General features: G+C 65.9%; 59 protein-coding genes and 1 tRNA gene (1 of these 60 running past the window's edge). 32 read left to right on the top strand and 28 right to left on the bottom strand.

What is annotated here, in order from left to right; genetic code table 11:
• A protein-coding gene (locus BSG17_RS08910) for an NADP-dependent malic enzyme (protein WP_089823177.1) crosses the window boundary here: on the top strand, positions 1-1766 show its 3' portion. 499 nt of this gene lie to the left of the window's left edge; only the last 1766 of its 2265 coding nucleotides appear in the window; its start codon lies off the left edge, out of view; its stop codon occupies positions 1764-1766.
• A 47-nt stretch (positions 1767-1813) separates the two neighbouring features.
• On the opposite strand, the gene BSG17_RS08905 is transcribed toward BSG17_RS08910, so the two are convergent.
• A complete protein-coding gene (locus tag BSG17_RS08905; RefSeq protein WP_089823175.1) occupies positions 1814-2284 on the bottom strand; it encodes a hypothetical protein in 471 nt (156 codons plus the stop codon).
• A gap of 106 nt (positions 2285-2390) precedes the next feature.
• Here BSG17_RS08905 and BSG17_RS08900 point away from each other — a divergent pair, with 106 nt between their 5' ends.
• Complete coding sequence (locus tag BSG17_RS08900; protein ID WP_089823173.1) at positions 2391-3161, top strand: sulfite exporter TauE/SafE family protein; 771 nt, start codon at positions 2391-2393, stop codon at positions 3159-3161.
• 2 nt (positions 3162-3163) lie between these two features.
• Here the strand turns inward: BSG17_RS08900 and cysE are convergent, their stop codons facing one another.
• Positions 3164-3751, bottom strand: coding sequence for a serine O-acetyltransferase (gene cysE / locus BSG17_RS08895; RefSeq protein WP_089823171.1), 588 nt, complete (start codon positions 3749-3751; stop codon positions 3164-3166).
• Positions 3752-3839: 88 nt separating this feature from the next.
• On the bottom strand, positions 3840-4469 hold the full coding sequence (locus BSG17_RS08890) for a ribonuclease H family protein (RefSeq protein ID WP_089823169.1): 630 nt from the start codon (positions 4467-4469) through the stop codon (positions 3840-3842).
• 153 nt (positions 4470-4622) lie between these two features.
• Here BSG17_RS08890 and BSG17_RS08885 point away from each other — a divergent pair, with 153 nt between their 5' ends.
• From BSG17_RS08885 to BSG17_RS08855, 7 genes are all read left to right on the top strand, one after another.
• Complete coding sequence (locus tag BSG17_RS08885) at positions 4623-6245, top strand: ABC transporter substrate-binding protein (protein WP_089823167.1); 1623 nt, start codon at positions 4623-4625, stop codon at positions 6243-6245.
• 5 nt (positions 6246-6250) lie between these two features.
• Complete coding sequence (locus BSG17_RS08880) at positions 6251-7249, top strand: ABC transporter permease (RefSeq protein ID WP_089823165.1); 999 nt, start codon at positions 6251-6253, stop codon at positions 7247-7249.
• Between the two features lies 1 nt (position 7250).
• On the top strand, positions 7251-8318 hold the full coding sequence (locus BSG17_RS08875) for an ABC transporter permease (RefSeq protein WP_089823163.1): 1068 nt from the start codon (positions 7251-7253) through the stop codon (positions 8316-8318).
• The gene (locus BSG17_RS08870; RefSeq protein ID WP_089823161.1) at positions 8318-9505 is read left to right on the top strand and encodes an ABC transporter ATP-binding protein; all 1188 of its coding nucleotides are present in this window, start codon (positions 8318-8320) and stop codon (positions 9503-9505) included. Before BSG17_RS08875 ends, BSG17_RS08870 begins: the two co-directional genes overlap by 1 nt.
• Positions 9498-10826, top strand: coding sequence for an ABC transporter ATP-binding protein (locus tag BSG17_RS08865; RefSeq protein ID WP_089823159.1), 1329 nt, complete (start codon positions 9498-9500; stop codon positions 10824-10826). The genes BSG17_RS08870 and BSG17_RS08865 overlap by 8 nt, the downstream gene beginning before the upstream one ends.
• A gap of 77 nt (positions 10827-10903) precedes the next feature.
• Entirely contained in the window at positions 10904-11398 is a 495-nt protein-coding gene (locus tag BSG17_RS08860) for a CBS domain-containing protein (RefSeq protein WP_089823157.1), read from the top strand.
• Positions 11399-11657: 259 nt separating this feature from the next.
• Positions 11658-12587: a DMT family transporter gene (locus BSG17_RS08855; RefSeq protein WP_089823155.1), complete on the top strand. Its 930-nt coding sequence runs from the start codon at positions 11658-11660 to the stop codon at positions 12585-12587.
• 3 nt (positions 12588-12590) lie between these two features.
• Here the strand turns inward: BSG17_RS08855 and BSG17_RS08850 are convergent, their stop codons facing one another.
• Complete coding sequence (locus BSG17_RS08850) at positions 12591-12881, bottom strand: DUF8072 family protein (RefSeq protein ID WP_089823152.1); 291 nt, start codon at positions 12879-12881, stop codon at positions 12591-12593.
• A gap of 632 nt (positions 12882-13513) precedes the next feature.
• On the opposite strand from BSG17_RS08850, the gene BSG17_RS08845 reads away from it, so the two are divergent.
• The 5 genes from BSG17_RS08845 (at position 13514) to BSG17_RS08825 (ending at position 16231) form a co-directional block, all read left to right on the top strand.
• Entirely contained in the window at positions 13514-13762 is a 249-nt protein-coding gene (locus tag BSG17_RS08845; protein ID WP_089823150.1) for a DUF8028 family protein, read from the top strand.
• Between the two features lie 99 nt (positions 13763-13861).
• Positions 13862-14833 carry an aldo/keto reductase gene (locus BSG17_RS08840; RefSeq protein WP_089823148.1) on the top strand — a complete coding sequence of 324 codons (972 nt, stop codon included), beginning with the start codon at positions 13862-13864 and terminating at the stop codon, positions 14831-14833.
• Positions 14834-14875: 42 nt separating this feature from the next.
• Entirely contained in the window at positions 14876-15445 is a 570-nt protein-coding gene (locus tag BSG17_RS08835) for a DUF1684 domain-containing protein (protein ID WP_089823146.1), read from the top strand.
• 131 nt (positions 15446-15576) lie between these two features.
• On the top strand, positions 15577-15759 hold the full coding sequence (locus BSG17_RS08830; protein ID WP_089823144.1) for a DUF8178 family membrane protein: 183 nt from the start codon (positions 15577-15579) through the stop codon (positions 15757-15759).
• Between the two features lie 220 nt (positions 15760-15979).
• Positions 15980-16231, top strand: coding sequence for a DUF7999 family protein (locus BSG17_RS08825; RefSeq protein ID WP_089823140.1), 252 nt, complete (start codon positions 15980-15982; stop codon positions 16229-16231).
• A 76-nt stretch (positions 16232-16307) separates the two neighbouring features.
• Here the strand turns inward: BSG17_RS08825 and BSG17_RS08820 are convergent, their stop codons facing one another.
• A complete protein-coding gene (locus BSG17_RS08820; RefSeq protein WP_089823138.1) occupies positions 16308-16694 on the bottom strand; it encodes a hypothetical protein in 387 nt (128 codons plus the stop codon).
• A gap of 109 nt (positions 16695-16803) precedes the next feature.
• Here BSG17_RS08820 and BSG17_RS08815 point away from each other — a divergent pair, with 109 nt between their 5' ends.
• A complete protein-coding gene (locus tag BSG17_RS08815) occupies positions 16804-17973 on the top strand; it encodes an AI-2E family transporter (protein ID WP_089823136.1) in 1170 nt (389 codons plus the stop codon).
• 365 nt (positions 17974-18338) lie between these two features.
• Here the strand turns inward: BSG17_RS08815 and BSG17_RS08810 are convergent.
• Positions 18339-18517 (bottom strand) — tRNA-Met (locus tag BSG17_RS08810).
• A gap of 153 nt (positions 18518-18670) precedes the next feature.
• Here BSG17_RS08810 and BSG17_RS08805 point away from each other — a divergent pair.
• Positions 18671-19747, top strand: coding sequence for a DUF7115 domain-containing protein (locus BSG17_RS08805; RefSeq protein ID WP_089823134.1), 1077 nt, complete (start codon positions 18671-18673; stop codon positions 19745-19747).
• An 8-nt stretch (positions 19748-19755) separates the two neighbouring features.
• On the opposite strand, the gene BSG17_RS08800 is transcribed toward BSG17_RS08805, so the two are convergent.
• On the bottom strand, positions 19756-20136 hold the full coding sequence (locus tag BSG17_RS08800) for a DUF5830 family protein (RefSeq protein ID WP_089823132.1): 381 nt from the start codon (positions 20134-20136) through the stop codon (positions 19756-19758).
• Positions 20137-20235: 99 nt separating this feature from the next.
• On the opposite strand from BSG17_RS08800, the gene BSG17_RS08795 reads away from it, so the two are divergent.
• Positions 20236-20901: a TVP38/TMEM64 family protein gene (locus BSG17_RS08795; protein ID WP_089823130.1), complete on the top strand. Its 666-nt coding sequence runs from the start codon at positions 20236-20238 to the stop codon at positions 20899-20901.
• A 61-nt stretch (positions 20902-20962) separates the two neighbouring features.
• Positions 20963-21589: a GNAT family N-acetyltransferase gene (locus tag BSG17_RS08790; protein ID WP_089823128.1), complete on the top strand. Its 627-nt coding sequence runs from the start codon at positions 20963-20965 to the stop codon at positions 21587-21589.
• A gap of 6 nt (positions 21590-21595) precedes the next feature.
• Here BSG17_RS08790 and BSG17_RS08785 read toward each other — a convergent pair whose 3' ends face one another.
• From BSG17_RS08785 to BSG17_RS08775, 3 genes are read right to left on the bottom strand one after another with little or no spacing between them, the layout of a single operon-like run.
• Positions 21596-22777, bottom strand: a complete 1182-nt coding sequence (locus tag BSG17_RS08785) for a metal-dependent hydrolase family protein (RefSeq protein WP_089823126.1) — start codon at positions 22775-22777, stop codon at positions 21596-21598.
• A gap of 49 nt (positions 22778-22826) precedes the next feature.
• Entirely contained in the window at positions 22827-23315 is a 489-nt protein-coding gene (locus BSG17_RS08780; RefSeq protein ID WP_089823124.1) for a GNAT family N-acetyltransferase, read from the bottom strand.
• Positions 23316-23354: 39 nt separating this feature from the next.
• On the bottom strand, positions 23355-23984 hold the full coding sequence (locus BSG17_RS08775) for a metal-dependent hydrolase (protein ID WP_089823122.1): 630 nt from the start codon (positions 23982-23984) through the stop codon (positions 23355-23357).
• A gap of 194 nt (positions 23985-24178) precedes the next feature.
• Between BSG17_RS08775 and BSG17_RS08770 the strand changes: the two genes are divergently transcribed.
• Positions 24179-24886 (top strand): helix-turn-helix domain-containing protein, encoded by a 708-nt coding sequence (locus BSG17_RS08770; protein ID WP_089823121.1) that lies wholly within the window; start codon positions 24179-24181, stop codon positions 24884-24886.
• A 450-nt stretch (positions 24887-25336) separates the two neighbouring features.
• Entirely contained in the window at positions 25337-25687 is a 351-nt protein-coding gene (locus tag BSG17_RS08765) for a winged helix-turn-helix domain-containing protein (RefSeq protein ID WP_244531506.1), read from the top strand.
• A gap of 48 nt (positions 25688-25735) precedes the next feature.
• Here BSG17_RS08765 and hmgB read toward each other — a convergent pair whose 3' ends face one another.
• The 5 genes from hmgB to BSG17_RS08740 form a co-directional block, all read right to left on the bottom strand.
• On the bottom strand, positions 25736-27073 hold the full coding sequence (hmgB, locus tag BSG17_RS08760; RefSeq protein WP_089823119.1) for a hydroxymethylglutaryl-CoA synthase: 1338 nt from the start codon (positions 27071-27073) through the stop codon (positions 25736-25738).
• 224 nt (positions 27074-27297) lie between these two features.
• The gene (locus BSG17_RS08755) at positions 27298-28500 is read right to left on the bottom strand and encodes an Ig-like domain-containing protein (RefSeq protein ID WP_089823117.1); all 1203 of its coding nucleotides are present in this window, start codon (positions 28498-28500) and stop codon (positions 27298-27300) included.
• Positions 28497-28940 carry a hypothetical protein gene (locus BSG17_RS08750; protein ID WP_089823115.1) on the bottom strand — a complete coding sequence of 148 codons (444 nt, stop codon included), beginning with the start codon at positions 28938-28940 and terminating at the stop codon, positions 28497-28499. Before BSG17_RS08750 ends, BSG17_RS08755 begins: the two co-directional genes overlap by 4 nt.
• Before the next feature lie 66 nt (positions 28941-29006).
• Complete coding sequence (locus BSG17_RS08745) at positions 29007-29588, bottom strand: DUF2150 family protein (RefSeq protein WP_089823113.1); 582 nt, start codon at positions 29586-29588, stop codon at positions 29007-29009.
• A gap of 59 nt (positions 29589-29647) precedes the next feature.
• Positions 29648-30493, bottom strand: a complete 846-nt coding sequence (locus BSG17_RS08740) for a TatD family hydrolase (protein WP_089823111.1) — start codon at positions 30491-30493, stop codon at positions 29648-29650.
• Between the two features lie 217 nt (positions 30494-30710).
• Between BSG17_RS08740 and BSG17_RS08735 the strand changes: the two genes are divergently transcribed.
• The gene (locus tag BSG17_RS08735) at positions 30711-31922 is read left to right on the top strand and encodes an AI-2E family transporter (RefSeq protein ID WP_089823109.1); all 1212 of its coding nucleotides are present in this window, start codon (positions 30711-30713) and stop codon (positions 31920-31922) included.
• 13 nt (positions 31923-31935) lie between these two features.
• Here the strand turns inward: BSG17_RS08735 and BSG17_RS08730 are convergent, their stop codons facing one another.
• Positions 31936-32634: an SDR family NAD(P)-dependent oxidoreductase gene (locus tag BSG17_RS08730; RefSeq protein WP_089823107.1), complete on the bottom strand. Its 699-nt coding sequence runs from the start codon at positions 32632-32634 to the stop codon at positions 31936-31938.
• A 110-nt stretch (positions 32635-32744) separates the two neighbouring features.
• Between BSG17_RS08730 and BSG17_RS08725 the strand changes: the two genes are divergently transcribed.
• Positions 32745-33398, top strand: a complete 654-nt coding sequence (locus BSG17_RS08725) for an HAD family hydrolase (protein WP_089823105.1) — start codon at positions 32745-32747, stop codon at positions 33396-33398.
• Between the two features lie 11 nt (positions 33399-33409).
• On the opposite strand, the gene BSG17_RS08720 is transcribed toward BSG17_RS08725, so the two are convergent.
• A complete protein-coding gene (locus BSG17_RS08720; RefSeq protein WP_089823104.1) occupies positions 33410-33856 on the bottom strand; it encodes a desampylase in 447 nt (148 codons plus the stop codon).
• Positions 33843-34445, bottom strand: a complete 603-nt coding sequence (locus BSG17_RS08715) for an NUDIX hydrolase (protein ID WP_089823101.1) — start codon at positions 34443-34445, stop codon at positions 33843-33845. The genes BSG17_RS08720 and BSG17_RS08715 overlap by 14 nt, the downstream gene beginning before the upstream one ends.
• Before the next feature lie 130 nt (positions 34446-34575).
• Between BSG17_RS08715 and BSG17_RS08710 the strand changes: the two genes are divergently transcribed.
• Positions 34576-35253 carry a PHP domain-containing protein gene (locus BSG17_RS08710; protein ID WP_089823098.1) on the top strand — a complete coding sequence of 226 codons (678 nt, stop codon included), beginning with the start codon at positions 34576-34578 and terminating at the stop codon, positions 35251-35253.
• A 42-nt stretch (positions 35254-35295) separates the two neighbouring features.
• Here BSG17_RS08710 and BSG17_RS08705 read toward each other — a convergent pair whose 3' ends face one another.
• Together BSG17_RS08705 and BSG17_RS08700 are read right to left on the bottom strand one after the other, a co-directional pair.
• Positions 35296-36246 (bottom strand): diacylglycerol/lipid kinase family protein, encoded by a 951-nt coding sequence (locus BSG17_RS08705; RefSeq protein ID WP_089823096.1) that lies wholly within the window; start codon positions 36244-36246, stop codon positions 35296-35298.
• Positions 36247-36285: 39 nt separating this feature from the next.
• Complete coding sequence (locus tag BSG17_RS08700) at positions 36286-36699, bottom strand: Lrp/AsnC family transcriptional regulator (protein ID WP_089823094.1); 414 nt, start codon at positions 36697-36699, stop codon at positions 36286-36288.
• A gap of 96 nt (positions 36700-36795) precedes the next feature.
• Here BSG17_RS08700 and carA point away from each other — a divergent pair, with 96 nt between their 5' ends.
• Positions 36796-37875: a glutamine-hydrolyzing carbamoyl-phosphate synthase small subunit gene (carA, locus tag BSG17_RS08695; RefSeq protein WP_089823885.1), complete on the top strand. Its 1080-nt coding sequence runs from the start codon at positions 36796-36798 to the stop codon at positions 37873-37875.
• Positions 37876-37949: 74 nt separating this feature from the next.
• On the opposite strand, the gene BSG17_RS08690 is transcribed toward carA, so the two are convergent.
• Together BSG17_RS08690 and BSG17_RS08685 are read right to left on the bottom strand one after the other, a co-directional pair.
• A complete protein-coding gene (locus BSG17_RS08690; protein ID WP_089823092.1) occupies positions 37950-39083 on the bottom strand; it encodes a serine hydrolase domain-containing protein in 1134 nt (377 codons plus the stop codon).
• Positions 39084-39157: 74 nt separating this feature from the next.
• Positions 39158-40006, bottom strand: a complete 849-nt coding sequence (locus tag BSG17_RS08685) for a CehA/McbA family metallohydrolase (protein WP_089823090.1) — start codon at positions 40004-40006, stop codon at positions 39158-39160.
• An 80-nt stretch (positions 40007-40086) separates the two neighbouring features.
• On the opposite strand from BSG17_RS08685, the gene BSG17_RS08680 reads away from it, so the two are divergent.
• The gene (locus BSG17_RS08680) at positions 40087-41829 is read left to right on the top strand and encodes a Rieske (2Fe-2S) protein (protein WP_089823088.1); all 1743 of its coding nucleotides are present in this window, start codon (positions 40087-40089) and stop codon (positions 41827-41829) included.
• 38 nt (positions 41830-41867) lie between these two features.
• Here BSG17_RS08680 and BSG17_RS08675 read toward each other — a convergent pair whose 3' ends face one another.
• Entirely contained in the window at positions 41868-42230 is a 363-nt protein-coding gene (locus BSG17_RS08675; protein WP_089823086.1) for a hypothetical protein, read from the bottom strand.
• Positions 42231-42232: 2 nt separating this feature from the next.
• On the bottom strand, positions 42233-42475 hold the full coding sequence (locus BSG17_RS08670) for an amphi-Trp domain-containing protein (protein WP_089823084.1): 243 nt from the start codon (positions 42473-42475) through the stop codon (positions 42233-42235).
• A 94-nt stretch (positions 42476-42569) separates the two neighbouring features.
• On the opposite strand from BSG17_RS08670, the gene BSG17_RS08665 reads away from it, so the two are divergent.
• Positions 42570-43934: an NAD(P)/FAD-dependent oxidoreductase gene (locus BSG17_RS08665; RefSeq protein WP_089823082.1), complete on the top strand. Its 1365-nt coding sequence runs from the start codon at positions 42570-42572 to the stop codon at positions 43932-43934.
• Positions 43935-44225: 291 nt separating this feature from the next.
• Positions 44226-45710, top strand: a complete 1485-nt coding sequence (locus tag BSG17_RS08660; protein WP_089823080.1) for an MATE family efflux transporter — start codon at positions 44226-44228, stop codon at positions 45708-45710.
• 11 nt (positions 45711-45721) lie between these two features.
• Here BSG17_RS08660 and BSG17_RS08655 read toward each other — a convergent pair whose 3' ends face one another.
• Complete coding sequence (locus tag BSG17_RS08655) at positions 45722-46270, bottom strand: DUF6149 family protein (protein WP_089823883.1); 549 nt, start codon at positions 46268-46270, stop codon at positions 45722-45724.
• A gap of 218 nt (positions 46271-46488) precedes the next feature.
• Between BSG17_RS08655 and BSG17_RS08650 the strand changes: the two genes are divergently transcribed.
• From BSG17_RS08650 to mptA, 4 genes are all read left to right on the top strand, one after another.
• Complete coding sequence (locus BSG17_RS08650; RefSeq protein ID WP_089823078.1) at positions 46489-47727, top strand: NAD(P)/FAD-dependent oxidoreductase; 1239 nt, start codon at positions 46489-46491, stop codon at positions 47725-47727.
• Between the two features lie 165 nt (positions 47728-47892).
• The gene (locus BSG17_RS25940) at positions 47893-48105 is read left to right on the top strand and encodes a DUF7979 domain-containing protein (protein WP_244531505.1); all 213 of its coding nucleotides are present in this window, start codon (positions 47893-47895) and stop codon (positions 48103-48105) included.
• A gap of 108 nt (positions 48106-48213) precedes the next feature.
• Complete coding sequence (locus BSG17_RS08645; RefSeq protein WP_089823076.1) at positions 48214-48627, top strand: DUF7124 domain-containing protein; 414 nt, start codon at positions 48214-48216, stop codon at positions 48625-48627.
• Positions 48628-48692: 65 nt separating this feature from the next.
• The gene (mptA, locus tag BSG17_RS08640) at positions 48693-49619 is read left to right on the top strand and encodes a GTP cyclohydrolase MptA (protein WP_089823074.1); all 927 of its coding nucleotides are present in this window, start codon (positions 48693-48695) and stop codon (positions 49617-49619) included.
• Positions 49620-49658: 39 nt separating this feature from the next.
• Here mptA and BSG17_RS08635 read toward each other — a convergent pair whose 3' ends face one another.
• Positions 49659-50474, bottom strand: coding sequence for a TrmB family transcriptional regulator (locus BSG17_RS08635; RefSeq protein WP_089823071.1), 816 nt, complete (start codon positions 50472-50474; stop codon positions 49659-49661).
• 212 nt (positions 50475-50686) lie between these two features.
• Positions 50687-52330 (bottom strand): DUF255 domain-containing protein, encoded by a 1644-nt coding sequence (locus tag BSG17_RS08630; protein WP_089823069.1) that lies wholly within the window; start codon positions 52328-52330, stop codon positions 50687-50689.
• A gap of 165 nt (positions 52331-52495) precedes the next feature.
• Between BSG17_RS08630 and BSG17_RS08625 the strand changes: the two genes are divergently transcribed.
• Positions 52496-53428: a molybdopterin-dependent oxidoreductase gene (locus tag BSG17_RS08625; protein ID WP_089823067.1), complete on the top strand. Its 933-nt coding sequence runs from the start codon at positions 52496-52498 to the stop codon at positions 53426-53428.
• A gap of 13 nt (positions 53429-53441) precedes the next feature.
• Here the strand turns inward: BSG17_RS08625 and BSG17_RS08620 are convergent, their stop codons facing one another.
• Complete coding sequence (locus BSG17_RS08620; protein ID WP_089820982.1) at positions 53442-54326, bottom strand: IS1595 family transposase; 885 nt, start codon at positions 54324-54326, stop codon at positions 53442-53444.
• Positions 54327-54416: the final 90 nt, after the last annotated feature.

The raw sequence follows: 54416 nt of genomic DNA, 5'->3' as shown, positions 1-54416 counted from the left end.
TCTCCGGGGCCGCGCTCGTCAACGCCGCCGACGTCAGCGACAAGGAACTCGACGAACTGAACATCGTCTTCTCCGGTGCGGGTGCCTCGGCGCTCGCGACGGCCCGATTCTACGTCTCGCTCGGTGCCGAGAAGGAGAACATCACGATGTGTGACTCCACGGGCATCATCACGAAGAAGCGGGCCGACGAGGTCAACGAGTTCAAGCGGCAGTTCGCCCGCGACGTCCCCGAGGGAGATCTCGCGGACGCGATGGAGGACGCCGACGTGTTCGTCGGCCTCTCTGTCGGCGGCATCGTCAGCCAGGAGATGGTGCGCTCGATGGCCGACGACCCCATCATCTTCGCGATGGCCAACCCCGACCCCGAGATCTCCTACGAGGACGCCAAAGAGGCACGCGACGACACGGTCATCATGGCGACCGGCCGCTCTGACTACCCCAACCAGGTGAACAACGTGCTGGGGTTCCCGTTCATCTTCCGCGGCGCACTCGACGCGCGGGCCACCGAGATCAACGAGGAGATGAAGGTCGCCGCGGCCAAGGCGCTCGCCGATCTCGCCCGCCAAGACGTCCCCGACGCCGTCGTCAAGGCCTACGGCGACGACCCCCTGCAGTACGGCTCGGAGTACATCATCCCGAAACCGCTCGACCCGCGTGTCCTCTTCGAGGTCGCTCCGGCCGTCGCGCAGGCGGCGATGGACAGCGGCGCGGCACGGAAGGAACTCGACATCCCGACGTACACCGAACGGCTCGAGGCGCGTCTCGGGAAGTCCCGCGAGATGATGCGCGTCGTGCTCAACAAGGCGAAGTCGAACCCGAAACGCGTCGCGCTCGCCGAGGGCTCCGACGAGAAGATGATCCGCGCTGCGTACCAACTCGAAGAGCAGGGCATCGCCGAGCCCATCCTCATCGGCAACCCCAACCGCATCCTGCGGACGGCCGAGGAGTTGGGGCTGGACTTCGACCCGACGATCGCCAACCCGCGGGACGGCGAGTGGGACCACTACGCCGACCGACTGCACGAACTCCGTCAGCGCAAGGGACTCACCCGGAGCGAGGCGGGCGAACTCATCCGGCGCGACACCAACTACTTCGCCAGCGTGATGGTGGAGATGGACGACGCCGACGCGATGCTCACCGGTCTCACCCACCACTACCCCTCGGCGCTCCGCCCACCGCTGCAGGTCGTCGGGACCGCCGACGACGCGAACTACGCCGCCGGCGTCTACATGCTGACGTTCAAGAACCGCGTCGTCTTCTGTGCGGACACCACGGTCAACCTCGACCCCGACGAGGAGGTGCTCGCGGAGATCACGAAACACACGGCCAACCTCGCCCGCAGTTTCAACGTCGAACCGAGCGCGGCGATGCTGTCGTACTCGAACTTCGGCAGCGTCGACAACGAGGGCACCCGCAAGCCGCGGGGCGCGGTGAAGCTGCTGCACGACGACCCCGAGGTCGACTTCCCCGTCGACGGGGAGATGCAGGCCGACACCGCCGTCGTCGAGGACATCCTGGAGGGGACCTACGACTTCGCCGATCTAGACGGGCCGGCGAACGTGCTCGTGTTCCCGAACCTCGAGGCGGGCAACATCGGCTACAAACTGCTCCAGCGACTCGGCGGTGCGGAGGCCATTGGCCCGATGCTCGTCGGCATGAACAAACCCGTCCACGTCCTGCAGCGCGGTGACGAGGTCAAGGATATCGTCAATCTGGCGGGCGTCGCCGTCGTCGACGCACAGGACGACAGCGAAGGCGAACTGTAGCGCTCTCGCCGACCTGATTTTTGGTCCAGCTTTTTTCGACGGCCAGATCAGTCGATGTGGGCCGCGTTCCGTCCCTGCCTCTCGAGGACCACCTCCGACAGTCGCCACGCGAGGACGAGCGCGACGAGGAGCAGTCCGAGGAGCACCGCGAGGAAGAGCGCGAGCACGCCGAACAGGAAGTCGACGGCGGCCGTGAGGCCCACGCCGAGGAGGAGACCGCCGCCGAAGCAGGCGGCGGCGGCTTTCAGTACGGTCCGCTGGTAGCGGCCGAGTCCGAGCAGTTCGTCGCCGCCAAGCACCGTCGGCAAGACGACGCCGGCGCCGGTCACGCCGAGCGTGAAGACGAGGGCGGTCCCACCCCACAGATACGCACCACCGGTGACGAACCCGTCGCTCCCGGGCGGAGCGGGCGGGAGCGTCAGGAGCGTGTAGAGCAGGAGGAGAGACGCGCCGCCGCCGACGGCGACGAGGAGAAGTTGGACGGCGGCGAGGAGGGAGCCGCGCAACGTGGAGGGCATCGACCGTAGGGTGTCAGAACTGGAAGATAACTCTTCTGTCACCGTTTGGCGGTCGCACCGCACGCCCGAGGAGCGTTCAAGTCTGTACTCGTCGTGTCTTCGTCCCATGGACCCGCTCACGACGCTACTCGTCTTCGCGGTCGTCGCACTCGGTGGGTTCGTCACCGGGCTCAACGGGTTCGGGTTCGCCGTCGTCGGCACTGCGCTTCTCGCGGCACTCCTCGGTCCTCGGACGGCGATCGTCGTGATGATCCTCCCGATGCTCTCGACCAACGTCTCGCTCGTCCGCGAACTCAGCCGCGACGGGCTCCGGCGTTGCGTCCGGCGGTTCTGGCCGTACGTCACCGCAGCGCTCGTCGGCACCGTCGTCGGGATGCTCCTCCTCCCGCGGATTCCGACACGGCCACTGACGCTCGCGCTCGGCGTGTTCGTCTTCGTCTACGTCGTCGTCTCACAGCCGTGGCTCCCGGTCCCTGGTCGGTCGAAGTTCGTCTCTCGCTGCTTCCGCGACGGGATGGCGACGAAGGCGACACTCGGTCTCGTCTCCGGGCTGATCTTCGGTGCGAGCAACGTCGGGGTGCAGGTGGTCGCGTACCTGCGACGACTGGATCTCGACCGCCCGACGTTCGTCGGCGTCGTCGCCATGATATTTCTCGGCGTCTCGACCGTCCGTGTCGGGACGGCTGCGGTGCTCGGCCTCTACGACGGGAGCGAGCTCTTCGTTCTGTCGGCCGTCGCCGCCCTCCCGGGGTTGGTCGGCGTCGCCGCCGGCAAGCGTGCTCGTGCGACGGTCCCCGACGCCGTCCAACGGGCGGGGACGTATCTCCTTCTGTCGGTCATCGCCGCCCGACTCACCACGAGCGGGCTGGGGCTCTGAGGCTACTCGGCGGGTCCTGGCGACTCGACGGTCGATTCGGCGTCGTCGTCGACTCGGCCGTCCTCGTCGTCGCTGTCGAGGCGCGTTGCCTTCGGACCGACGATCGTTGCTCCCGCCGGGACGTCGTCGCTGACGACGGCACCGGCGCCGATACGTGTATCTTCGCCGACCGTGATCGCCCCGATGAGCGTCGAGTTCGCCCCGAGGACGGCGTCGTCTTCGACGGTCGGGTGGCGCTTCTCTCGCCGCATCGAGTTCCCCCCGAGCGTCACGCCGTGGTACATCAGTACGTCGTCGCCGATCTCCGCGGTCTCGCCGACGACGACGCCCATCCCGTGGTCGATGAAGAACCGTCGACCGATGGTGGCCGCCGGATGGATCTCGACGCCCGTGAGTCCGCGGGCGAGATGCGAGAGCAGGCGTGCGGGGAGCCGGAGGCCGCCCTCCCAGAGGACGTGTGCGACGCGGTAGAGCCAGATCGCGTGGAGTCCCGGATAGGTCAGCAGGACCTCCAGCGGGCCCCGGGCGGCAGGATCTTTTGCCTGCGCGGTGCGGATATCCTCGACGAATCGCGAGACGAGCGAAACCATCGTTAGCGGAGATACGGCGAGTGTGCTGAAAACAGTTGCCGACTCTGGTTCGCCGAGCGGACGAGCGCGGACGTCCGTGGACCAGCCGTCAGTCGCCCGCGTGACGTTCGTGACGCGACGGTGGGGGCACCTGTGTCGACTGCGAGGAGTCGGATGGGGGGTCCGGGAGCACACAGCGGGGCGACCGCGTCCTGAGGTGGGCGTACTCCTCGGGTGCGTTCGCGAGCGCGTGGGCGGGGTTGTCTCGACTCGCGATCCGTGCCGCACGGAGTTCGCCGAACCCCGCGATGCGGGCGCGGATGCCTCGCCAGTGGTGTCGGCTCCCCCCCGGAACCGAGATCTCCCGCGGCGGTTCCCAGTCGGGGTGGCTGGCGGCGAGGACAGCGTAGTTGACGTTGGTCGCGAGCGCGTCGTGGTCGACGAGGAGACCGACGCTGGCGGACGGCGGTGCCCTGGCCGCGAGCACGTCTAATCCGAGGTGGAGCGCCCGATACTCGGCGACGTTGTTGTCGGGAACCTCGTCTGGGAGCGCGATACGAGCGACCCGCGTCCCGTCTCGAGTCTCGATGACCGCGCCCAACCCACCGCGACTCCGCCGGTACGACCCGTCCGTCGCGAGATAGAAGTCTCGGTGGTGGGTCCGCGGCGGATGCGCAAAGTGAGGGGTGGGCGAGTCGTCGAACAGGTCTCGCAGGGTGGACCGGCCGGGGACGGCCATACGGGCGATTGTACCGCGATCATATTTAAATGCTCGCCCTGGTGTGAAACTGATCGAGCGCTCCTGAGTCGGAGACACCTTCGGGGTCGGCAGCCGTTCGAGTGGGTTGTGTGACCATAGCATATTTAAGTATCACCGCAAGAAGTATCCTTCATGACTGATAGTCAGTCTCACGTTAGCAGACGTTCTTATCTGAAGCTCGCGGGCGGTGCGGCGTCGGCGGCGGCCGTCGCCGGCTGCACGGGCGACGGCGACGGTGACACGTCTCCCGCCGACGGCGGCGACGGAACCGGGACGACCTCCTCGGACGGCGGGGACGGTGGCGGTGGTGGCGACTTCTCGCTGACCATCACGCAGGGGCAGATGCCGTCGGGGCTCGACCCGCACGACCACCGGGAGACGCCCACGGACACCGTGATGCTGCAGGTCTACGAAGGCGTCCTCTCGCGCGACGTCGACGGTAACATCGTCGAGTCGCTGGCGACCGACTACGGCCGCGTCGACGGGGGGAACGCGGTCACCTTCTCGCTCAGAGAGGACGTGACGTTCCACAACGGCGACACGCTCACCGCCGAGGACGTCGCCTACAGTATCAACCGCATCGTCCAGGAGGACGTCGGCTTCGCCAGTCCACAGCGCGACCAACTCGCGGGTGTGACGGGGGCGGAGGCGACCGACGAGACGACGGTCAGAGTGACGAACGACGGGCTGAACCCCATCGTCTTCTCCGAGTTCGCGACCTACTGCGACGTCGTCCAGCGGGCGTGGGCCGAGGAGAACGACAAGTCCTACATCGGACAGAACATGATGGGGACCGGACCGTTCCAGCTCTCGTCGTACACCGAAGACGAGGAGGTCGTCCTCGAGCGGTACGACGACTACTGGCGCGAACCGGCCGCGGCGTCGGAGGTCGTCTTCCGCGCCGCCGAGGAGGCCAGCACGCGCGTCAACCAACTGCTACAGGGCGAGACGGATATCACCGTCAACATCCCCCCACAGGAGGTCCAGCGCGTCAACAACAGCGACAACGCGACTATCGCCGCCGCACCGTCGACGCGTATCCTCTACAACGGGATGCGCTACGACGTCGAACCGTTCTCGAACGTCCAGTTCCGACAGGCGATGAACTACGCCGTCGACCTCCAGAGCATCGTCGAGAACGTCCTCGGCGGCTTCGGCGCCCAGACGGGTCAACCGACGCTCGAAGGGTTCGTCGGCTACAACTCCGACATCGACCCGTACCCCTACGACCCCCAGCAGGCGCAGCAGCTCGTCGAGGAGAGCGGGTTTGCGGGCGCGGAGCTCGAACTCCACACGCCGGTCGGCCGATACCTGAAGGATCTCGAGATCGCGCAGGCGGTCGCCGGCTACATCGACGAACTGCCGAACGTCTCCGCGTCGGTCAACCAGCGTGACTTCGGCTCGCTCACCGACGAACTGCTCACCGGCAACATCGAGGACAAGCCGGACTGGTTCCTCATCGGGTGGGGTGAGGCGACGTTCGACGGCGGTCTCGTGATGACGGCGCTGTTGAGCACCGACGGCTCGCTCAGCACGTGGAGCAACGAGGAGTTCGACTCGCTGCTGGCGGACGCCGCCGGACAGACCGGCGACACGCGCGACCAGACGCTCCAGGAGGCGAACCAGTTGGCACACGACGAAGCCCCGTGGATCTTCCTCAACCGGCAGTTCAGCGTCTACGGCGTGAACAACAGCCTCGACTGGCAGGCTCGCTCCGACGAGCGTATCGTCGCCTACGACGTCTCTCAGAAGTAACTCCCATGTCACTGTCGCGGTTCCTGCTCAAACGCTCGCTCCACGGCCTCTTCGTCGTCTGGGGGGTCGTCACCGTCGTGTTCGGCCTGCGCGTCGTCGCGCCGGGCGACCCGGCGAACGTGCTGCTCCCCCCGAACGTCGACCCGGCGGTCCGCCGGCAGGTCGTCGAAGAGCTCGGGCTGAACGAACCGCTGTACGTCCAGTACGCCGAGTTCGTCGCCGGAATCCCGGTCGGCGACCTCGGCCTGTCGCTGACGACGCGGACGCCGGTCGCCGCCCGAGTGGTAGCACGGCTGCCGGCGACGCTCGAACTCGCGGTCGCCGCGACGGTCGTCGCCGTCGTCATCGCCATCCCCCTCGGCGTCGTCAGCGCCACGCGACGGCACGAACCCGCCGACTACGGCGCGACGGTGTTCTCGCTGCTCGGCATCAGCACGCCGAACTTCTGGCTCGGTGTGATGCTCATCATCCTCTTCGCCGTGCAGCTAGACCTCTTTCCGACGAGTCGTCGACCCGTCGGCTTCGACACCGTCCTCGCGCAGGTCGTCGCGCTCCAGTTCGCTCCGGCCTGGGAGTCGTTCACGACGTGGCTGTGGCATATCACGCTCCCCGCCGTCACGCTGGGGACGTACTTCACGGCACTCATCACGCGACTCACCCGCAGCGGGATGCTGGACGAACTCGGCAAGACCTACGTCCGCGCCTCGCGAGCGAAGGGACTCCCCGAGACGCTGGTCCGGTACAAACACGTGTTGCGGAACACGCTCATCCCGGTCGTCACCGTCGTCGGCCTCCAGTTGGGGACGCTTATCGGTGGCGCGGTCATCACCGAGTTCATCTTCGCGTGGCCCGGCCTCGGATCGCTCATCATCAACAGCTTCAACGCCCGCGACTGGCCGGTGTTGCAGGGATCGCTCATCGTCGTCGGCGTGGGGTTCGTCGTGACGAACATCCTCGTCGACGCGTTCTACGCGTATCTGAACCCACAGGTGGCCTACGACTGATATGCTCTCTCCACGCACGCTCCGGAATCTGAAGACGGAGCTCGATCGAAGTCTCCTCGCGAAGGCGGGCATCGCGATCGTCGTGTTCATGATCGCGATGGCGTTCTTCGCGCCGCTCATCTCGCCGTACAGCCCGGGGCAGCAGAACCTCGAAGAGGCCCGTCAGCCGCCGTTGGGGTTCACCACCCAGGAGACACAGGAAGTGACGAAGACCGAGAACGGGAGCGTCGTCATCGAGGACGGCACCGTCGTCACCGAGAACCGGACGGTGTACAACAACGCGACGCTCGCGCATCCGCTCGGCACCGACGGCAACGGGCGGGACATCCTCTCGCGGATCATCTACGGTGCGCGCACCTCGATGCTCGTCGGCCTGTTCGGCACGGGGTTGGCGGCGCTCGTCGGCGTCACCGTCGGCCTCAGCGCGGGCTACTACCGCGGCACGGTCGACGACGCGCTGATGCGCACCGCCGACATCATGCTCGCGTTCCCCTCGCTCGTCCTCGCGGTCGCGCTGGTGGGCGTCTGGGGCCAGGCGACGCTCCGGGTCCCCGACCCGTTGGTCGTCACCGGGTTCGCCGACTGGTGGCGCGGCCTCGTCGGCCTCTCGACGGGCTCGATGCCGAGCGACGTCGTCCTCCCCGGAACCGTGATCGTCGTCGTCGCGCTCGTCAACTGGGTGTGGTTCGCCCGGGTCGCGCGCGGCGAGGCGCTCTCGGTGCGCGAAGAGGAGTACGTCAAGGCGGCCCGCGCGCTCGGCGCGAACGACTCGCGCGTGCTCGGTCGACACGTCCTCCCGAACGCTATCACGCCGATTCTCGTGTTGGCGACGGTGCAGGTGGCCGCGATCATTCTGCTGGAGTCGGCACTGTCGTTCCTGGGTCTCTCCGGAGCGTCGGTGTCGTGGGGGTTCGACATCGCACTCGGGAGACAGTACCAGTCCACCTCGTGGTGGATCTCGGCGATCCCCGGTATCGCGATCGTGCTGACCGTCATCGGCCTCAACCTGGTCGGCGACTGGCTCCGCGACGCACTCGACCCCGGCATTGAAGGGGAGGGTGGTGTCTGATGGGAGACGAGATCCTCCGGGTCAGAGGCCTGAAGACGCGCTTTTTCACCGACGAAGGACAGATCAACGCCGTCGAGGACGTCTCGTTCGACGTCCGCGACGGGGAGATCTACGGCATCGTCGGCGAGTCGGGGTCGGGGAAGTCCGTCACCGCGCTGTCGGTCGTCGACCTCGTCGACTCGCCAGGACGGGTGACCGCCGGCGAGGTCTGGTACCGGAACGCCGACCTCGCCGAGGAGTTCCGCGAGAAGCGGCCGGACGCCGTCGACGGTGACCTCGTCGACGTACGGCAGTTACCGGAGGGCGTCCGGCGGTCGCTGCGAGGCCCCTCGTTCAGCATGATCTTCCAGGATCCGATGAGTAGCTTCAACCCCTCGTTGACGGTGGGCGAACAGATCGCCGAGGCCGTCGAGGTCCAGCGGCGCGCACGGGCGAACCCGCGACGGACCCGGTCGCGGACGCAGGGGTACGGACTGGGGAGTCTGCTCGTCGACAGTCTGATCCCGTCGCGAAGTTACCTCGACGAGACGAGCCGCGCTCGCGCGGTCGAGCTGCTCGAGCAGGTCGGCATCCCCGATCCGGCCGAACGCGCCGAGGAGTACCCCCACCAGTTCTCCGGCGGGATGCTCCAGCGGGCGATGATCGCCCAGGCGCTCGCCGGCGAACCGGACGTGCTCGTCGCCGACGAACCGACGACGGCGCTCGACGTCACCATCCAGGCGCAGATCCTCAACCTGCTGCGCGACCTCCAGGAGGAGGAAGGGATGAGCGTCGTGATGATCACCCACGATCTGGGCGTCATCGCCCGGATGTGCGACCGCGTCGGCGTGATGTACGCCGGCGAGATTGTCGAGCGAGGGACGCTCGAAGACGTCTTCGAGACCCCCGTCCACCCGTACACGCGAGGGCTCCTCGGGTCGATTCCGGACCTCGCTGACCCCGCCCCGCGACTCCAACCCATCGAGGGCAACGTGCCGAGTCTCCTCGACTCGGAGATGGGCGAACGCTGTTACTTCGCCGACCGCTGTCCGAAGGCGATGGAGGACTGTCTCCGGCGTATTCCCGAGTTCGACGCCGACGGGAGCGACGAACACCGTGTCCGGTGTGTCCTCGCCGAGCAGCCGTACGACGAGTCGCGGGCGTTGGAGGAGGGAGACGGGGAGAGGGAGGTGACCGCGAATGACTAGCTCGGAGCCTCCCGTCCTCAGCGTCCGCGACCTGAAGAAGTACTACTTCGAGCAGGACAGCCTCCTCGACTCGGTGTTGCGACGCGAAACCCAGAGCGTGAAAGCCGTCGACGGGATCAGTTTCGACATTCAGCGAGGCGAGACGCTGGGACTCGTCGGCGAGTCGGGGTGCGGGAAGTCGACGACGGGCGAGACGTTGCTCCGACTGCGCGAGGCGACGGCCGGGAGCGTCGAGTTCGACGGCGAGGACGTCCTCGGGATGAGCAGCCGGGAACTGAAGGCGTTCCGCCGCCGCGCACAGATCGTCTTCCAGGACCCCTTCTCCAGTCTCGACCCGCGGATGACCGTCGGCGACATCCTCGCCGAACCGCTGAAGATCCACGGCCTCCCCGCGGAGGTTCCGGACGGCCGGTCGAAGCGAGAGGTGCGCCGCGAGAAAGCCCAGGAGTACCTCGAACGCGTCGGCCTCTCGGCGGGACAGATCGACCGCTACCCCCACGAGTTCTCCGGTGGACAGCGTCAGCGTATCGGCATCGCGCGGGCGCTGATGCTCGATCCGGAGTTCGTCGTGCTGGACGAACCCGTCTCCGCGCTCGACGTCTCGGTGCAGGCGCAGGTGCTCAACCTGCTCGACGACCTCCAAGAGGAGTTCGGGCTGACGTACCTCTTCATCGCCCACGACCTCTCTGTCGTTCGGCACATCTGTGACCGCGTCGCCGTGATGTATCTCGGCAACGTCGTCGAACTCGGTCCGACCGACGAACTGTTCGACGAGCCGAGACACCCCTACACGCAGGCGCTCTTGGAGAGCGTGCCGCGGGCGGCGGTCGAAGAACAGGGACGACGGGTCGACCCGCTGCCGGGCGACGTCCCGTCGCCTCGGAACCCGCCGTCGGGGTGTCGGTTCCGGACGCGCTGCCCGCAGGTCATCCCGCCAGACGACGTTGTCATCGACCAGTCGACCTACCGCGAGGTGATGGACCTCAGAGACCGCATCGAGTCGGGCGACCTGAACCTCGACAACGTGTGGGACGACGTCGACGAGAACCGGAGCGACAAACCGGCGTTCAAGCGTCGACTCCGCGCCGAGTTCTTCGCCGAACGGCTCTCGGGGGAGAACGAGGCCGTCGTCGAACGGGCGCTCGACGCGCTGGCGGAGGACGACCGCGAACGGGCGGCAGCGCTCCTCCGCGATCGGTTCGCGAGCGTCTGCGAACGAGTGCGGCCCGTCCTTCAGCAGGAGTCACACCCGGTCGCCTGCCATCTGTACGAACAGCCCGAGACGACAGAGCCCCCCGTAGAGACGTCTGCCGACGACTGACGACGTCGCGACCCGGCAACCGAGTTCGAGATCCGCTCGATCGTGGAGTTCTTGTCTCGACGACACCTCTCTCCAGTATGCTCGCCAGAGAGATCATGCGGACCGACGTCGCGACGGTCGGCCCGGACGACGACGTCAGTGACGCGTTGGGTCGACTCGCGAAAGCCGAGTTCAACGGGTTCCCCGTCGTCGACGACGACGACCACGTCGTCGGCATCGTCACCCAGACCGACCTCGTCGGACTGTTCCAGACCAGAGACCGAACGCTGTGGATCCCCATCGGTTTCCCGCCGTTCATGGAGACGCTGACCTACGCCGTCGACGTCTCGTGGAAGGATCTCGATCTCGGCGTCGACCTGTTGAAGAACGCCGGTAAACCCATCAGCGAGGTGATGACGACCGACGTCGTCACCGTCGCACCCAACGACGACCTCGATCACGTCATCGATCTGCTGTCGGCCGACGACCCCGACATCAACCGAGTACCGGTCGTCGAGGACGGGCGACTCGTCGGTATCATCGCCCGTCAGGACGTGTTGCGGGCGCTGCGAGACGAGCGACGGGCGAATTAGCCTCGTATACACGGCCACCTGTCTTTTCCGTCGACGAGACGTAAATGACTCCCGTGAGCTATCATACGACAATCGGCTGGTCGCTGACGACGTCCGGAATCGTCACGCTGCTTCTTGCCTACCTACCAGGTGACTCACTCTACTGGGGAATCGGATTACTGGTGGTGGGTCTCATCATCATGTCTCGACGAGTCGTTTGAGCGGAGGTCGGCGGTGCCGACAACGAAAGCTTGAGGCCGGTTCCGCGACGAGCGTCTCCGTGACCCGCGTTCGGAACTTACTGCTGTTCGTCGTTCTCGCGGCCCTCTGGGGGTCGGCGTTCATGGCCATCAAAGCCGGTCTCCTCGCCGGTATTCCACCCGTACTGTTCGCGGCCGTCCGTTACGACGTCGCCGGACTCCTCGTGTTGGGGTACGCCGCCGTCGTCCTCGACGACCCGTTCCCCCGAGGTCGGGGACAGTGGACGCTCGTCGCCATCGGTTCGACGTTGCTCATCGCCGCCTACCACGCGCTGCTCTTCGTCGGCGAGACCGACCCGGCGGTCAACAGCGCCGCGGCGGCGGTCATCGTGAGCCTCTCGCCCGTCTTGACGACCGGGTTCGCCCGCGCGTTCCTCCCGCAGGAACGACTGTCGACGGTGGGCGTGTTCGGACTGCTGCTCGGACTGATCGGCGTCGCCGTCCTGTCGGATCTCGACCCGAACAACCTGCTCGCCGGCGGGTTCGTCGCCAAACTGCTCGTGCTCGCGGCGGCCGCGGCGTTCGCACTCGGGAGCGTCCTGACCGGCCGCGTCGACGCGGAGATGCCCATCGAGTCGATGGAGGCGTGGTCGATGCTCGGCGGGGCGCTGTTGATGCATCTGCTGAGTTTCGCGCTCGGCGAGTCGCCGGCGGGCGTCGCGTGGACGTCGTTCGACGTCGTCTGGTCGCTCGGCTACCTCGCAGTCGGGTCGAGCGCAGTCGGCTTTCTCATCTACTTCGACCTGCTAGAGCGACTCGGCCCCATCGAGATCAACCTCGTCTCGTACGTCGCTCCCGTGTTCGCCGCACTCAGTGGGTGGCTCGTGTTGAACGAGCAACCGACCGTGGCGACGTTCACGGGCTTTCTGCTCATCTTCGTCGGCTTCCTCCTCCTCAAGCGGCGGGCGATCCGACGGGCGCTCGGGTCGACGTCGGTCGTCTCGTCGTAGCGACTACGCCTCGTCCTCGTCGGCCGGAGCGACGTCGACGACCGTGCCGACCATCGTCCACCCCTCCTCCTCGGGTGCCTTTCGACCGACGATGACGGCGGACTCGTCGGCGGTGGTCGTCAGTCGGTACTCCGCGTCGTCACCCTCGCGCGTCCCCTCCCCCTGAAACTCCGTCTGGAACCACTCGGTGCTGGAGAGACGGTAGACCGCCGTCGACCCCTCGTCGAGCGTTAGCCTGATCGGTCGGGGACTGATGTTGTGGATTCGCTTTGCGGTGTGGTTGAGCTCTGCCATACCGACGAGGAGGTCCCTCGTCGTATAAAATTGGACGTGTCGAAGGATCATTTCGGGACCGGTAAGCAGTGCCTGACGCGTGGTAGCCGACATATAGCTACGTATCCTCCGTCCGTCGGTACTGTCACGCACCCCGAACCCCGGTTACAGACCGATTCGCCTCTCTCCCGTCTCGGTCGACGTGTTCGGGCAGTGCGTGACCAACGGAGCATTGTGTTGCATCCGGCCTGCTGCGGGTGCGACACCGGCCGCCTCTCCGGGCGGCCGGGGTCGTCCCGACTCGGATGCCGACTCCACCACGTTCTCTCGACAGTTCTCACGCACGAACACGCAGTCCCTGCTCCTCGCCCGCCCGACCCACGACGGGTTTCGACCCTCGAGGGAACGTCGGAGAGTATGCTGTCGTTTTGACACAGACCATTCCGCTGTCACTGAAGGTGGATGTTTGTAGATAACGATAGTTCATAGAAAAAGAATTAGAAATTAGAATAAACGTTTTGGAGCGATCTGAGACGTTCGTAAAACGAATATTGAGGGATTACTCCCACGTGAAAGACCCCGAAAGGGAGCGAAGGCTCATCCCTCTATATGTCCCTGGGGGTAGATGTCTGAACTACGAGGTCCCAAAAGCAATGTCGAACTCCTCCACGCAACTCGCCGAACGAACGTCGCAGTTCAGTGCCCCGTTCCCGATCCAGCGCGGTCGTCAGATGCTCGTCGCTCCGCTCCGGTTCGTCGGGTTCTGGGTGGCGGTCTCCATGCCGTTCCTCTACCTGCCGCTTCTCGCGGGCGGTCTCGACGCCGGCGAGGTCTACGTCTTCGTCGGACTCCTGCTGCTCAACCTGTTCGCCTTCGTCGTCGGTCACGAGTACGGACAGTAACCCCCGTTTCGGCCCTCCCCTCGCCCCCGCTCTTTCTCACCGTTCGCGCTCCGTTCACGGAATCGAGTCGTTTTAGACCGACAGATTCGGAGTGGCGGTATGACCCTCGATACAGTCCCACTCGGACAGACCGGCACGAAGGTGAGCCAGATCGCCTTCGGGACGTGGCGGTTCGGACGGGAGAACGACGACGGCGACGTCGAAGTCGGTCGCGAACGAGCGCACGAACTGCTCGACGCCTACGCGGACTACGGCGGCACGTTCATCGACACAGCCGACATGTACGGCGACGGTCGAAGCGAGAGCTACATCGGCGAGTGGCTCGACGAGAGGGACCGCGAGGAGTTCGTCGTCGCCTCCAAGATCTACTGGCCGACCCGCGACGACGCCAACGGGCGGGGCCTCAACCGGAAGCATCTCCGTCGGCAGATCGACCGCATCCTCGAGCGCCTCGGGACGGACTACGTCGATCTCCTCTACGTCCACCGCTGGGACGACGAGACGCCGCTCGAGGAGTTCATGCGCACGCTCGACGAGTTCGTCCGCGACGGGAAGGTCAACTATCTAGGCACGTCGACGCTGGAGCCGAACGCGTGGAAGGTCGTGAAGGCGAACGAACTCGCCCGTCGACGCGGCTACGAACCGTTCCGGATCGCCCAACCGCGCTACAACGTCGTCAACCGCGAGATCGAGGGTAACTATCTAGAGATGTGCGCCGATTACGACGTCGGTGTCGTCCCGTGGTCGCCGCTGGCCGGCGGGTTCCTCACCGGCAAGTACGCCCGCGGGGAGACGCCGCCTGCGGGGTCGCGAGCGGCGACCGACCAGCAGTTCGTCGACTCCTATCTCACCGACGAGAACTTCGACGCGCTCGAAGCCGTCGAGTCGGTCGCCGCCGAACTCGACGCGACTCCCGGACAGGTCAGCCTCGCGTGGCTCCTTCACCACCGGCAGGTGACGGTCCCTATCGTCGGTGCCCGGACCGTGAGCCAACTCCGCGAGAACCTCGCGGCCGCCGACCTGTCGTTGACGAGCGACCAGTTCGAACGACTGCTCGCCGCCAAGCGCTGAGCGTCTCACAACCGTTAGGTGTGCCGACGCACAAACGCGGCTATGACCGACGCCGACCAGTTCGACGCCGACGACTGGGCCACCCAACTCCGATCGAATCGCACGCAGAAAGACGAGTTCTTCGCCGACCACCCGCAGTCGCCCATCCCACCGGAGGAGCGCGACGAGTTCGACGGGCTCTCCTACTTCGACCCGAACCCGGAGTATCGCGTGGAAGCACACGTCACCGTCCACGACGACCCCGAAGCCGACCCCGTCGAGATGGAGACGTCGGCCGGTCCGAACGTCCGCTATCTCCGGATCGCGACCTTCGAGTTCGAGGTCGGCGGCACCGAGCAGACGCTCACCGCCTACCAGCAGGCGGTCGACGGCGACGAACCGTTGTTCGTCCCGTTCCGCGACAAGACGACGGGACAACAGACCTACCCGGACGGTCGCTACATGGAGTTCGAGGCCGACCGGGCGCTCGTCGACGGCGACACGTTCGTCCTCGATTTCAACCTGGCGTACAACCCGTTCTGTGCGTACAGCGAGACGTTCGCCTGCCCGCTCCCCCCCGAGGAGAACTGGCTCGACGTCGTGATCCCCGCCGGCGAACGGTACGAGAACTGACTGATCTCGACGGTCTGTTTCGCCCTCGCTCGTGCGATCCAGATTCGTGGGTCTTGGTAACACGAAACACTCAAATTCGGCCGGAAAGCGAAATTCATTACCTCGTCGACGAGCAACGGAGGAGTAGAGAAATGGACTTCACGAAGAAAGGACTCATCGGGCTCGTTCTGATAGTGGTCGGCACGCTCGCACTCGTTCCCGGCGCAGCTCCGGACGCGGCGACGCTCGCACAGCTGTTACTCCTCCCGGCAGCCGCCGCGGTGACGTACGGTACCTACCTCGTCGGCACCGAAGGCGACGGCCGCCCGGTCTGAACCGACGAGCGAGATTTTTCACCGCCAGTTCGCCGCCGACAGCAGTAGTGTCGCCGGTACAGGTGGACGATATCACGGAACCCTCGCCAAAACAGGACGTTCGACGAGCGATCTGTCGGTCTTTCAGGATTCTTCGCTAGAGTGTAGAGAAACCACATACTAGGGCGAATTAGGTGTGTAAGGGCAGAGCTTAACTTCGTCCTACGGCGGTTTTTCGGATATGTCACAGGCGATCCCAGCAGTCAGTAGACAGCACGCACAGACAGTAACGATCGAGCGTGAGATGAACCAGTACGGTGCGCTGACGGTGTACGTCGACGAGGAGAACGCGACCCGTCACGTCGTCGAGTACGCCTCCGAGGAACTCGAGTCGACGCTCCGGGAACTCCCGTCCGGCAGCTCGGTGCCGCTCGTCACCGAGCCGATCGGGACGCGCGGCAACGCGTGGCGCGCGACGTCGCTCACGCGGTAGCGACACCGTCGAGCACGCCCGGCTGGGCTCCGCTCGTCTCCTCTCTTCTCTCCCTCCGCTCGTCTCCCGTCGCCGTTCAACGCTGACGCTCGGAGCCACGACTCGGACGGTTCAACTCGTCGTATAGCTCGTGGACGCGGGGTCCGGTTCGATACGCTCGGCGTTCCGACAGCAGCGTGACGACGAGAAACACCGCGACGAGGAGCGCCGAGACCCGGGGCGAGTCGGTCGCATCGAGTCGATCGAGGGTCCGGTGGAGCCAGAAGATGTCCGCCCACTGGCCGTCGTGAAAGGCGACCAGCGTCCGACTCGTCGGGCGGAGCTTCGCAGCGTCGGGGACCAGCGCCCACGCACCGCCGAGGGCGACGATCGTCCGTGGATACGGGAGCCGCGGGAGGAGGTAGGTGACGATCAGTGCGGTGACCGTCGCCCCGAGCGCGAAGTGCCCGATAGCGAAGGACATAGGTTTGTAGACGCCTGACGCGAGTAAAGCAGTTCCGCAGGTGAGGTCGGTTCCGGTCTCACTCTCCGAGACACGGGTAGTTATCCGTTCACCCGCCCTACAGAACCGAATGGCACTCGACTTCGAAGAGCGGATTCGACTCGTGTGGATCGCGCTCGGGGTCGTCTGCGCGTTCGTCCTCCTGTACGCTGTCTCGACGTTCGTCGGAACGTTCGTCTTCGGCGTGTTCGTCTACTACGCCGTCCGACCGATACACAACCGCCTGCGGCAACGTGTCTCGCCGCCGTCGCTCGCGGCGTTTCTGTCGATGTTCCTGTTGGTGTTGCCGGCGCTCCTCGTCGTCTTTGCGACGCTCGGCATCGCAGTACAGGAGCTGTCGCGGTTCCTCAGCAACCAGGAGCTGTCGGGGCTGGAGGCGCTGCTCGCTCCGTACATCGACTCCGCGTTGACGGAGACCGACCTCCAAGCGTTGCTGGCCGGCAACGTCGACGCAGCGACGCTCGAACAGTCGCTGTCGGTCGCGACGCAGTCCGTCTCGTTCGTCGGTCTCGGCGTGCTCCACCTCTTCGTCATGCTCGCACTCGCGTTCTATCTGCTCCGCGACGGGAGTCGACTGGCCGCGCTGTGTTACAACTGTGTCCCCGACGAGACGTTCGCCGCCTACGGGCGCGCAGTCGACACCGATCTAAAGAACGTCTACTTCGGCAACATCGCCAACGCCGTGTTCACCGGCACTATCGGGGCGATCACCTACACCGGGCTCAACTTCGTCGCGCCTGCAGGCGTGTCGATCCCGTATCCGGCACTCCTAGGGTTGCTGACGGGCGTCGCCAGTCTCGTCCCCGTCGTCGGGATGAAACTGGTCTACTTCCCGGTCGCGGCGTATCTGGCCGGTAGGGCGGTGTTCCTCGGGCAGACCGAAGCGCTCTGGTTCGTCCTCGCGTTCGCGGCGCTCTCGCTCGTCGTCGTCGACACCATCCCGGACGTCGTCCTCCGACCGTTCGTCTCGGGCGGGACGCTCCACAGCGGGACGCTCATGCTCACCTACATCCTCGGTTCGCTGCTCTTCGGATGGTACGGTATCTTCCTCGCCCCGCTCTTACTCGTCGTCATCGTCGAGTTCGTCCGTATCGCGTTGCCGACGCTGTACGACTCGTGGGGGGACGGCGTCGACACCGGTCAGACGACGTTCGCCGGAACCGACTGGACGACCGGTCGACCGGAGACGACCGTCGAGAGCACCGACGGCGGCCGCGAGTCGGGGTCGTCCGATCCGTGAGCCGACAGTCACCGCGTTCCGCCGACGGCGAGAGACGAGCACGTCCACGTCCGCTTCGGTGACCTCCCCTCGGCGTGGCGTCGTCTCCGGCGAGATTTAAATGGATTCAGATATTACCCCAAAGTAAAATAACGCTCTATTTCAAACTGCCACGTGCAACCTGTCGAGGAATCCTTGCCCGGAGTTCTCGCCGACAGGTTGTGGCATTCCGGTTGACGACGCTCGTCCCTCGGGCGTCGTCGGACCGTCGACTACGACGGTGTTCTTCGGACAGGCCCCGTCGAACAGTTCCGAGAGACGTGTCTGTTTCCCGACACTGGCGAGGGCGAGACACCGATCGCTCGAGGAGAGGAGTCGTCGAAGAATGCCCGGGGTGGGCTCCGAACCCACGATCTCCGCATGTCCCAGGTCCGAGGCTCGGCAGTCCTCTATGGGACGGAGGCTTCCAAGGCGGTTACCGCACCGAAGCTCGTTTGCCGCGCCGGCGACGCCGACGCGACGAACCCTATGAGTGCGGCGCTATGTCCAGCTAAGCCACCCGGGCTCACTTTCACGTACCGCGATGATACTCTTTAAGCTTCTCATATCGCGCTACACCGGGACTTGCTCACACGCCCGTCGGCGACGGGACTGACCCACCTTTTCTTCGCCGGACACACCCCTCGGTTTTATGTCATAGTACCGGGACTCACCTCGCATGAGCCTACCGGACCTCGTCGACTCGCGACTGAACGGGGAGTCTGTCGCCGCCCGCGTCGCGCTCGGCGGCGAGGACGAACTGTTCGTCACGCCCACGCGGACACTCGTCTACCGAGCGGACGGACTGCTGTCGGACGAATCGGTCGAGGAGTACACACACGACGCCGAACGCATCGCCGTCTCGACGGGTCGACGCAAGGCCAAGGTGACGCTCGACTACGGTCTCGACGGCGAGACGACGTTCGCCCTCCCCACCAAGCGGCTACAGGAGGCGCTCCACCCCGTCCTCGCGGGCGTTCTCAACGCCGCGGGCATCACCGACCCCGGCGAGACGGTGAAACAGACGTTCCAGTTCAGCGAACTCACGCTCGTCGTCACGAGCGCCCGCGTGGTCAAACACATCGGGAGCGCCGTCTGGGACGACGACTACGAGGAGTTCCACTACGAGGACGTCTCCGACCTCAGTTTCGAGGACGGCAGCGTCGCGACGTCGGTGGTGATCACGACCGGTGGCCGACAGGAACGGTTCAAGGCACCGAACGAGGAGTCTCGCGCGGTCCGCGAGACGCTCACGAACGCGCTGTTGGCCTACCACGACGTCGAGAGCCTCGAAGAGTTCCGCGTGGTGGCCGCTCCCGAGTCGGAACCCCAGCAGAAGCGCGACCCGGTCGACTTCGGCGACGGACCGGACCCGTTGAGCGCGAACCCCGGCGACCTGTCGTCGGAGCCGCTCAACGCCACGCGCGACGCCGAGGAACCGCAGTCGGCGGACCGAGAGGGCGACTCCTCGCCTGTCACCGACGAGTTCGACTCGCCGTCGTCCGTCGGCGAGTCGCTCGAGCGACCGGCCGAGACGCCGTCGTCGTCTCCGGCCCAACCGTCGACAGCGGCTATAGGAGCGACCGATGGCGACGGGTTCGAGGGGTCGGGGTTCGAGGCGGCCGTCGACGACGAGGAGCGCGTCGTCGACGAACTCGCCGCACTCAGAGAGACCGTCGAGGCGCAGAACGAGGAACTCCGCAAACAGCGCGAGACGATGTCGACGCTCGTCGACGAACTTCGACAGGGTCGGTAGCGCGTCGGTCAGGACTCGCGGCCGGTCACCTTACGGATACACGACGAGCCAAACGGCCCCAGTTCGCCCGACTCGAACTGGATGAAGTGACCCGTCGACAGCCCACAGCCACAGCGACGACAGTCGAACTCGCCCTCCCGTCGGACCACCTGACTCTCGAAGCGGACGAACGTCCCGCCGCGTCGCGTGCGGAGTCGGCCGCCCTCGCGGTCGACGATGCCGCGCTTCTCGGCCTCGTCGAGGATCTCGCGAGTGAGCGTCGGGTTCGTCGTCACCGTCTCGATGCGGTCGACGGCGTCGGCGACGCTCAGCTCGTCGACCTCCAGATGTGCGAGCAGGTCGAGTGCGAGTTCGACCTTCCGTGCCGAGTCGTCGGGGTCCGCGGTCACGCAGGGTCGTACCCACCCGTTGCGCTTAATCGTTCGTACTCCGCGTGGTGGGGTCGTGTGAAGCACAAAGCGTTTGCCGCCCGGTGACAGACCATCGGTATGAATCGGCGGACGCGACTGGCGCTGGGCGGGGTCGTACTCGCCGTCGTCGTCCTCGGCGTGCTCTTCACCTCTCCCGACGCCGTCCTCGCACGACTCTCGTGGCTGGCGGCGAACCCGCTTCGGTTCGCCACGGTGCTCCTCGCCGTCGCCGTCGTCCGCCCGTTCCTCGCGTGGCCGACGACGCTGCTGGCGGTCGCGGCGGGATACGGGTTCGGACTGGCCGTCGGCCTCCCCTTCGCGCTCCTGTTGATGACGGTCACGGCGCTCCCGCCGTTCCTATTGGCCCGTCGTGCTCGCGGAACGGGACGAATGACGGTCGCCTCCGAGCGGTTCGTCGACCGGACGGGCGACTTCCGCAGCGTCGCCGCGAGTCGGTTCCTCCCGGCCCCGTCGGACGTCGTCTCCGTCGCCGCCGGCGTCGCCAACGTCTCCGTCTTCCCGTTTCTCGCGGGAACCGCGGTCGGCGAACTGCCGTGGGCCGTCGCCGGCGTGCTCCTCGGGTCGTCGCTCGACGTCGTCTCGGCGGACTCGCTCTCGGCCGTCGTCGACGCACGTCTCCTCGTCGCCGTCGCGCTCGTCGGCCTGCTCGGACTCGCGGGACCGGTCTACCGATACGTCGCCGGTGACAACGCTGCCGGCGACGCGTCGGGCGGTCGACTCTGACCGTGTGACGCGGCCACACGCCCAGGAAATGCTTTTTCAACGAGGGGTTGTCAACCGATATATGTTCCCGGACGTCATCGAGACCGACCGTCTCCGGCTCCGACGGTTCGACCGCGAGACCGTCGACGCGCTCGACCTCTACGAGTACGCCGCGAAGACCGACTCCATCGACGAGGAGACGCGCTACGTCACGTGGGAGCCCCACGCGACGCCGAAGGAGTCGTGGGACTTCCTGCGGCAGATGGAGGAGGCGTGGGACGACGCCAAGAACGCTACGTACGCGGTGTTCCCGAAGGAAGGCGAAGAGCGGGCCGGCGAGTTCGCAGGCAACACCGGACTCGGCGTCGACTGGGACAAGCGCAAGGCGACGCTCGGCGTCTGGCTCCGCAGACCGTTCTGGGGCCGCGGCTACTCGGGCGAGCGAGCGACGGCGCTGGTCGAACTCGGGTTCGACGTGCTCGACCTCGACTACGTCACCGTCTGTCACGCGGTCGACAACGAGCAGTCGCGCCGGGCGATCGAGAAGTACGTCGACCGACTCGGCGGCCAGCGCGACGGGATCGTCCGTAACCGCTACGTCTCCGAGAAGACCGGCGAGGGCGTCGACGAGTACCAGTACTCGATCTCACAGGAGCAGTGGCACGAGGTGACCGGCGGCGAGCGGACGGCGACGTTCCGGTGGGACTGATTCGACCTACTCGCTCGGGACCGCCCCCGAGACCACCTCGCCACCCTTGAGCACGGCGGCCGGATTGTTGAGGAGCGTCAGGTCGTCGGTGACGTCGCCGTCGACGACGAGCAGGTCGGCGTTGGTGCCCGGTTCGAGCGTCCCCGACCCGTCGAGACCGATCACGTCGGCGGCGACTTCGGTCATCGCGCGGATCGCCTCGACAGGATCCATCCCGTACTTCGCCATGAACTCGACCTCCGTCGCGTTCGCGCCGTGGTAGTTGAAGGGGGTTCCGGCGTCGGTGCCGCCCGCGATGCGGACGCCCGCCTCGAGTGCCTTCCCAAAGGAGTCGACGTGGCGCTCGTAGACGTGGCGCGTCTTGCGGGCGCTCTCCTCGGTCGCCGTCTCGATGTTACGGACGATGTGGTACGGCGCCGACAGCGTCGGGACGAGCGTCACGTCGTGGTCGACGAGCAGGTCGACCGCCTCGTCGTCGAGGAAGGTGCCGTGTTCGACGGTGTCGACGCCGGCCTCGACGGCCGCCTTGACGCCCTCGGCCCCGTGGGCGTGCGTCGCGGCGTGGACGCCCTGTCTGTGTGCCTCGTCGACGATGGCGTCGAGTTCGGCGTCGGTCATGGCGACCTGGTCGGGGTCGGTGCCGGGCGTCGTCACCCCGCCGGTGGTCATGAACTTGACGAACTCCGCACCCTGTTTGGCCTGCTCGCGGACCGCTCGACGAGCGTCCGCGGGGCCGGTTATCTCGCGGCCGAGATGGTGGCCGTGCCCGCCCGTGATGGTGATAGACCGGCAGTTAGCGACCGTCCGCGGACCGGGGACGTCGCCGGCGTCGATAGCGTCGCGGACCTGCGGATCGACGTCGCGTGCTCCCATCGCCCGGACGCCGGTGACGCCCGACTCGAGCGTTCGCCGGGCGTTCCGCGCCTCGACCAGCGTGAGTTCGGCGTCGCTCATGCCGACGACGTCCTCGACGCTCCGCTCGCCCGACAGCGAGTAGTGGACGTGCGCGTCGACCAACCCCGGGAGGACGGAGTAGCCCGGCAACGAGACGACGTGCTCGTCGGCGGCGCTGTGGGAGAGAACCTCGTCGCCGCCGACCGCCGTGATCGTTCCCGACACCTCGTCGAACGCAACCGCGCCCGTTCGTGTCTCACCGCTGTCGACGAGCGTCACGTCCCGGAGAATCATGGTCGCGTTTTCCGCTCCGGGGGCTTGAATCTGTCCGAACGAGGTGAGTTCAGAGTTCGCGGGCGACCATCTCGCCCCAGTGCTCGAAGCCGTAGCGGTCGTAGAACGCCTGCGCGCGGTCGTTCTCCCGGTCGACGTCGAGCACGATCCGGTCCAGCGGTAGCTCCATCCCTCGAGCGAGGGTCAGCGCCGCCTCCATCAGGTCGTCGGCGACGCCGGTGCCGCGGTGCTCCGGTGCGACGAACAGCTCGTTGAGCACGGCGGCGTCCCAGACGAACCCCAGTGAGGCGGGGAGGACGAACACGTACCCCGCCACCTCGCCGTCGTCGTCGACGGCGACCGTCACGCAGTGGTCGTTCTCGGCGACGCAGTCGTCGACCCACGCCAGCCACTTCTCGCGGTAGTCGTCGGTCAACTTGGCCTCGTACTTCGGGCCTTTGTCCTCGCCGCCCGTCTCGTCGCCGATACCGAGTTCGAAACCGCGCTTCAGCTCCCAGAGGCCGTCCGCGTCTGCGGCCGTGTAGGGTCGAACGTTCATGGACTCCGTTCGTCGGCGGGCGGTTTGAGTGGTTCTATCTCACCAGCGATAGAACTCCCACAGTCGCGTCCCTACCACGAACCCGCCGACGGCGACGACCATCAGCTGCCACCCCGACATCACGAGCGGGAAGACGCGCTCGACGTCCGCCGGCTCCGCGCCGGGCGAGGGGTCGACGCCGGTCCGGTAGTGGAGCGTCTCCGTCGTCGGCCGCGGGTCGGTGGGCGCGAGGTCGACGAACGTCTGGACGACACCCCGCTGATTCGAGACCAGCAGGTGGCCGTTGACGCGGTAGAACGTGTCGTGGAGGGGGTAGAAGGCGTTGACGCCGTTCGTGAAGAGGTCCGGGAAGATACCGCCGAAGGTGAGGCCGGCGACGGCGACCCACGCGACGCGAACGCCGTGGTCGCCCCACCGCTCGCGGAGCCACGACCGCTCGCCACGGAGACGACTGTCGTACGCGACGAGACCGCCGAGGAGGGGCGGGAGGAGGAGCGTGTGAAACAGCGACCGGTGTGCACCCGGGACGACGAGACCGACGACGGCGTCCGTGTCGATGACTGCAGTGGCGAGGAGGACGACCGCGAGCGCACGCGGGGTGAACTCCTCGCCGAGCAGGGCGACCCCGACCAGTCCGGCGAGCGCGACGTGGACGACGGTCGACGGCATAACTCGTCTTTCGGGGCCGGCGGTTTGAACCCTTCTCTCGGTCGTTGCTACTAGCGCCCGTCTCCAGCCGTCGCTCGTCGCTCTCCACCCTACGTCACCTGTCGAACCCGGGTTTCGATGTGTTTTTTGTTCCGGTCGCCGGATAGACGTCACATGCACCAGGTTCAGGCTGTCGTCGGTCTCGGGGGTGCGGCGTGACCGCGACGCCGCGCGAGGACCTCGCCCAGCGCATCGCCGGCGAGATCACGCTCAGTGCCGACCCGGGGGCGACGCTCCGTAAGTGGCGCACCGACTTCGACGTCTCGCAGACGGCGCTCGCCGAGCAGCTCGACGTCTCTTCGTCGGTCATCTCCGACTACGAGAGCGGCCGACGCGAGAGCCCCGGTATCGGCGTCGTCAGCCGCATCGTCGGCGCGCTGCTCGACATCGACCAGTCGCGCGGCGGCGGTCGGATCCGTCAGTACGCGCGCGTCCTCTCGGCGGGGTTCGAGAGCGACATCGTCCACGACCTCCGAGAGTATCCGACGAGCGTCCCGATGGACCGGCTCTACGAGGTGATGGAGGCGACGGAACTCGTCGCGGGCGACCACGACTACGTCAGCGGTCACACCGTCATCGACAGCATCGAGGCGATCACCCGCCTCTCGAGCGACGAGTTCTATCGCCTCTACGGACAGAGTACGAACCGCGCACTCGTCTTCACGGGCGTCACACGCGGGGAGTCGCCGCTCGTCGCCATGCGCGTCGTCAACCCGACGCCGAACGCGGTCGTCCTCCACGGCGTCGAGGAGGACGACCTCTGGGAACACGCCCCCGCACTCGCCACCATCGACGGCTTCTCGCTCGCCGTCTCGACGCGGGACTTAGACGAGATGCTCGACGACCTGCGAGAACTCCCCTGAGAAACACGAACGTCGGGGTTCAACCCGGCCGCGCCGTCGGTTACGTCGCCTCGGGATTCGGTCTGCGTACCGACGAGAGACATCGTTTCCGCACCGACGGAACTCGGCCGTCAGATGAGTGCGATGGGCGACTCCCTCTTGCCCGGAGGATCGATGCGTTTGCACGTTCGCGACCGGTCCTTCTAGTCGAGCACCGGTCTGTGCGTCGACCCATCGCCACCCGATGTTTGTCGCCTGCGCCCCATAAGCGGCCAGCTGGGCTGCAGCGAGTGAAGTCGTCTCCCCCGTCCAATCGGCTTCGATCCGGCCAGAGCTGTCGAGGCGATTCGCCGACGTCTCGACCCGGTGAGCCGAGAGCGGACGTGAGTCACTCCCGCGGATCGGCGTCGACCCCCGTTTACAGCGAGTGAAGTCGCCCGGGGTTACGAGCGATTTAACCACCCCCACCCCGTGGGTATCGCTACTATGGAGTGGGAGGCCGGAACGCTGTTCGAACTCCTCGGCGACGAACTCGCTCGGACGATCATCGCGCTCACGAGCGTGGAATCGCTCTCGGCGGACGCCTTGAGCGACCGCTGTAGTTCGTCGCGGCCGACGGTGTACCGGCGACTCGACGAGCTTCAGCAGTACGACCTCGTCGCGGAGCGAACCGAGTACGACGCCGACGGCAACCACTACAAGACCTACGAGTGTCAGCTAGAACAGGTGTGTGTCGACGTCGACGACGGTTCGTTCGCCGTCGACCTCCGACTCCGACGTGACGTCGTCGACGACGTGGACGGAGACGAGGACGACAGCTAAAAACGAAAGCGGAATCCGGCCGTACGGGTCCGGCGTCGCTCGGGACGGCTACTCGACGTACTCGTAATTCCGCTCGCCCATCCGTCCCCAGCCGGAGAAGACGAACTCGCCGGAGGGTGCAGTGAACTCCTCGACGTCGGTCTCCTTCTCGTGGTCGTGGACGTCGTGGACGAGTTCGTACTCCTCGAACGAGAGATCGTAGCGGTTCTCGAGCTTTTCGTCGACGTTGAGCTGTTCGATCTCCTCTTTCCAGCCCTCACGGACGGTCTCGGCGTGGATCTCCGCCTGCGCACCGGAGCCGTAGGAGCCGACGAGGAGGCGCTCGCCGGTGAAGTCGCGGCCGGTCTCGGCGGCGTGTTTCAACGCGCTGGTCCGCGCGACGTGGACCGACCCGGTGTACCAGTTACCGACCTGTCGGGCGAGCGAGAGCGCCGGATCGATGACGCGGCCGTACCAGTCGCGGTACTGCTCGGTGTCTTTGAGGTCGTCCATGTACGCGCGGACGGCCTCCTCGTAGTTGTCCCAGTTGTCGAACTCTGCCTCGCGGGGCTGGCGACCGATCTCCGCGGCGAGCTCGTCCTCGACGTCGGTGTCGCGGATCATGTGACGGTAGCCGAGCAGGCCGGCCTTCCGGACCATCCCCGGGAACGGCGTGTGGAAGGGGATGTACGCGAAGTCGTCGGGGTGGGTCTTACCCGCGACGCTCTCGAAGTCCTCCAGCGCCTCGCGCATCCGCGCCAGATACACCTGCATCGACCGCTTGCCGTCGACGCTCGGGAACTGCTGGTTCGGCTTCAGGAAGTCGGTCTCGTCGGCGCTGCCGTACCCCTGCTCCGTCGAGAGTTCGACGACGCTCGGCTCCTCGGAGATGAGCATGGCGACCGCACCGGCACCCTGCGTCGCCTCGCCGGGGTCGCCGCGCTCGTAGAGCGCCGTGTCGGTGGCGACGACGATCGCCGAGCGGCCGCGGTTCCGACCGGCCTTGATCCAGTTGTACGCGTCGTCGATCGACTGCGTGCCGGCGACGCAGGCGAACTTCCGTTCGCCCTTGTTGGCGTGGTGGAAGTTCCCGTCGTAGACCTGCTCGAGACAGCCGGCGATGTACGTCGAGACGGGCTTGGAGTTGTCGAAGGAAGACTCCGTGGCGACGTCGATACGGCCGATGTCCTGCGGTGTCAGCCCCTTGCGGTCCATCAGGCGCTTGGCCGCGTTCGCCCCCATCGTGACGATGTCCTCGTAGACGTCGGGGAACGACGAGTTCTCCAGACCGAGGCCCTTCGTGTACTTCTCGGGGTCCTCGCCTTTCTTTTCGGCGAACGTGTTCGGCAGGTCCAGTTTGAGCTTCCCGGTCCAGATCTCGATTGCGTCGATGCCGACGGCTGTCATGAGTGTTCCGTACAGTCAGACGGCATAAGGGCTTGTCGATAGCAATTACGTCGGACGTCGAACCACCTCCGGTTCAGACGGTGACGACGGCGGTCACGGTGGGCGTCGCCGACGAGTCCGACGACACCGGTCGGTTCCGACCAGACGCGAGCGTGGCGGTTCAGCGACGAAGGGCCGTCGTGAGCCACGACAGGAGCGGGGGGCTATCTGCGACCATTTCCGACTCAGTTCCCATTGCCGCCGCTGTCGATTCTCTTTTCGGGCGCGACGAAGTACGTCGCTGCGTCCCCGTCGTCGTATAACACCGAGAAGACGAAGAAGTCGCCCTCGTCGACGCGGTGGCGCTGTCCCTGCCGGTCGTCGAACGCGAAGGAGAGCGTGCGGTTGCCACCCGCTTCGAGGGGAACCGAGACGTCCCGATACGCTCCTCGGACGGGGAGCGTCGCTTCACCGTCCCCGAACACCGCCCTCGTCGGCGGGTCGGTCCCCGCTCCGCCTTGGCTGTCCTGAGAGTAGAAGTTGAACCGGACCGCTTCGACGACCCGACGACGTTCGCCGTCGGTGTTCTCCAGGGTCACCGCGACCCGGCCGCCGTTCTCGATGGTCGCACCGCGCTGCACCACAGAGCCCGGATCGCCTGGGTTGATCTCCGCGCCCCTGCCCGAACCGCCGCCGCTCCCATCGCTGTCGACGACGGACAGGTCGAACTCGACTCGCTCCTTCGCGCCTAGACTCGCTCCGACCGCCGCGGTGACGGTCGCCGACCGTTGGCCGTCGACGTCTTCGGGCGTGTAAGTGAACGCCGCCCGCCCGTCACTCCCGCTCACCGCCGTCGACGTCACCGTCCCGGGGCCGTCCACCGACGCGTTCACCGTCACGCCGCTGACCGGGTTGTCGAACTCGTCTCTGACTTCGGCGACCACCCGGCGTTCACCGTTCTCCGAGACGGTCTCGCCGTCGACGCCGGTCAGGTACGTCGGCGTCGGTTCCGCGACGTCCGTGCCGACGCCGACCTTCGCGAGGTTCAGCTCGTAGTCGTACCCCGACTCCAGCGTCAGTTCGACGACGCCGTCGGTCTTCGTCACGTCGACGACGTACCGACCGTCGTCCGGTTCGCCGTTGGCGGCGTCCGGTCCGTTCTCGTCGTACTCGCCGTCGAGCAACTGGTCTCGCCACGTCTCTTCGCTGAGCGTCGAGGCGACGGCGACGGTGAGCGGACCGCCCTCGGCCTCGACGGTCACCGTCCGATCGGAGACGCTCGTCGGGCGGACGTCGACCCCGAGCGTCCCCGTCTGCGAACGCGAGAGGTCGCCGTCGACGACGACGAGACTGATCCGGCGTCCGTCGACGAGCGTCTGCCCCGACTGCGGGACGCGGTTCGTCACCGAGAACTCGTTGTAGAGCGCGCCGTTCTCGTAGACCGTCATCGGCGCGTTCTGATAGACGTGGTAGCTCGGTTCGTAGCGAACAGTAGTCGTCGAGAACGACTTGGTCTCACCCGGCCCCAGTAGTCGGCCGTCTCGTCGTCGAGCGCTCTCACGTTCCGGAGTCGACTCTCGCCGAGCGCTTCGGTCCGCACCGTCCCCGACGGCGACGGCGGGTTGACGAACAGCGCTCGCTCGGGGTACTGTGTCCCCGTCCGGATCGCGACCGACTGTGTCACGCCCGTCCCGACGGTCCGGCTGACGGCGGACCGAAACGACTGTAGATCCTCCTGTACCTGCTGGTTGTGACGAAACTCGACCTGCTCATTCTCGGCGGGGACGACCGTCGTCTGGTAGGCCGACATCGAGAGTATCAGTAGACCGAAAAGCAGAATCGCGCCGACCTGCACGGTCACGCCACGGTCGTCTCCCCGAAAGTCCATTGCCTATCTCAACTGTGAGTAGGGTGAAAAGACTTACTCGAAAAGCAGACAGTCTCTTTCGAGACTCTATGCGTCGTCTTCTTCGACGACTTCGGGGTCGCTGAGGGCGCTCTGCAGCGAGTCGAGGCCGTTGACCCACTCGGAGACGAGTCCGTACTCGATGTCCTCGACGAGCGCCATGTCGAGGTCGTCGCCGTCGATGATACGCGTCCCGGCCTGTACGAGGTAACCGAGCGCCGCGTCGAGGTCCTCGTCGGCCTCGGCGTCGGCGGCGGCCCGGACGTACTCCTCGACGCTGGCCTCCTCGGCGGGACCGGCGGCGACGTACTCCTCGGCGGCGTAGAAGACGCAGACGAGGCTGGTCTGGACGCCGTCGATGAGCATCAGTTTCTCCTCGTCGTCGAACTCGACTTCGGTCAGGACGATCTCGCGGACGTCGGTGAGCTCTTCGATCGCCTCTTCCTGCGAGAGACGGTCCTCGTCGTACGCCGAGAGGATCTTCGCCACGGCGATGGCGGCGTCGTCCTGCAGGTTGAGGAGCAATCGTGCGGAGTCTTCGTTCTCGGGGTCGAGCTCTTCTTCTTCGACGCGGCTCAACCAGTTCTGCCAGCGTTCTTCCGTGTAGAACGTCTCCTCTGGTTCGCTCATACCTCCACCGACAGTACCTGAACTCAAATGCCTTTCCTATCGCCGAGAAACCGGCCAGTTTAACTACTCAAGGTCGCGAGTGTGTCGATTCCGTACACTTCGCGGGGGGTCTCGACGTGGGCGGTCTCCACGGCGTCTGCGTGTCCCTCCTCGAGCAGCCACTGGACGCGACGGGGGACCGTCTTCGGGCCGAGCACCGCACCCGGCCGGTCGGCGTCGTCGACGAAGTCCGTCTCCATTAGGAACGGCTCGCCCGCCTCGACCGCGACGTCGAGGTACTCCTTCTCGCTCATCACGCTCGGCGTCCCGCCGACGAGTCGACCGGTCGCGTAGTGCTTGACGACTCGCTCGCGCGGAACGTCGCGCTCGGCGGCCCACGTCGCGACGTCCGAGAGGTCCTGCGTCGTCTCGGTGTGTAGCTGCAGCGCACAGTCGCAGTCGGCCGCGAGGTCGAGCCCGTGCCGGAGCACGTCGTTCGAAGCCTCCCAGACCGCGTCGGAGACGTCGTAGTGAGGGCGACCGGACTTGAGCGCGAGCGCCCGTCCGTCGCGGACGAACTCCGCCGCGACCGAGAGGCCGTCCTGCATCAGGTCGCGCGCCTCGTGCGGTTCGAAGCCGCGCTCGTCGGTGAGGCGGGTGACGAGACCGGGATGGACGCCCAAGACGGGCCACGCACGCCCGCGGAGCACCTCGGTGGCCTCTTCGACGAGCGAGACCGTCTCCTCGAACACGTCTCTGAAATCCTCGCCCGTCTCCGCTTCGACGCCGAGATGCCACGACGGTTTGTTGACGACGAGGAGGTGGGTTCCGCCGAGGCGGTGGAAGTCCTCGACGGCCTCGATACCCTGATTCTCCCGGTCGAGATGCAGATGGTTGTCCAGTACGGGTGTCCCGAGGTCGTTCATACCCGTGGCTTGGCGAGTCGTGACAAAAATGTCGACGGATTCGTCGACTGCCCGAAGCTACAACGGTGTAGAGCGAGTCAGAGTCGTCCGTGGACAATCTGGTGACGATCGAGAACTCAGATCTCGATCCCCGTCCGTACGAACCGGTCGCCGCTGTTCGCACAGCTCTCCTCACCAACTGGTTCGAGACGGGCGTCCAGTGGAGGCCGGTACAACCATGACCTCGCCGAGTCGGAATCGTCTCGGTTGGTGGTTGTATATTCTCGCTCTCGCTGGAGCGACGCTGTTTCTGACGTATTCGTTCATCGATATCCTCGTCCTCGGCGTGTTCGGATACTACGCGACCCGACCGGTTTGTGACCGATTCAGTCGGGTCGTCGACTCCGACCGAATCGCTGCCGCACTGACCATCGCGGTCGTCTTACTCCCAGCGCTCTTGCTTGTCATCTACGCCAGCACACAGGTGTTCCAACAGCTCCAACACCTGGTCGGCGGGTCCAGCACCTCGATGCTCGTCTCCCGTGTCTTCGGGCTCGACGCCCTCTCAGCTGCCGAGCGAGCTCAACTCCTGTCGACACTCGAGAACCCACTCTCGGGTAGCAGCAGTCTTCAGGGATCTCTCGAGTCGATTCTCCGGAAGGCGCTTCAAGCGGTCCAGATGGTGTTCGGAGCGGTCGTGCTTCTCGCACTGTCGGTGACGCTTTCGTACGCGCTTCTCGAACGGGACGAAGCCCTCTCGAAGACGGTCGTCGCGCTCGTTGGCGGCCGAGACACGACCGCGTACGCGTACGCGGTCACTGTCGACAACGACCTCGAGTCGGTGTTCTTCGGGAACCTCCTGTTCGTTGCTGTCATGGCCGTCATCGCGACGGTGCTGTACGGGGCGACGAACTATCTCGCGCCACAGGGTCTACAGATTCCGATGGTGCTCACCCTGGGGGTTCTGACAGGGCTGACGAGTCTCATTCCTATCGTCGTCGGCAAGGTCGTCTACCTTCCCGTCGTCGCGCTCCTCGGCCTTCAAGCGACACGGGCAGCTGGGAACCACCTCCTGTTCGTCGGTGGTGTCCTCGCTGTCTACGCGCTCGTCTTGGACATCCTCCCCCAGTCGGTCATCCAGCCGTATCTCTCGGGGCGAAAGTTCGACACGATCTTGTTGCTGTTCGCGTACGTGCTCGGACCGGTTCTGTTCGGCTGGTACGGGTTCTTCTTCCTCCCGATCGTGGTCGTCCTCCTGTTCGAGGCGGTTCGAATCGTACTTCCACAACTGCTCCGCGGCGACCCGCTCGGCCCCGAGCCGATGCTGGCGGAGGAGGTAGGAGCCAACCCACAGGAGAGCCGAGACGGTACGTTCGGCGGGAGCGACTCGGACGGAGACACGAACGAGACAGCAGCCGACGGCTGCGGAGCCGAGTCCGACGAACTGTAGCCGAGGCGGTCGCTTACCAGTCGATGACTTCCTTGTCGCGCCAGAACTTCCCGCCAGGGCTCCCCGGCTTGAAGCGGCAGAGCCACGTCGGCGTCTCCGCGCCCTCCTCGACCGAGCGGTCGGCCTCCTCGCCACCCATGTCGGTCCGGACCCACCCCGGACAGGCCGAGTTGGCGATCAGTCCCTCGTCGCCGTACTCGCCGTGGAGGTACGCGGTCAGCCCGTTGATACCGGTCTTCGAGATCCGGTACGACGGCGATCCGCCGCTCTGGGGTTCGCCGAGGGCACCCATCCCCGAGGAGAGGTTGACGATCCGACCGCCCTCGTGCTGGAGGAGATACGGAAGCGCGTACTTCGCGGTGAGCATCGGGCCGCGGACGTTCGTCATCAGGGTGCGGTCGATGGCCGACACCGGTTCGTCGACGAGGTCGTCGCCGAACTCGCCGACGCCGGCGTTGTTGACGAGGATGTCGATGCCGTTGGCCTCGTCGCCGACGTTCTCGACGGTGTCCTGCACCTCGCCGTGCTGGGTCACGTCGAGCAGCACCTTCTCCTGTCGCTCGCCGACCTCGTGGTCCGTGCTTCGAACCCCGGCGTAGACGATGACGCCGAGTTCGGTGAGGTTTTCGGCGATCTGTCTGCCGAGACCGCGGTTCGCACCCGTGACGAGTGCGACCTGCCCGTCGAGTCGGTCGTAGAGCTCCGGCTTCATACCGCTGGCTACCCTTTCCCACCGGAAAGCACTTTTCAAGCGGTCTCCTTCGTGTCTGGGGTTCCCACACGACCAGACCGTTTTTCTCGCGTCGTCGCGTCGACCCGCCGATGACTGCCATCTACGTCGACCTCGACGGGACGCTCCTCCAGTACGACCGCTCGTTCGCCGACATCTTCGCCGACGCCTGCGAACAGGTCGGCGTCGCTCCGCCCGAGAAGTACCAGCAGTACTACGTCCAGCGGTTCTTCGACCGGTTCGCCGCGTTCCACGACGATCCGTTTCTCGCTGCCGCCTGCGACCTCCGTCGCGAGTTCGGCCTCGACGTCGATCCGGTCGCGTTTCGCGACGCGAGAGTCGACGCGGAACTGGCGGCGACGACGGTCGCCGCAGGCGTCCGCGACGCACTCGACGCGCTGGGGCGGGAGCATCGACTCGGCGTGCTCTCGAACGGCATCGGTGCCGTCCAACGCGAGAAGCTCGCCGTACACGACCTGCTGGGGCTGTTCGACGCCGTCGTCGTCTCACACGACGTCGGTGCGACGAAACCGGACGAACAGATCTTCGAGACTGCCGAGCTACGTCTCCCGGCCGACGAACACGTCTACGTCGGCGACGACGCCGAGGACGACGTCGGCGGTGCGGTCGACTCGGGGTGGAAATCGACGGTCCACGTCGTCGCCGACGACGCGGACTGTCCGGGCTGTCGTGCCGACCTGCACGTCGCACCCGACGAGTTCGACCGTCTCGGCGAGGTGCTCTGAGCTCGACTCGGCTACGGCTCCTCGACGACGTCGAGCGGGTCGAACGTCTCGCCGGTCCAGCGCCACGCCCGAACCGCGTCTTCGGCGGGCGAGAGGATACAGTAGACGTAGCCGGTCCACGTCGCCTGCGCCTCGTCGGTCGCGCTCGGTCGAGCAGGCGTCTCCGGATGGGAGTGATAGAAGCCGACGACGTCCAGTCCGGCGTCCTCGAGAGCTTCGACGGTAGCGATCGTCTCCTCCGGGTCGAGTTCGTAGGCGACGCGGCGGTCGTCGGCGACGTTAGTGACACGGCGTATTTCGGTCACGCGGTCGACGGCGTCCGTGTCACTCCCACCACCGTCTCGACGGCCAGCGAGGACACCACAGACCTCTCTCGGTTCGTCGCCGACGCCCTCACGCGCGTGAGATAGTAATTCGGCGCGAACTGTCGCGGGGAGGACGAGTCTACTCGAAGTCACGACGCATGGCGATCTCGAACCACGGACACAGGCGCAGTTGGCGGTACCACTTGGGGTGGTCGTGCAGATGCTCGTAGTCGGCCCAGAGCAGACCGGCGATCTCGTCCTCGTCGGGGTCGAGCGTGGTGTCTTCGAGCGTCACCTTCAGCACGGCACAGACCTCCCACTCGACGCCTTCGTTGGGGTAGTAGCGTTTGTACTCGAAGCGATCGGTCAGTTCGACGTCGTCGTACTGGTCGGGCGTGATGCCGAGTTCCTCTTCGAGGCGCTGTCGGGTTGCCTCCTCCTGGCTCTGCCCCTCGACGGGGTGGGAAGCGACGGTACCGTCCCAGTGGGTGTCCCAGAGGCGTTTCGACGGTGCACGCTGACCGAGGAGGATGCGCCCCTCGCCGTCGAAGACGAGACAGGTGAACGCACGGTGGCGAATCCCGTCGCCGGTGTGGGCGTCGAGTCGGTTGACGAGTCCCTCTTCGTTGTCGTCGGAGTCGACGGCGATAACGTCCTGCCCGGCGTTCTTGTGGCGCTCGGCCGCTGCGGCGTCGTCCGAACCGGCGTCCGATTCGGCCGCCGAAACGTCGTTCGTGCTCATGCGGGAGTCATCGGTGAGGGGAGTGAAGGAGTCTTCGATGCGACCCCGTCGAGCGACCGCTCTCGCGTTTCTGACACTCGCCGCGAATTCGGGGATAAGAACAAAGGTCTGCCGACGAGTCTGCAGACGTGTGTACGCCGTCGACCTTCACAGTCACAGTCGTTTCTTTCACGCCTGGCGAGGACGGGCAACGCGATACGACGCGTTCGGTCTCAAGCTCAACACCCTCGCGGCGCGACTGCGCGGACTGGATGCGTTGGCCGTGACGAACCACGACTACAGTTACTCCGCGGAGACGAGGTTTCCGACGATCCCCGGTATCGAGGTCTCCACGTCCGACGGGCACGTCGTCGTCGTCGGTGCGAACCCACCGGACAGAACCGAGGTCGGCGAACTCAGCGCGTCCGAGACCGTCGACCTCGCACACGACCGGGGCTGTGCGGCCATCCTCGCTCACCCGTACCGAAACAGCAACGCCCGAAACTCGGGGGCCGACTTCGACGCCGTCGAGATCAACGGCAAGAACCCCGAACATATCGCGAAGACACAACAGCTCGCGAAACAGCTCGACCTCCCACTCGTCGGCGGCAGCGACGCACACTACCTCGTGGAGGTCGGTCGCGCCTACACGAAGATCGACGCGGACGAACTGACTCCCGCGGCCGTCGCCGACGCCATCCGCGACGGGCGGGTGACCGCCGTCACCAAGTTCGGCCCGTTCGACCGTCTCGTCGACCGCGCTTACACGCGAATCCACGCGGAGAAGAAGTGGATGGAGTCCGACAGCGTCGAGGCGGCCGAGCGCTGACACTGCCTTCTGTACCGGGCCCACGACTCCGCTTCGACGGCGTCAGTCGGGATCCGGGTCGTACTCGTCACCGACGAACACACCGAGCGAACGTGGTCGTGTGGTGATGTCGAGTGCGTTCGCTTCGACCATTTCTCCGTCGAGGCTGAACTGGACGGTGTCGTCGAGAACGTGCAGCCGCAACGACGGCGTCTGTAGTTGGGTGATGTTGGCCGTCTCACCGCCGAAAAGTCGCTTTATCGCCGCCTCTCCCGCGAGGTTGATCGTCGGCTTGTCCTCTACGATGGTGACGTCGAACTGGCCGTCTTCCATGTCGGCTTGCGTCCGGCCCTCGACCGGGAACCGGCGGCCGTTCCCCACGAGCGCGAAGATGGCCTCCCCCTCCCAGGTGTCCTCGCCGCCCGCCTCCACGCGGAGGCGCATCCCGTCGTACTCCGAGAGCGTCTGGAGGGTGTTGACGACGTAGGCGAGGATACCGAGTCGGTCTTTCGAGTCGGGCGTCGTCGCGGCGCTCGCCTCGGCGGTGATGCCGCCGATACAGGAGTTGACGAACGGCTGCGTCGGCCCGTCCGGGACGGAGGCGACACCGAGGTCGATACGCCGCTGTGTCGCCTCTTCGATCACCTCGAAGGCGTGTTCGATGCTCCGGATCCCGAGGTTGCCAGCGAAGTTGTTGCCGGTCCCTGCCGGGACGACGGCCAGCGTCACGTCGTCGAGTGCGTCCGCCTCTACGAGTCCACGGACGACCTCGTTGATCGTTCCGTCGCCGCCACAGGCCGCGACGATCTCCGCACCGTCTCGGGCCGCGTCGGCGGCGAGGTCGACGCCGTCACCTGACTCGCTCGTCTCGCTGATGGAGAAGCCGTGGTCGACAGCGAGATCCCTGACCTGCGTGGAGTGCGAGCTGTCACCGCTAACCGGGTTGAGAACGAGTACGCGGTCGCTGAACGCCGGATGGCCGCCATCCGTCTGTCGCTGGCGCTCGATGGGCATCGTCTGTCACTCGCACGGAGTGACACAAAACCCTGCCGGCTAGCCGAGTCGCTCGTCGAGGATGAGTCGGGTCTTCGTCCGCTTGACCTCCTCCAGTTCGCGCGCCTGCGTGATGAGTTCGTTGACGCCGCGGGTGTCCGCACAGTCGACGACGAGGACGACGTCCTCCTCGCCGCTGACCTGCCAGGCGAAGTCGACCTCCTCCCACTCGGCCATCTGGTCACAGACGACGGTCGTGTCGACGTCAACGGCGACCGACACTTCGATCATCGCCTTCACGTTCCCGGTTCGGGTCGACACGGTGAACCGTTCGATGACGCCGTCGTTCGTCAGTCGTTCGACCCGGTTGCGAACCGTCCCTTCGGAGGTTCCGACACGCTCTGCGATCTCCGTGTACGGCGTTCTCGCGTCTCGACGGAGGATGTTCAGGATGCGTCGGTCGAGGTCGTCCATACACGACCCTGACCAGCGACGCTCATAGTGATTACGAAATTCGTAACTCAGCTACGAAAGTAACACTTATGAGTCCGCTTCGATATGTATCTCGTAATGTCGGACGCCTACATCGCACTGGCCGACGGCCGCGTCGTCGAGGCGCGTGGCCGCGTTCCGGGGCGTACACGTGGCGAACTGGTATTCACAACAGCCTACACGGGCTACGAAGAGAGTCTGACCGACCCCTCCTACGAGGAACAGGTCCTGACGTTCTCGTACCCGCTCATCGGAAACTACGGCGTCCGAGAGGAGCGACTCGAGTCCGACCGTGTCCACCCGCGTGCGGCCGTCGCCCGCGAGTTCACCGACGACGTCGTCGAGTGGCTCGCCGAGGAGGACGTCCCCGCCATCGACCACATCGACACGCGCGACCTCGTGACGTCCATCCGTGAAGAGGGCGCGATGAAGTGCGGTATCGCCGTCGGCGACGACGTCACCCCCGAAGACGCCCGCGAGGAACTCGCGAAGTGCAAAGGGATGAGCGAGCACGTCGACATCGGCAAACAGGTCAGCGTCGACGAACCCGAGCACTACACGGGCGGCGGCGTCGCCGACGTCGCGCTCGTCGACTGCGGTGCGAAAGGCTCCATCGTCTCCTCACTGACGGAGCGCGGCGCGGACGTCCACCTCCTCCCGTACGATACGACGGTCTCGGAGATCGAGTCGCTCGATCCCGACGTGCTGTTCATCTCGAACGGCCCGGGCGACCCGGCCAACTTCGAGCAGGCGGCGACGCTCGTCGAGGAGTTCGTCGGCGAGATCCCCATCGCGGGCATCTGTCTCGGCCAGCAGGTCGTCGCCCGCGCGCTCGGCGGCACCACCGAGAAGATGGCCTTCGGCCACCGCGGCGTCAACCAGCCCGTCATGGATCTCGAGACGGGCCAGGTCGTGATGACGACGCAGAACCACGGCTACACCGTCGCCGACCCCGGCGACACGCTGAACGTCACCCAGCGCAACGTCAACGACGACACCGCCGAGGGGCTGGCGAACGAAGACCTGGACGTCATCACGCGTCAGTACCATCCCGAGGCGAACCCCGGGCCGCACGACACGCTCGGCTTCTTCGACGAGGTGCTCGGGATGGTCGGCCACGGCGGCGACAAACAGCGGAAAGCCGTCGCCGACGACTGACCAGCGACCCGACTGACCACCCGGCACACCACACCACTGTCCTCCTCACGTTTTTCGACCGGTGAGTGACGGCACTACTCGTCGAGCAGCAACCCCACCGCGTCGGCCATCGCGTTCACGCGCGCGGCGTGCTCGTAGGACTCCTCGCGGATACCGTTCGTCACGTAGGCGAAGCCGACGTTCCGTTCGGCGTCACCCCAGGCGAAGACGCTCCCGAGTCCCGCGTGGCCGAACTGTCGTTCGCGACTGACCGTGCCGAACAAGTCGTTGGCCAACCCGCCGGTCCAGAAGCCCAGCCCGTAGCGTGCCGGTCGCGAGAGCGTCCCGTCGTCGTCCGTCTCGGCGTGCGTCCGCGTCGCGGTTTCGACGGTCGAGCCGTCTAACAACCGCGCCCCGTCGAGTTCGCCGCCGTCGGCGAGACAGGCGTAGAACCGCGCCAGGTCGCGGGCGGTGCCGATGCCGTTCGCCGCGGGGATCACGGCGCGGTGGACCGTCTCGTCGTTGAACGCCTCGGCCGACTCCGAGGCGGGGATGCCGAGTCCCTCGCCCGGATCTCGACACCGGTCGAACTCCTCGAAGCCGACGAGCGTAGCGACGTCGTCGGTGTCGCCCTCGCGGAGACCGATCGAGGTATCGTCCATCCCGAGCGGGTCGAACACGTTCGCGGCGACGTACTCTTCGATGCGCTGGCCGCTCACCCGCCGGACGAGTTCGCCGACCAGCCAGCCGAAGTTGAACGTGTGATAGGCCGGCCGCTCGCCCGGTTCGTAGACCGGGTCAATCGCCTCCATCGCCGCGACCGCGGCGTCCCAGTCGCCCCACTGGTCGGCCCGCTCGTCGAACTCCCCGTAGGGGATGCCCGCCGTGTGGCTCAACACCTGTCGGACGGTGATCTCGGCCTTTTTGCTTCCTTCGTCGGCGAACTCGGGCCAGTGGTCGACGACCGGATCGTCGTAGCCGAGTTCGCCCTGCTCGACGAGTTGGTGGAGCGCGACGGCGGCGAACGGTTTGGTACACGAGAAGAGGAGGTGTCGCGTCTCCGACGTCGTCTCCTCGCCGTCCGGACCCGTGACGCCGCCGGCGAAGTCGACGACGAGGTCGCCGTCGACGTAGACGGCCAGTTGTGCGCCGTGGTGGAGGCCGACGGCGAGCTGTCGTTCGAACGCTCCCTCGAGTCGTCGTCGCTTCGCGTCGCTGAATCGGGACATTCGGTCTCTCTCTGACGCGGCAGCCGCTTAACGGTATGGTCGGGGCCGATCAGGAGGGTCGGCGAGTGAGAGAACTACCGCGACAGCGGCGACAGGCGGTAGAGCGCGCGCGCGCTGCGGAGCGCGCCGGTCTTGGCGAATCTCCCCCCTTGGAGCGCGCCGAGTTTGGCGTACGAGGCGCTCTTGAGTGCACCGACCTTCGCGTAGTAGCCACTCTTGCGGGTCGCGCCGATGCCGTAGTGTTTCGTCGAGGCGGCGAGCGGGGTGCGACGACCCTGCACCTGCGTGTCGCCGTTGCGGATGGCGTCGAGGATCATGTCGGTGTCGACGTTCGCGCGGTGCGTGTCCTCGAAGGTGATCTCGGTGTAGGCGCGGCCGACGTACTCGAGGTGGTGTGCGTCGCTGGCGGCGACGCCCGGGTAGCCGTTCCCCGCGGCGAACTTCCGCGCGCGGCGGTTCTTGTACCCGGTGAACAGCCACGAGTTGTACGTCTCGATGGCGTCGCAGTCCGTCAGGTAGCGCTTGCGGACGCCGTGTCGACTCCGCTGGAACGGGTGGGGGACGATGGCGACGCCGCCGTGGTCGCGAATCCACTCGACGGTCTGCCCCATCGGTTGGCGACGCGGCGGCATCTCCTCGACGCCGACGGCGAGTAGATGGCCGTGAGCGGTGGACACCTCGACGCCGGGGATGCCGACGAGGCCGTAGAGAGGGGCCAACTCGGCGGCGCGAAGGGACTCGTGGAGGACGTCGTGGTCCGTGATGACGACCGCGTCCAGTCCGATCTCGGCGGCCTGCTCCAAGATGAGCTCGACGGAGTCGTGGCCGTCGTAGGAGGCGTCGGAGTGGACGTGCGGGTCGATTCGGACGGTCAGTTCGTCGGTCACGTTCGCTGATAGTTCGGACTCGAAGGGTAAAAGCATGGCTGCCCGACTCTCCCGATCTCTTACAAAAACACGCTCCAGCGAACGGTTTTGTACAGTCCGCTGGTATAGCAGTTGTCATGAGTACACCTGACAAAGGGTACGTCGAAGCGGTCCCGCTCGCCGAACTCCGCGACGAGGGACGGAGACTCGTCACCGTCGACGGCGCACACGTCGCCCTCTTCCACCACGAGGGCGACGTTCGTGCCGTCGACAACCGCTGTCCGCACATGGGCTTTCCGCTCGCCGAGGGGAGCGTCGACGACGGCATCCTGACCTGTCACTGGCACCACGCGCGGTTCGAACTCTCCTGCGGCGACACGTTCGACCCGTGGGCCGACGATGTACAGGCTTACCCCGTCGAGGTACGCGACGGGACGGTGTACGTCGACCCCGATCCGGAACTCGACGAACCGCCCGCCCAACACTGGGCGAACCGACTGGAGGACGGACTCGAACAGAACCTCCGACTCGTCACCGCCAAAGCCGCCATCGGCCTCGTCGACGCCGGCGTCGATCCGACCGAGCAGGTCCGAAGCGGCGTCCTGTTCGGCACCCGCTACCGCGAGGGCGGGTGGAGTTCCGGCCTCACCATCCTGACGCTGCTGGCGAACGTCCTTCCGGATCTCCGCGAGGAGGACCGGAAGCGCGCGCTCTATCAGGGGAACGTCCACGTCGCGGCCGACTGTGCGGATCAACCACCGAAGTTCGATCAGGAGGCGTTCGGCGCTCGCGACATCCCCGCGGCACGCCTCCAGTCGTGGTTCCGCGAGACCGTCGAGGTGCGCGACGCCGACGGTGCCGAACGCTGTCTCCGGACGGCGATCGCCGAGGGGTGTTCGCAGTCCGAACTGGCGGGGATGCTCGTCGCCGCCGCCACCGACCACCGTTATCTGAACACGGGCCACACGATGGACTACGTCAACAAGGCCTGTGAGGCGCTCGACCTCGTCGGGTGGGAACACGCCGAACACGTGTTGCCGAGCCTCGTCGAGGGACTCGCCACCGCCGACCGCGCCGAAGAGCGGTCGTCGTGGCGACAGCCGGTCGACCTCGCAGCCCGTCTCGAGGAGACGTTCGAGCGACTCGACGAACTCGTCGAGGCGGGCGAGGACTCGGAGTGGACAGAACCCGACGACTTCACCGACACGCTCCACGGCGACGACCCCGAGGTCGTCGTCGTCGCGCTCGAAAACGCCGTTCGCGAGGGGGCGACGGTGGAGGAGCTCGCCGCCGCCGTCGCGTTCGCCGCCGGGAAGCGGGTCGCCCAGTTCGCCACGTCCAACGAGTTCTCCGACTGGAACACGGTCCACCACACGTTCAGCTACGCCAACGCCGTCCACCAGTTGAGCCAGCGAACGGGTTCCAGAGAGCTCTACCGCGGCGTGTTCGACGCGGCCGTCAACGTCTATCTCGACCGCTTCCTCAACACGCCGCCCGCACCGCTCCCCGACGAGGGCGACCCCGACGCGAACCCCGAGGAGTTGCTAGCTGACCTGCTGGAGACGTTCGACAGGGAGGGACGGGTCAACGACGCCGGTCGACTCGCGGCACACTACCTCGACGCCGGTGGCGACCCCGCCCGACTCCGACGGCGACTGGGCGAGGCACTGCTCCGCGAGGACGCCGGCTTCCACACCTACCAGGCGCTCGAGGCCGGGTTCGCCCAGTGTGACGAGCGCGCGGACGCCGACGAGCGTCGGACGCTCCTCGTCGCCGTCGCCCGCTATCTCGCCGCCCACTTTCCGACGCGTCGCGAGCGCGAACAGACGTTCACCATCGCTGCGCGACTCCAGCGCGGCGAGAAAGTTCACGAGGCGTAGTCGGTTACGCGGTTCGATCGACCGTCCGATCCCCCTCGTCAGGCGCCCGGGATACCGAGCGCACCCGGCGCGACCAACCCGACGAGGCTGAGCGCGTAGAGGACGACGACCGCCGCCAGCCACGCGACGAAGCCGACGCCCGCCGCCGATGCCCATCCGCCGGGGTAGCGCCAGTTGATGACGCCGACCCAGACGATGAGCATCAGTATCGGACCGATGAGCGGAAGCCATCCGACGAAGAAGCTCATGACGGCCCACACGAGCGCACCGATGGCAGCGGTGACGAAGGCGTAGCCGTACGACGCGGAGTCGTCGATGACGAGTCGTGCCCCCACCATGATCCCCAGCCCACCGATGAGCAGGCTGATGAACGCGATGAGGATGGAGTCGACGAGCGCCATCGTTATTTGTTGACCTTCCAGTTGACGTCCAGTTCGAGCGACTCACGGTTCCCACGGAGGATGGAGGAGCGCTCGACCACCTCGATCTCGCTTTTGACTCGGTCGGGCGGGTGGAGCTGAACCTTCTTGTTGCCGACCGATATATCCATCTCGCCGTCCCCTTCGAACTGGTCGGCGATCTTGCGGAGGAAGTCGGCAAACTCGTCGCGGTTCATCTTCGTCTTGTGTTCGGTCGAATCTGCCATAGCTATCAGTACGGGAGAATTCCGCAAAAACCTGCGGGCCGTTCGCCGTACACAGATGATAAGCGACTTACGATGCGCCGCCGGAGATTTCGGCATGATAGCTGTCGTCGGCGGCGGAATCGCCGGACTCGCCGCTGCCTACCGGCTCCAGCAGCGTGGCCACGAGGTACAGGTGTTCGAGGCGACCGACGAGGTCGGCGGCCTCGCCGCGCTCTACGAGACGCCAGGAGACCCCATCGAGAAGTTCTACCACCATCTCTCGAAGTCAGAGGAGACCATCGTCGAGTTGGCCGAGGAACTCGGCGTCGGCGACCGACTGGAGTGGCGCATCGGGAAGAACGCCTACTACGTCGACGGCGAGGTTCACCCGCTGGACACGCTGCCACAGATCGCGGCGTACCCGCATATGAGCTTCTACGACAAGTTCCGCCTCGGGATGCTCACCCAGGAGATCGACGTCCGCGGCGGGGTTCCGAAGTTCGACACCTACGACGACCTCGAGGACTTCGAGCACGTCCCGATCAAGCAGTTCCTGCTCGACCACACCACCCGCGGCGTCTACGAGAACTTCTTCGAACCGCTGTTGCGCGCGAAGTTCGGGAGTCGGATGGACGACGTCAGCGCCGCGTGGCTGCTCGGTCGCATCAAGTTCCGCGGCGAGCGCGACCTCCTGCGCGGCGAGTATCTCGGCTACTTCAAAGGCGGGTTCGCCCCCTTCCTCGACGCGCTCGTCGACGCGGTCGGCCGCGAGAACATCACCACCGACGCGCGCGTTCGAGAAGTCGGCGTCGACGACGGGGCGGTCTCCTCGGTCACCGTCGAGACCGACGGGGAGGAGACGGGCTACGACACCGACTCCGTCGTCGTCGCCGCGATGCCGAACGTCTTAGAGGACCTTGTCGGCTACGAGTGTGACATCGACTTCCAAGGGGCGGTCTGTGCGGTGGTGACGATGGACGAACCGCTGACCGACACCTACTGGCTCAACATCGGCCACGAGGCGCCGTTCGGCGCGCTCATCGAACACACCAACTTCGTTCCGCCGCAGCGGTACGGCGGCCAGCACCTCCTCTACATCGCGAGCTACATCCAAGACTACGAGGAGTGGCTCTGGCAAGCCGACGACGACGAGGTCGAAGAGCGGTGGCTCGATCACGTCGGAGAGATGTTCCCCGACTTCGACCGTTCGTCTGTTCGAGAGGTCCGTATCGCCCGCAACCCACGGGCCGCACCGGTCTACGAACGGGGCTATCTCGACATGGTCGTCCCCTACGACCTCGGCGACGACGCCGTCGAGGGCGTCTACTACGCCGGGATGGCGAGTCGCGCCCAGTACCCCGAGCGCAGTCTCAACGGCGGTATCGTCGCCGGCTACGAGTGCGCCGACCGCATCGACGAGAAGCGCCGGTCCAGTCGGACGGCCGACGCGAAGCAGGCCGGACAGGCACGCTCGGACTGACTGCGTAGCGCTCGACGGACCTCCTCGAACCGACGGAGACACGTCTTCTCTGTTCTCACACAGACGCTGCCGAGCGACGGGTTCGCCGCCGGGGCAGCACCGAGACGTCGCTCTCACAGACCGGGTCGGACGCTGCGAACCGAAATCGTCTTACTCTGGCTGACTAACTAGTCAGTTAGTGAGCGACGACCTCTCCCTCCCGGACACTCACGAGACGAGTAGACGAGCGCCCGCTCGCAGGCGCTGGACCGACACAGTCGACGGAGACGGCGACGACGGAGTGAGCAACAGATGAGCGCCGCCGGTCGCGACATCGACCTCGTCGACGGGGAGTTGGTGAAACCGATGTTGGTGCTGTCGCTCCCGATCGTCCTCTCGCAGTTGATGCAGGTCGGCTACAACCTCGCCGACACGTTCTGGGTCGGTCGCGTCGGGTCGGCGGCCGTGAGCGCGCTGTCGTTCTCGTGGCCGATCGTCTTCCTGATGATCTCCATCGGCGGCGGGTTCACCGTCGCCGGCACGGTGTTGGTCGCCCAGAACAAAGGGGCCGGGAACCACGACGCCGTCGACCACGTCGCCGGGCAGACGATCGGCTTCGTCGTGCTCGTCTCGGTGGTGTTCTCGGCCATCGGCTACGTGCTGACGCCGATACTGCTACCGCTCATCGGGACGTCACCTGGCACCGAGGTCCACACGATAGCGGTCGACTACACCCGGACGATCTTCCTCGGCGTCTTCTTCATGTTCGGCTTCTTCATCTTCCAAGCGCTGTTGCGCGGGTGGGGCGACACGAAGACGCCGATGTATCTGATGGCGTTCGGCGTCGTCGTCAACGTCGTCCTCGACCCCTTCCTCATCCTCGGGTTCACGGAGAACCCCCTCTTCGGCGTCGTCGGCCTCGAGGGGCTCCAGTCGTCGCTGTTCGCGGCGACCGGGTTCGCCGGGTTCGGCGTGCAGGGTGCGGCCATTGCGACGGTGTTCTCCCGTGGCGTCGGCGCACTCGTCGGAATGTACCTCCTCTTCGCGGGTCGCGTCGGCATCCACCTCTCGCCGCGCGACCTGATCCCCGAGCGCGAGACGGTGGCGAAGATCGTCCGTATCGGCGCGCCGTCGAGCGTCGAGCAGTCGACGCGGGCGCTGGGCATCACCGTCCTGACGGCCGTCGTCGCGTTCGCGGGGGCGCAGGCCGCCGGCGTCGACACCGAGGCCGCCGTCGCCGCCTTCGGTATCGGCAACCGCCTGAACTCGCTGGTGTTTCTCCCGGCGATCGGACTGGCACAGGGGACCTCGACCGTCGTCGGACAGAACCTCGGGGCGGACCAACCCGAGCGCGCGAAACGGGCGGTGCTGGCGAGTTCGGGTATTATCGCCGCCGCGCTCGTCGGCGTGAGCGCCGTCGCGTACCTGTTCGCCCGCCCCATCGTCGCGGTGTTCATCCCCGGCGAGGAAGCGGTCATCGCCGTCGGCGTCGACTACCTCCGCATCATCGCGCCGACGTTCGCCTTCCTCGGCGTGTTCAACGTCGTCAACGGCGGGTTCCGTGGCAGCGGGTCGACCCGGACGGCGATGGCCTTCTCGCTGGTCTCGCTGTGGGTGCTCCGCATCCCGACGGCGCTCGTGCTCATCACGCAGTTCGGGTTCGGCCCGACCGGCGTCTGGTGGGGGATCGCCTTCTCGAACGTGGCGGCCGCGGTGCTCGGGTTCCTCTGGTTCCTGCGGGGAACGTGGCAGAACAACGTCGTCGACACGTCGAGACCGACGCCGGCCGACGATTGAAAGGAGTTCGACTACTCCGCCACTTCCTCGGGGTCGGCACCGCCGCGGGTGATCTCGCCGCTGTCGTCCTCGATGTAGACGTCGTCGGCGAACCCGCCTTCGGCGTGCGGATGCTCGGGGTCGTCGAGTCGCTCCGGCGTCGACGCGGCGTCGGGGATCTCGCGGTTCCGGAAGTCGCCGAGCGGGTCGGCGATGGTGATGCCGTGTGTCTCGAAGAACCGCCGGTACCGCTCGTAGTGTTCCTCGAGTTCGTCGACCGGGAACTCCATCATCTCCGTCCAGCCGTGGTTGTAGAAGTCGAAGTTCGCCTGGATGTGGGTGATCTCCCGCGCCTCCGCCTCGGTGAACCCCGCTTCGAGCGCCGAGACGTAGGTGTCGAACGTACAGTCGAAGAACGCCTCCATGTGCGGTTCGCGCTCCTCGCGACGCCCGTCGGCCGCCTTCTTCCCGAAGACGTCGACGTGGAGGTCGACGAGTTTCTCGGTGACCTTCTCGCCGACGACGGGTGCGGTCAACGCCTGTTTGAACGCGAAGTGTCGCACGTTCTGACGGAGTTTCATGTGTCGCGGTTGGGATTCCGTCGTCTTGAAGGCCACGCTACCGGTCGTCTCGCGGTCCGCAGCGACGGATCGACACCGGTCTCTCCACCTCGTTCCGTCGATGGGCCGTCGGGCGGTTTCGATCACGACATCCGGCCTCTAACCCCCTTATACCCCTTTCAGACGAAGAATGGCGAAGATAGCAACCCACATTAACCCCGGATACGAACCCCCTGCACATGACAGAGTCGTATGTGATAATCGGCGACGGGATCGCAGGGAGTTCCGCCGCCGAGACCCTCCGCGAGGAGGCACCCGACGCCGACATCACCGTCATCACCGACGAGGGGGAGGCCCTCTACAATCGGATCCTCATCAAGGAGTTCGCCAAGGGGAAACTCCCCGAAGCGCCCATCTCGATCCACGACGAGTCGTGGTACGAGGAGCGCGACGTCGAACTCCGACTGAACACGCACGTCAAGAACATCGACCTCGAGGGGAACACCATCGAGACCCACGAGGAGGAGGTTCTCGATTACGACAAACTGCTCGTCGCTACGGGTGGGACGCCGACGCAGCTGCCGGTCGACAACAGCGACGCCGAGGGGGTCCACCACTTCTGGACGTTCCAGGACGCTCGCCGCATCAAACAGAGCGCCGAGTCCGGCGAGCAGGCCGTCATCGTCGGGGCCGGTCTGCTCGGTATCGACCTCGCGGCCATCTCCGGGGCACAAGGGATCGACGCGAAGTATCTGATGCGCGGCAACGCCTGGTGGCGCTACGCGCTCTCCGAGGAGGGGGCCGAGATCATGCACGACGCGATGCGCGACGTCGGCGTCGAACCGGTCTTCGGCAGCGGCGTCGACCACTTCGAGACCGACGACGACGGCCACGTGACCGCCGCCGTCGACCCGAACGGCGACCGCTTCGAGTGTGACTGGGCGGGCGTCGCCATCGGCCTGAACTTCAACACCGAGATCCTCCAGGGGACCGGCGTGAAGCAGGACAACGGCGTCCTCGTCGATCAGCACATGCAGACGAACGTCGACGACGTCTACGCGGCCGGCGACCTCACGCGCTTCTACGACACTATCCTCGGCGAGTACGCCCAGAACGGATCGTGGGGCAGCGCGAAAGAACAGGGGTCCATCGCCGCGAAGAACATGGTCGACCCCGAGTCCGCGGAGTTCCGCTGGGTCTCCTCGTACTCCATCACGCACTTCGACTTCCCGTTCCTCTCGTTCGGTCACCCGACTCTCGGCGACGACGAGGTCGAGAAGAAGTACTCCGACACCGAGTACCGTCGCCTCGCACTGAAAGACGGCAAGATCGTCGGCGGCGTCCTCATCGGCGACCTCGCGCCGCAGAGCGCCTACAAACGGCTCATGAAGGAAGAACGTGTCGTCGGCGACCAGAAGGACGTCCTGATGCAGAAGAAGTTCGATCCCGACGACCTCGCACCGGCCCAAGAGCAGTAGCTCCGAACGTCGGCTCGTCTCCTCTCGGCTCTCGTTCACCCGTTCTCGTCCCCGTCAATTCCGATCGTTCATCTCTCTCTCGTCGACCGTTTCGCCCCGACCGTCTGGTCGTCGATACAGTCAACGGTAGTAACCTTTATGTCCAGGAGTGGCCATTGATATCATATGTCACGGTCCGCCTCACCGGCAGTACAGTCCCTGTCACGCGTCGAACATGTCCACCCCTCCGCACAGGTGCGTCACTTCGACCAGTTGAGCGAGCCGGCACAGGAGTACGTCCTCGCGTGGGCCGACGACGAGGTCGTCCCGAAGGCGGTGCCCGACGACCTCCAATCGGGGGACATCGTGGTCTTCACCGACTACCTCCGCGTCGACTGAGAGCGTCTTCTACGGCGACGCCACGTCCGACGGGTCGGACGGACCGGGTGTAGACGGCGTCAGTACGCGACCGAAGCGGTTTTGCGAGACCCGACGCGAGTGTAGACCATGGACAACAGCGGGACGATGACGCTCGCGTTCGAACTGGAGGCGCTGAAGGAGGTCGCCGACCCGAGCGCCGTCTTCGAGGACGCCCGACAGTGGACGAAGTACGTCGGCGTCGTCAGCGAGAAGCCGACCTACGTGGTCACCAACTTCACGCGCAAAGAGCGTATCCGACAGGATTTCTTCTCCGGCCCCCGCGGCGTCGAGGAGAGTCTAGAGAACGTCAAGCGGCAGTTCGACACCGACCGTCACGTGTTCGTCGGGACGACCGACGAGGACCGCGAGGTCGCCGAAGACTGCGGGTGGGAGTTCCTCCACGTCGAGGACGCCGCCGAGGCCGCCGACTGGACGCTCGCCGCCGGCGACGACGAGGAGGAGGATCCCTTCGACGCCGAGACACGTGACGACTGGCCCTGAGGCGCCGCTAACGGGTGAGTCTCGGTATCGAAAGCCCTAATCGGCGAGACACCGACTAACTGATAATGAGTCACCAGCTGCCCGACGTCCAGGCGACGCAGCCCGACGTCACTGTCGGGCTCAGTCAGGTCGGCGTCACCGGCGTCGAGAAACTCGTGAAGATCGCCCGCGACGGGAAGCGTCCACTCATCCTGATGGCGGAGTTCGAGGTGTTCGTCGACCTGCCAGGCGGTCGGAAGGGGATCGACATGAGTCGCAACATGCAGGTCATCGACGAGGTGCTGGAGACCGCAGTGAGCGAACCCGCCTACCGCGTCGAAGACCTCTGTGGTGAGGCCGCCGAGCGACTCCTCGCGAAACACGACTACACCACCACGGCGGAGGTCAAGATGACCGCCGACCTCATCATCCGCGAGGACACCCCCGCGAGCGAACTCCAGACCCAGAGCACGACGGAGATCATCGCCAGTGCGACGGCGACCGACGAAGGGACCCGCGAGGAGATCGGTGCCGAGGTCGTCGGGATGACCGTCTGTCCCTGCTCGCAGGGGATGTCCGCCTCCCGCGCCCGCGACGTGCTGCAGGACCTCGAAGTCGACGACGACACCATCGAAGAGTTCCTGGAGCAGGTTCCCCAGCCGGGTCACTCCCAGCGCGGCCACGCCACGCTCACCATCACCAGCGAGGGGTCGCCCGAAGTCGACCTCATCGACATCGTCGACGCCGCCCGCGACTCGATGAGCGCGCGCATCTACAACCTCGCGAAGCGACCCGACGAGGACCACATGACCTACCACGCCCACGCGAACGCCAAGTTCGTCGAGGACTGCGTGCGCTCGCTGGCCGAGTCGGTCGTCGACCAGTTCGACCACCTCCCCGACGACGCCGTCGTCCACATGAAACAGTCGAACGACGAGTCGATCCACCAGCACAACGCCCACGCCGAGCGCGAAGTGACGATGGAGCGGCTCCGCTCGGAGATGCGTCCCTAGAACACGGATACGGTTCGAACCGCCGTTCGTTCTCGTTGCTTACCCCGACAGCGACAGCGACAGTTCCTCGGCGCTCTCCCAGCGGGGGTCGAAGACGCGCCGGACGTCGCTGGCGAACTCGGGGTCCTTGAGGTCGATCATCGCGAACGTCTCGCCGGGGTCGAGCGGGTTCGGCACCTCGATACAGACCTCCGTGTCGTCGATGAGGTTGAACGTCCCCGAGACGTTGTCCGTCGTCCGCACTTGGAACTGCGGGTGGTCGACCAGATAGTCCGCGTACCGGTCGCCGACGCTCGGCGGGAGCGTCTCGACCAACTCCGGCGACATCAGGAGCAGCACCTCGACGCCACGGTCGAGCGCCTGCTCTAGCTCCTCGACGACGAGTTCACCGACCTCGCCGAGGTCGAACTGGACGGACGACGTCCCGGCGACCATCACGATGTGGCGGTCGGCCGCGGCGAGCCGTTCGAGCAACAGGTCAACTGTCTCGTCGGGGCCGACGGCGGCCGTCCAGAACTGTCCCTCGACGGGTTCGCTCGCGTCGAGCTCGTCGACCAACTCGTCGACGATCCCCTCGTACTGGCGGGCTTTCTCCTCTAGCTCCTTCCGCTTGTCCTCCAGCAGTCTGTCCAGCGCCGTGTCGGGCTCGACGGCGACGTACTTCTTCGGTCGGCTCGCCGCCTGACTACGGACGAGACTGTACTGCTCGAGGGTGTTGAGCACGTCGTAGATGCGGCCCATGGGTACGTCACTAGCCCGTGACAACTCCTTCGCCGTTGTCGGTCCGGTTCGCAACAGCGCCCGGTACGAGCGCGCTTCGTACTCCGACAGCCCGAGGTCCCGAAGGTCGGCCATACTCCACCATCGAAAGCCACGAATAAAAACACATCGGACGTTTACACGGGCCATCAGTTGATCGGTTGTTCCGACTGACACTCGATAGAGCGAAGCTCCATCGGTGGCCCCACCACCAGAATCTACTTCTGGTTAGCGGCCAGAAACCAACGGTTTCTGGCGACACCCTCAAGCACCGAGGTGTGAAGCGCCGAGAGAGGAGGATGGGTAGTTTACAGGCGGGCGTGTTCGGCGACCGTCGCCATCAACTCCTCGGGCGTCTGGGCGGGGCGTCGTTCGTCGCCGTCGAGGAGATACGCCGTCCCGGCCTCGTAGTCGTCGCTGTCGGCGGCGGGGACGACGACCTTCTCGTGGTCGGCGATGCGGAGCGCGGCGCGGTGGAGATCCGAGCCGACGTCGTCGGCGACGGCGACCACCAGCGGGTCGCGGCAGAGTCGGGCGGCGACCCCGCCGTAGCCGGCCACCTGCACCCCGATCCTGTCGGCGGCCCCGGCGAACGCCCCGACCGCGTCGTGGGCGACGTCGCGGTACGACTCGTCGTCCGCGAGCACCGCGAGATCGAGCAGCGCGTCCGCCATCTCGACGTTGCCGTCGAGGGGACGGAGCGGTCTGTCGAGCATCCCCGGTCCCGCCGCCGGACCGTCGCGGAACGATCCCTCGTCGAACAGTTCCTCGACGGCGGCGTCGGCGACGGCGCGGGCGACGTCGAGTCCCTCGCCGAGCACCTGCTGGGCGCGACAGAACGCGGCGACGACGCGAGCGTGGTCTTCGAGCAGGAGCGACTCGCCGACGTCGTCGCCGGCGACGAAGCGAGTGACGACGCCCTCGCGCTCCCGGCCGACGAGGTCGGTCTGGAGGGTGTCGAGGATGCGCCGCCCGTACTCGCGGGCGTGTTCGTCGTCGGTGTAGGCGTGGTAGGTGAGAAGCGCGTCGGCCGCGAGCGCGTTGCCGCCGGCGAAGACCGTGAGGTCGGTCCGAGGTCGCCGCGTCTCGGCGCGCTCCTCGGCGTCGAGGAGGTAGTAGTCCCGTCCTTCGGCCGGCCCCTGACTGCCGCCGACGCCGAGGCCGGTCCAGAGCTCGTCGGTGAGGTAGTCCACGGTCCGGGCGGCCGGCTCCCGGTAGACCTCGTCGCCGGTGTAGAGGTAGGCGTTGGCGAACGCCCGCACGAGCGTGGCGTTGGCGTCGAGCCGTTTCTCGTGGTGGACGTCGCTCCAGTCGCGACTGCCGGCGTAGCGGAAGAACCCCCCAGCGACGTCGTCGAACAGGTGGTCGCGGACGGCGTCGAGCGTCCGCAGCGCCTGCTCGCGTTCGCGTTTCAGCGCGAACTCGACGGTCCGAGCCATCGGGAACTTCGCGTCTGACCCCCACCCGGCGAACCGCTCGTCGTACTTCTCGCTCAACTGGCCGGCGAGATGTTCCTCGATGGCGGGGGTGACCTCGCTCGACGGCGTCGGGTTGCCGGCGAGTGCGCGGGGGACGCGTCCGGCCTCGGAGCCTTTGGCGTCCCACATCTCGCGGACCCGGTCGAGCACCTGACGCATCCCGTCGGGACCGAGATACATCGCGCCCGTGAGCAGTTTCCCCTCGGGCGTCAGAAACGCCGTGGTCGGGAACCCACCCATGTTGTAGCGTTCGCGGACGCGCGGGTGGCGGTCGACGTCGACCCGGACCGGGACGAACCCGTCGTTGACGTTGGCGGCGATGCGCGGTTCGGCGTACGTCTCGGTGTCCATCTCGTGACAGCTGGCACACCACGTCGCCGACAGCGAGAGGAGGACCGGTTTGTTCGACTCCTGAGCCTCGTCGAAGGCCGCCTGCCCCCACTCGCGCCACTCGACGTGCGTCTGGTCGTCCATGTGGATGCGTCGGGGGCGGTGGCGGGTAAGGGCTTCGAGGTGGGAGCAGAGAGCGATCGTCTGCTTAGTTGCACTGTCGCGTGGTTCCGTCCTCCCCTCAGTCGGTGGGCCTTGATTTACAAGCAAAATCTATGAGTCGTTTTGTCTGAAACTCCTATCCCTCTCATGGAACCCGACGATGCTCACGGAGAGGGGTCTCCGCCGCGCCAGAGTAAGGTCGAGAAGTTCTCCGGTCTGGAAACCCTCTCTGAAGAACCGCTGAACGCGCAGACGGCATCGCGCAAGCACCTCGAGAGCTACCTCACCCCGAGAGAAGAACACTACGTCAGGAGTCACCATCGCACGCCAGACATCGACGAACGGGAGTGGACTGTCTCGTTGCGGGGGTTGCTGGGCGAAGACGTCGACCTCTCGATGGACGACATCAAACACCAGTACAGTACCGAGTCCGTCGTCCACATGATGGAGTGTTCGGGGAACGGTCGTGCGTACTTCTCTCCGGACGCGGAGGGCGACCAGTGGACCTACGGGGCCGTCGGCCACGCCATTTGGACTGGCACGCCGGTACGGGAGATTCTCGACGACTACGGTGCTGCGACCGACGACGGACTCTGGCTCACAGTGATGGGGGGCGAAGCCGCCGCCGACGAGGACGTGTTCTGCCGGTCGATTCCGATGTCGAAGGCCGTCGACGACTGCTTGCTCGCGTACGAGATGAACGGCACTCCCATGACCCCAGAACACGGGTATCCCGTTCGTCTCCTCGTTCCCGGGTGGTTCGGGAACAACAGCGTCAAATGGGTCGAAGAGATGCGGGTGATGGAGAAGATGGTCAGCGGCGAAGAGTGGGAGTCGAGAGACGGACGCGACTACACGAACTATCAGCAGTCGTCGTATCGAATCTTGCCGGCACAGGACGACGAACCCGACCGGCACGCATCGGTCGACACGCACAGCACCTACAAGCAGATGCAGGCAAACGACGTGCAGAACGCCTATCTCTTCGACCAACTCGTCAAATCGCTCATCACGTCGCCGGACGACGAGAGCGAACTGACGCCGACGCCCGACGGGTACGTCGAAATCGCTCATGTGTAGCAGATTGTTGATTTCAGAGAGTCGCTTTGACAGCGTGTTTGAGTGCTTTTCGACCGGGTTTTCTGAAGAGTTCGCTGCGTAGCTGAAAGGCGCGGAGATACTGTGTCAACTTGTCCTTCGAGACGCCTCGATGCGGCGAGAGCCACCGTCGCGCCAGCGACGCGTGGCTCTCGCAGGTGTTGACGTGAACGTCTCCATCAGCGTATTCGCCGTCACCGTGGACGACGTATTCGCGGGTGAATTCGTCGTCGTCCTCCAGTGGGTCGTATGCCCGAAATCCGTCAGTGTAGACGGTCAGCGACTCCTCCTCGTGGTCCGCCAGCAGGAGTCGCACTGTCGATTCGTCAGCGGATTTCGCTGGGGCGACGTATCGCTGTCCCGTTCCACGGTCAACGATGGAGAAGACCGGTGGTTTGTCTCCCTCGTACGAACCTCGTCCGCGCGTGGACAGGCCACGCGAGCGCGACTCTTGGTCGCGCTCGCGGCCTTTCAACCCCGCAGAGACGTACACTTCGTCGATTTCGACCGGTCCAACGAGGTCGAGTTGAGGCGCGTCGAGCGCTCTGGTAAAGCGCTCGACGCGCTGATGCATCGTCTTGTAGGTGACACCGATCTCTCGCTGAAGTTGGCGAAGACTCGTGTTGAAGCGCAGAAACGCGTAGATTGAGAACAACCACTTGCGGAGCGCAACCTTCGAGTGAGCGAAAATTGTGCCCGTCTTGTCGTTGAACGTGCGGTCGCAATTCTTACAGAGATAGCGTTGAAACGCCCCATAGCTGCCGTTTCTGACCGTCCGGTCAGAACGGCAGCGGGGGCATTCGACGCCGTCACGCCAGCGAACCTGTTGGAGCAGGTCCGCTGCGAGCGATTCCGAACCAAACACATCGAGCGGAATCATTCGTGTCGGACACCGCTAACGCGGTGCCCTTGCCCTCTTCGATTCTAGAGCAACAGCTGAACTGTATCAACAATCTCCTACAGAAGAGCG

Source organism: Halogranum amylolyticum (assembly GCF_900110465.1).
In the GTDB taxonomy this organism is placed as follows: domain Archaea; phylum Halobacteriota; class Halobacteria; order Halobacteriales; family Haloferacaceae; genus Halogranum; species Halogranum amylolyticum.
Note: the sequence above shows the minus strand (reverse complement) of the source record. Positions and strands in the feature narration are given on the sequence as shown.

Excerpts from the sequence above, each read along its gene's own strand:
- BSG17_RS08905 (WP_089823175.1), bottom strand. The coding sequence starts at position 2,284 with ATGCCCTCCACGTTGCGCGGCTCCCTCCTCGCCGCCGTCCAACTTCTC.
- BSG17_RS08900 (WP_089823173.1), top strand. The coding sequence starts at position 2,391 with ATGGACCCGCTCACGACGCTACTCGTCTTCGCGGTCGTCGCACTCGGT.
- cysE (WP_089823171.1), bottom strand. The coding sequence starts at position 3,751 with ATGGTTTCGCTCGTCTCGCGATTCGTCGAGGATATCCGCACCGCGCAG.
- BSG17_RS08890 (WP_089823169.1), bottom strand. The coding sequence starts at position 4,469 with ATGGCCGTCCCCGGCCGGTCCACCCTGCGAGACCTGTTCGACGACTCG.
- BSG17_RS08885 (WP_089823167.1), top strand. The coding sequence starts at position 4,623 with ATGACTGATAGTCAGTCTCACGTTAGCAGACGTTCTTATCTGAAGCTC.
- BSG17_RS08880 (WP_089823165.1), top strand. The coding sequence starts at position 6,251 with ATGTCACTGTCGCGGTTCCTGCTCAAACGCTCGCTCCACGGCCTCTTC.
- BSG17_RS08875 (WP_089823163.1), top strand. The coding sequence starts at position 7,251 with ATGCTCTCTCCACGCACGCTCCGGAATCTGAAGACGGAGCTCGATCGA.
- BSG17_RS08870 (WP_089823161.1), top strand. The coding sequence starts at position 8,318 with ATGGGAGACGAGATCCTCCGGGTCAGAGGCCTGAAGACGCGCTTTTTC.
- BSG17_RS08865 (WP_089823159.1), top strand. The coding sequence starts at position 9,498 with ATGACTAGCTCGGAGCCTCCCGTCCTCAGCGTCCGCGACCTGAAGAAG.
- BSG17_RS08860 (WP_089823157.1), top strand. The coding sequence starts at position 10,904 with ATGCTCGCCAGAGAGATCATGCGGACCGACGTCGCGACGGTCGGCCCG.
- BSG17_RS08850 (WP_089823152.1), bottom strand. The coding sequence starts at position 12,881 with ATGGCAGAGCTCAACCACACCGCAAAGCGAATCCACAACATCAGTCCC.
- BSG17_RS08845 (WP_089823150.1), top strand. The coding sequence starts at position 13,514 with ATGTCGAACTCCTCCACGCAACTCGCCGAACGAACGTCGCAGTTCAGT.
- BSG17_RS08840 (WP_089823148.1), top strand. The coding sequence starts at position 13,862 with ATGACCCTCGATACAGTCCCACTCGGACAGACCGGCACGAAGGTGAGC.
- BSG17_RS08835 (WP_089823146.1), top strand. The coding sequence starts at position 14,876 with ATGACCGACGCCGACCAGTTCGACGCCGACGACTGGGCCACCCAACTC.
- BSG17_RS08830 (WP_089823144.1), top strand. The coding sequence starts at position 15,577 with ATGGACTTCACGAAGAAAGGACTCATCGGGCTCGTTCTGATAGTGGTC.
- BSG17_RS08825 (WP_089823140.1), top strand. The coding sequence starts at position 15,980 with ATGTCACAGGCGATCCCAGCAGTCAGTAGACAGCACGCACAGACAGTA.
- BSG17_RS08820 (WP_089823138.1), bottom strand. The coding sequence starts at position 16,694 with ATGTCCTTCGCTATCGGGCACTTCGCGCTCGGGGCGACGGTCACCGCA.
- BSG17_RS08815 (WP_089823136.1), top strand. The coding sequence starts at position 16,804 with ATGGCACTCGACTTCGAAGAGCGGATTCGACTCGTGTGGATCGCGCTC.
- BSG17_RS08805 (WP_089823134.1), top strand. The coding sequence starts at position 18,671 with ATGAGCCTACCGGACCTCGTCGACTCGCGACTGAACGGGGAGTCTGTC.
- BSG17_RS08795 (WP_089823130.1), top strand. The coding sequence starts at position 20,236 with ATGAATCGGCGGACGCGACTGGCGCTGGGCGGGGTCGTACTCGCCGTC.
- BSG17_RS08790 (WP_089823128.1), top strand. The coding sequence starts at position 20,963 with ATGTTCCCGGACGTCATCGAGACCGACCGTCTCCGGCTCCGACGGTTC.
- BSG17_RS08785 (WP_089823126.1), bottom strand. The coding sequence starts at position 22,777 with ATGATTCTCCGGGACGTGACGCTCGTCGACAGCGGTGAGACACGAACG.
- BSG17_RS08780 (WP_089823124.1), bottom strand. The coding sequence starts at position 23,315 with ATGAACGTTCGACCCTACACGGCCGCAGACGCGGACGGCCTCTGGGAG.
- BSG17_RS08775 (WP_089823122.1), bottom strand. The coding sequence starts at position 23,984 with ATGCCGTCGACCGTCGTCCACGTCGCGCTCGCCGGACTGGTCGGGGTC.
- hmgB (WP_089823119.1), bottom strand. The coding sequence starts at position 27,073 with ATGACAGCCGTCGGCATCGACGCAATCGAGATCTGGACCGGGAAGCTC.
- BSG17_RS08755 (WP_089823117.1), bottom strand. The coding sequence starts at position 28,500 with ATGACGGTCTACGAGAACGGCGCGCTCTACAACGAGTTCTCGGTGACG.
- BSG17_RS08750 (WP_089823115.1), bottom strand. The coding sequence starts at position 28,940 with ATGGACTTTCGGGGAGACGACCGTGGCGTGACCGTGCAGGTCGGCGCG.
- BSG17_RS08745 (WP_089823113.1), bottom strand. The coding sequence starts at position 29,588 with ATGAGCGAACCAGAGGAGACGTTCTACACGGAAGAACGCTGGCAGAAC.
- BSG17_RS08740 (WP_089823111.1), bottom strand. The coding sequence starts at position 30,493 with ATGAACGACCTCGGGACACCCGTACTGGACAACCATCTGCATCTCGAC.
- BSG17_RS08735 (WP_089823109.1), top strand. The coding sequence starts at position 30,711 with ATGACCTCGCCGAGTCGGAATCGTCTCGGTTGGTGGTTGTATATTCTC.
- BSG17_RS08730 (WP_089823107.1), bottom strand. The coding sequence starts at position 32,634 with ATGAAGCCGGAGCTCTACGACCGACTCGACGGGCAGGTCGCACTCGTC.
- BSG17_RS08725 (WP_089823105.1), top strand. The coding sequence starts at position 32,745 with ATGACTGCCATCTACGTCGACCTCGACGGGACGCTCCTCCAGTACGAC.
- BSG17_RS08715 (WP_089823101.1), bottom strand. The coding sequence starts at position 34,445 with ATGAGCACGAACGACGTTTCGGCGGCCGAATCGGACGCCGGTTCGGAC.
- BSG17_RS08705 (WP_089823096.1), bottom strand. The coding sequence starts at position 36,246 with ATGCCCATCGAGCGCCAGCGACAGACGGATGGCGGCCATCCGGCGTTC.
- BSG17_RS08700 (WP_089823094.1), bottom strand. The coding sequence starts at position 36,699 with ATGGACGACCTCGACCGACGCATCCTGAACATCCTCCGTCGAGACGCG.
- carA (WP_089823885.1), top strand. The coding sequence starts at position 36,796 with ATGTCGGACGCCTACATCGCACTGGCCGACGGCCGCGTCGTCGAGGCG.
- BSG17_RS08690 (WP_089823092.1), bottom strand. The coding sequence starts at position 39,083 with ATGTCCCGATTCAGCGACGCGAAGCGACGACGACTCGAGGGAGCGTTC.
- BSG17_RS08685 (WP_089823090.1), bottom strand. The coding sequence starts at position 40,006 with ATGCTTTTACCCTTCGAGTCCGAACTATCAGCGAACGTGACCGACGAA.
- BSG17_RS08680 (WP_089823088.1), top strand. The coding sequence starts at position 40,087 with ATGAGTACACCTGACAAAGGGTACGTCGAAGCGGTCCCGCTCGCCGAA.
- BSG17_RS08675 (WP_089823086.1), bottom strand. The coding sequence starts at position 42,230 with ATGGCGCTCGTCGACTCCATCCTCATCGCGTTCATCAGCCTGCTCATC.
- BSG17_RS08670 (WP_089823084.1), bottom strand. The coding sequence starts at position 42,475 with ATGGCAGATTCGACCGAACACAAGACGAAGATGAACCGCGACGAGTTT.
- BSG17_RS08665 (WP_089823082.1), top strand. The coding sequence starts at position 42,570 with ATGATAGCTGTCGTCGGCGGCGGAATCGCCGGACTCGCCGCTGCCTAC.
- BSG17_RS08660 (WP_089823080.1), top strand. The coding sequence starts at position 44,226 with ATGAGCGCCGCCGGTCGCGACATCGACCTCGTCGACGGGGAGTTGGTG.
- BSG17_RS08655 (WP_089823883.1), bottom strand. The coding sequence starts at position 46,270 with ATGAAACTCCGTCAGAACGTGCGACACTTCGCGTTCAAACAGGCGTTG.
- BSG17_RS08650 (WP_089823078.1), top strand. The coding sequence starts at position 46,489 with ATGACAGAGTCGTATGTGATAATCGGCGACGGGATCGCAGGGAGTTCC.
- BSG17_RS25940 (WP_244531505.1), top strand. The coding sequence starts at position 47,893 with ATGTCACGGTCCGCCTCACCGGCAGTACAGTCCCTGTCACGCGTCGAA.
- BSG17_RS08645 (WP_089823076.1), top strand. The coding sequence starts at position 48,214 with ATGGACAACAGCGGGACGATGACGCTCGCGTTCGAACTGGAGGCGCTG.
- mptA (WP_089823074.1), top strand. The coding sequence starts at position 48,693 with ATGAGTCACCAGCTGCCCGACGTCCAGGCGACGCAGCCCGACGTCACT.
- BSG17_RS08635 (WP_089823071.1), bottom strand. The coding sequence starts at position 50,474 with ATGGCCGACCTTCGGGACCTCGGGCTGTCGGAGTACGAAGCGCGCTCG.
- BSG17_RS08630 (WP_089823069.1), bottom strand. The coding sequence starts at position 52,330 with ATGGACGACCAGACGCACGTCGAGTGGCGCGAGTGGGGGCAGGCGGCC.
- BSG17_RS08625 (WP_089823067.1), top strand. The coding sequence starts at position 52,496 with ATGGAACCCGACGATGCTCACGGAGAGGGGTCTCCGCCGCGCCAGAGT.
- BSG17_RS08620 (WP_089820982.1), bottom strand. The coding sequence starts at position 54,326 with ATGATTCCGCTCGATGTGTTTGGTTCGGAATCGCTCGCAGCGGACCTG.